This is a genomic window from Bradyrhizobium sp. SZCCHNR1098 (genome assembly GCF_032489375.1).
GTDB lineage: Bacteria > Pseudomonadota > Alphaproteobacteria > Rhizobiales > Xanthobacteraceae > Bradyrhizobium.
This window is the reverse complement of the sequence record NZ_JAUEXY010000002.1, coordinates 288358-344298: the sequence shown is the minus strand read 5'-3', so window position 1 is coordinate 344298 and position 55941 is coordinate 288358. Positions and strand designations below refer to the sequence as shown.

The window sequence follows — 55941 nt, the reverse complement described above, 5'->3', positions numbered from 1 at the left end:
GAGGCCGCCTACATCGCCGAGGCCAACCTCACCGACGCGCTGCTCGCCGACAAGGACGCCGACGCGCGCCTCAAGGCGGCGCGGGCCGCTCTTGCCGCGGAGCAGAGCGGCCGGAGACCGGCCGCCAAGCCGCAGGAAGCGATGCCGGTCAGCCTCGCCGACAAGTAGCCGGCATCGCGCTCACAGCGCGTCGGCTCGTTCCATCGTATCGATCGTGACCACGCCATGGGCGCGCGACACGCAGGCGCAGAGCTTGCGGTTGTCGTGCTTCTGCTCGGCGCTGAAGAACACGTCGCGATGATCGATCTCGCCCTCGACCTCGACCACATCGACCGCGCAGACGCCGCACTCGCCGCGCCGGCAATCCGCCATGACCTCATGGCCGGCGACATTCAGCACGTCGAGCATCGAGCGGTCGCGCGGCACCACGATTTCCTCGCCGCTGCCACGCAGCCGGACCTTGAACGGCTCAGTCGATAGCCTGCCGCTCGATCCGAACGTCTCATAGCTGAGATCGGCGGGAGCGCGGCCGCACGCCGCCCACGCGCTGCGCGCAGCATCCAGCATCCGCATCGGACCGCAGAACAGCACGGCTGCTCCGGACGGCAGACCCGAAAACAGACCGGGCAGGTCCAGCCGCTGCGACTGGTCTGCGGCATACACCGCGAGCCGGTCGCCGAGCAGCGCCGAGAGCTCATCGACATAGGCCGCCTCGCCCTGCGATCGCACTGCGTAGTGCAACGAGACGTTCGGCGTCTTGCGGAGCAGCGCGTGCGCGGTCCCAACCAGCGGCGTGATGCCGATGCCGCCGGCCACCAGACAATAATGCGGCCGCTGCCAGTCGACCTGCAGCAGCGAGGTCGGGCTCGCCACATCCAGCCGCGCACCGGGCTGCAGCGACCACAGATAGCGCGACCCGCCACGGGAATCCTCGGCGAAGCGCACGGCGATCCGGTAGCCACGCGGATCCGCCTCGCCGACCAGCGAATAGGAGCGGACATCGGGCTGGCCGGCGGCGAGAACGCCGACCTTGATGTGGCTGCCAACCGCATAGGGCGCGCAGACATAGCCGTCGGGCCGCAGAATGAACTCGCGGATGCCCGGCGCGAGGTCGCGTGTCGCGACCAGGGTCGCAGGCGACCAATTGTCCTGGAATCGCATGATCGCCTCCTCAGCCGTTGGTCTGCGTCTTGATCAGCACCGCCGCCGGCACGAGGTCCATCGGACCACGCGCCTTCACGGCCAGCCGCAGATTGCGGGCGGCAAGCCGGGCATGCTCGCGCATGATCCCCTCGGCGCGCGCGCCCTCGCGGTTCTCGATCGCGTCGATGACGATGCGGTGATGCTCCTGTGCGACCACCAGGATGTGACGCGCCTCGGGGAGCGCCGATTGCGCCATCACGAAGCCGCTCGGCGAGGCGAACGGCAGCGCGCTGGCGCGGTCGACCTGGCGGATCACGGGCGGACTGCGCGACAATTCGGCCAGCAAGGCATGAAAGCGCGCATTCAGCGCCACATAGGCCGAGAACCCATCGAACGAGAGCTCGGCGGGCGCGATGAGCTCGTCGATCTGGGCGAGGCATTCGCGCATCGGCTCGGTGTCGCGCACGGACACGCCGCGCTCGGCGGCGAGCCGCGCCGCCAGTCCTTCCATCGTGCCGCGCACCTCGATGGAGTCGAGCACGTCGCGCTCGGAGAACGACTTCACCATGAAGCCGCCGGACGGAATGGCCTCGAGCAGCCCCTCCTCCTCCAGCCGCACCAGCGCCATCCGCACCGGCGTGCGCGAGACGCCGGCGGCCTCGACCGCCTGCAGCTCGGAGATGCGCTCGCCAGGGCGCAAGCCGCCGGTGAGAATCAGGTCGCGCAAAGTGAGCTGCGCACGGACGGTCTGCGAGATCGAGCGCTCGCTGTCACGCTCAGCCATTCCATTTACTCCGCGGCTTCGCGCAGCGGCGTTTCGCGCGCGATCATCCGATCGATGATCCGTCGTGCCCACATTGCGCCTGCATCGATGTTGAGGTTGTAGAAAACGCGTCCTGGATTCTCGTCCATCGCACGCTGCTGCGCTTCCAGGATCAGCTCGTCCTCGCGGAAGATGCCCGACACGCCCTCGCGAATCTCCGTCGTCAGCCGCTGCTCGGAAAGCTGGTAGTTGCGGGCGAACGCCCAGAAATAATGGCAGGTCTTGTCGGTCTCCGGCGTGATGGTGTTGAGCACCATGCCGTTGACGCCCTGCGAGCGGTCGCCCTCCGGCGCGCCCGTCCCGGTCGGGGCGACGCCGACGTCGATCGTCACCGTGCACGGCGCCTCGAAGCGGATGATCTGCCAGCGGTCGACGAGACCGGGCTTGCCGAGCTGCCTGGCCCAGAACGGCGGCGGCTCAATGCCGCGCATCCAGCGCGTCACGGTCGCGGTGCGCTCGCCATGGGTGACGTCGAACGGCGCTTCCGCCACCGCGTCGTTGCCGATCGACGAGCCGTGCACGAAGGTCTCGTGCGTGAGATCCATCAGATTGTCGACCACCAGCCGGTAGTCGCATTTGACGTGGATGGTCTTGCCATCGCCGGCCCAGGCCGGATCGTGATTCCAGTGCATGTCGGGAATGGTCGCGGGATCGGCCAGCGCCGGATCGCCCATCCACAGCCAGATGAATCGATGCCGCTCGACCGCCGGATAGGCCCGCACGCAGGCAGAGGGGTTGATGGTCTCCTGCGAGGGCATGAACGTGCAGCGGCCCTGCGGGCTGAACTTCAAGCCGTGATAGCCGCAAACGACAGTGTCGCCTTCCAGCCGCCCCTTGGACAGCGGCACCAGCCGGTGCCAGCAGGCATCTTCGAGCGCGGCGATGGTGCCGTCGGCCTTACGGTACATCACGACGTGCTTGCCGCAGATCGTCCGCGGCAGCAGGGCCTGCTTGACCTCGGCGTCCCAGGCAGCGGCGTACCAGGCATTCATCGGAAAAGAAGCGGCCATGGCGTGTCCTCGTGTCGGTATACGTCCAACTGGCCGCTGTATACAATAAATGGGAGACAAGGCGCAAGTTCCGCCTGTTCCATGTCCACATCTGCCATTTCTGTATACAAAACACCTTCTCAGCCGCGCGACGGTTCCGCCAGAAGGAACGAAGCTGACAGACAATCCTTTCTGATTCAGTGACTTGCGTTGATTCCTCGCCGGTCCTCGACCAGATGTCACCCGTTCGGCTTCGGTCTTCGCCGCCCAGCGAGCGCTCGATCCCTTGGCATCTTTGCCTGGCAACGGGACCACAGGCACGAGGGATCAGCCGCCCCACGGCGAGAGCAGATCCCGCAGGCAGCGCGGTGCCAGCGAGGCAGGGTTCGACGATCACGAGTGCTCGCCCCGAAGCCACGCGGCGCCGCGTGCATAGAGCGCTTCGACTTCCGGCCCCTTCAGCCCGGGCATATCGCGCTTCACCGTGTAGCCGATGCGCGTCTGCAGATAGGCGAGATGCCGATACCCCACGGGAAACTGTTCGAGCAGCGCACGATCCAGCGCCGGCACCGCGCCGGGTGTCACCGGGTCCATGCGATCCTTCTCATAGATCGGCTGGCGCAGCACGATGCCCCATTTGCCCGCGCGCTTCTCGAGAAAGTCGTAGAAGCGGCCGGTGCAGAGCACGTCGCAAACGACGCCTTCGACCTCGGCGCGCTGCGAGATCGTCATCTTCGTCTGCGAAATCGCGCGGTGGCCGGCGAGATCGACCGAGATGCCGCCGAGAAAGTGCAGGATGTTCACACCCTTGGCCCAGGCCGCCTTGCTGATCTCGATGAACTCGTCGCCGGTGCCCTGCGTCCACGTCGCCATCATCCGCCCATCCGGATGCCACACCGTGCGGAAACGCTCCCAATCGCCGGCATCGCGCCAGATCGCCCAGTTCTGCAACAGCTCGCGGATCTGACGGTCGTCCTCGATTTCGGCGGCGGTCTTGGTCATGTGCATTTCCTCTGTGTTGTGCGGCTGCTGGATACATGGATCGGAGCAGCGCTGCAAAACTCACGTTGCTGGCGGTGATGAAGTCCAAAACGCGCCAAGCATTCAGTGTCGTCCCGGGCAAGTCCGACAACGCGGAGCGTTGCCGGACGCCGACCCGGGATCCATACGCCGCGGCGGATGCGGCTGGGCGAGAATGGTCGACCATCGTGCCTCGCACATCTCCTTGGGGTTATGGATCCCGGATCGGCGCGCGCGTTGCGCGCTTGTCCGGGACGACAGTTGAGTAAATGTCGACACCTTCGGCCTCATCACGGAGGCGAAGTGATAAGCATCTTTCATCCCGCGGCACGTCGTGCCCGGGTGATGCAGCATTCGTGTCCCTCTGAACAACGAGAGGGCGCGAGGAAGGCCGGACCTCGGCTGAGGCCCGTGGCCCGCCTGCTCAAAAGAATGCAGGCGGCAGGTACCACAGGTACAGCCGGACAGACCCGGCCTTCCCCGCGCGACGGTGTTAACGGTGTCCTTCGTGCTCTCCCTGGGGATCGGCTTTCTTGCCCCCATCGCCCGCGCGTGCCGTCAAGCAACGCTCACGGACTTGACCTCAGCGTCGAGAGGCCAGGACCACACGACTTCGCCGTACGTAACCACTGCGCTCGTCGGCACAGCCATCACGTCCATCGCAGCCCACCTCCACGTTCGTGACGACGCGTACGTCCCTCTGCTCGAGGCGGGTTGCGCCGACATAAGCACAGTTTCTGAAAAACCGCAACCGAAATCTTTCCAATCGGCAGGCCGCCTGCCCCCGAAACAGCGCGAGAAGCTCATCGTTCGGCCGTTCGGTCGCTCCTAAGGCCTTTCCCCTGAACGACCAAAGCGATCGCATTTGCGTCGTTGATGTCTGCAGCCGTTGCTGAGCTCTCATGGTCCGAGGGCCGCGGCAAGCGGCGGTCTCAGAGGACGGCCGCAGGCGCCGCCAGCACTGCGCTCTTGTCCATCTGCGATCCCCCTCCCCCACAGCCGTGCATAATGGCCTACGAATCGTCGGGTCACCTCGCCGGCCTTGCCATCATGCGCCAGCTCTCTGACCGCCTATTCCGGAATCCGTGCGATCAGCTGATGATGGGCATTGACGCCGATGTCGCCGCGCTGCGCGCCATGAGCCGCACCGTCGCTGTGATAGACGAGCAGTACGGCGTTGTCGTGGGTCAGAGGCTGCGGCGCCATGATCGTCAGCTTGGCCTTGCCATCTGCGCTGGCCACGAAGTCGTTGGTCGTGGCAGTGCCGTCGAGCGGCGTGAAGCCGACAGGCTTCTGGTCGAAATGGTTTTCGAACAGGCTGTAATGGCCGCCCGGCTTCAGATGATCGAAGCTCATGGCAATCTCGACCTTGCCGCCAGCCGCCGGCGTGAGCGTCACGCTGCCGCTCGCCGCCAGCCAGTCGCCGAGCGTGAAGCCGATCGCCTCTCCCTTGGCATTGGAGATTGCAACGGTCATCGCATCCTGATCGATGAACGCTGGCCGGAAGCCGGCGACATGCGAGATGTTCTGCGGCCCGACGGCGACCGGCGCTGCCGCGTCCGCGACGAAGGCATGGGGATCGACCGACTTCGGCTGCTTTGTCTCGGCCGAGAAGAATGCAGCATGCGTGACGAAGGTCAGATGGCTTGCATCGGCCGCCATGCTGGGGCCGGAGGCAGCGAATGACGCGAGCAGCAGCACCGGGCCGGCCCACGAGATCAGTTTCTTCGATCGTTGCATCGTCCTATTCTCCTGGCGCCGCGTGCATGTCGACGCGCGCGATGCGCGTCCTGGCGGGCCTGCCCGCGCCGAAGCCCTGCTGGCTGTTCGCTTCGAACGCGACAAAGGTTACGCCCGCTGCCGCCCATGTTCGTGGCGCGCAGCACTGCGAGCTCAGTCCTGGGCAAAGACGCGTGGCGCGATCGAAAGGAACATGCGGCGGCCAAACAGGGCGGCCACCCCCATGAGCAGGACCGCCGTTCCGACGTTCCACATCAGGATCATCACCGAGGCGTCGATGGTATGGAACAGCGCGAGCGCCGTCGACGTGATCGCAGAGACGGCGAGGCTTCCCATCAGAGCGACCATGGTGGGACGAAGCCGCGCGGCATAGCGCAGCATCACCAGCAAGGCCAGCGACAGCGGCAGACTCGTCACCGCGAGCGTCGTGAAGCAGCGCGCCGCTTCGCCCGGACTCATGCCGTCGGGACCGATCGAGACCCAGTCCGTCAGACACTGATAGCCGATGTTGGACAGCCAGAGCGCAAGCGCCGGCAGCGGCAGGAGCATCCAGAGTCGCGAGCGGTCGGGAAGACTGATCAGGAACGCCGCGATCACCGCCAGCACGCCGGTCAGGATCGATCCCAGCAGGCTGGTGACGAAGGGCGCATCGTGCAGGCGCTGCGCCAGATCCGGACGGATCCCCTGGTTGACGGCGAGCAACGCCACGATGGCGGCTGCTCCCAGCAGCCAGCCGCAGGCGCGCAGCAGCGGCGGCCGCAGCCGTCTCACCGGCCGCATGTCGGTCGCAAGAGAGTCGATCAGGTCATCGGTCTTGATCATGGCTCGTTCCGCGGAATGAGCAGTTTCTGAAGGCTCTTCAGAGCGCGGTGCATGTTGACTTTCAAGGAGGTCGTGGACATTCCGGTCGCCGCCGACGCCTCCCTGAGCGACAGCTCCTTGAGCTTAAGCAGCCGCACGGCCTGTTGCTGGGCCGGCGGAAGGTTGCCGATCGCCCGCTCCAGTTCGCGGCGGTCAGGGGCCGCCTCCGCACTGGTCTCGGGCTCGGCTGCAATCTCGTGCTCCGGCGCCAGCGCGATCTCTCGCCCACGCTGGCGGACCTGCCGCCGCACCCGATCGATCAGTCGGCGGTTGGCGATGGTCACCAGCCACGGCGCGAACGGGCGCGTCGGATCATAGGTGTGGCGGATCGAATGAATGGTCAACAGCACGTCCTGCACCGCGTCCTCGATGTCGCTGCGGTCGTTGCAGCGCCGGGCCGCGAGCGAGCGCAGATACGGCGTGATCTCCTGCAGCAGTCGCTGATAGGCGACGCGGTCACCCTCCTGGGCATGCGCCATCAGGATCGCCCAATCGAGCGCCCGCCGCCCCGGCTTGACCTCGGCACGCGCCTGATGGCCGGCCGCGACGAGCCTCAGCCGCGGTGCGGGACCGCCCGGATCACCGCTCATCGGCGCCCTCCGCCTTTCGACCGAACGACGCCGCGAGATGATCGAGACTGACAGGCCCCGGCCCCAGGGCGATGATCGCAACGGCCATCGCAGCCCATGGCAGATGAAAATTGGCCCAGCCGTCGGGGACCACGAGCTGAATGATTGCGGTCATCATCAGAAGCCCGAGCGCGCTCAGCCGGGTCGCGAGCCCGGCCACCAGAAGCACGGGCAGCACGATCTCGGCCACGCCATCGAAGAACGCGAAGGCCGTAGGCCAGGGAAAATCGTAGGCCTGCCCGAACACATGCAGCTTGAACTCATCCTCGAACAGATAGGAAGCGGCCGGCGACAGCGACAGCAACCCATCCCACTTGGTCAGGCCGGATCTGAAGAACGGGACCGCCAGCGCGATCCGCAGCACCGGGGGCGCCACGGTCCCCGCCAGCCGAGCGAGCCGATCCGCGACGTCACGCACGACGACGGCGAGGGCTGGAATGGTTGCGGCCGGTCTCATGCCGTCCCCGCCATCGGCGCGAGGTCGAAGCCGATCACGGCTCCGCTGTGGATCAGGTCGTGGAGTGTTCCGGCCAGCTCGAACCGGACGTCGGCGCGCAGCGCATTCTCCAGCGCCGTCAGGACCGATCGGCCAGCCAGGAGGGCCTCGACGAAAGCGAGGCTGCCCGCGGGGATCGAGCGGACCACGACATCAGCGTCCGGACGAACGATCAGCGCGGCCTCTCGGGCGTCGAGATCTACAGGGCCAGGAATTCCTCCCGCCGCATTCATCTGCCAAATCGTGAGCGCAGGAAACGATGAGCCGACGAGCCGCAACGACGGATGAAACCGCAGGCGAAGCCCGGGCAGATCGGCCGGCGCAACGGCTGCGAAGGCCGCCGGTGTGACCGGCCCGGCCTCGGCGGCGTGATAGGCCTCCGTCCAGGCGCGCTCGATCCGCGCGACATCCGCCAGATAGGGCAGCGCCGATGCCGGCGCGAAGCCGTGGATGAACGCGGCGAAGCCGGCGCCGTAATCGAGCAGGATGGGAGAGCGCGGAAGCTCGGAGACGACATAGCGGCGCGCCATGGCCTGGAAGAACTCCGCTCCGACGATGCGATGCACTGCGGGATAGGCGTCCTTCAGCGTGGCCGTCAAGCCGACCACGACGTTGTTGCGGTAGACGCCGAACCGTCGCCGGCTCGGCGTGCCGTCCGGCCCGACCAGACCGGCGGGCACCGGCTGCTCGGGGTCGAGCAGCGCCCGCGCAAAGCTGCCAAGACGTTCAGCAGGCGGCGGCATCACGCCACCTCCGTCACTTGCATCTGCATGATCGCCTCGGCGCGGCTGGCATCTTCCGCGAGCACCGGCCAGGGTGGCACCTCGGCGTCCCACTCGACCAGCGTCGGCACGGGGCCGATCGACCGGATGGCGCGCGCATACAGCGCCCAGACCACGTCGTCGACCGGACGGTCATGGGTATCGATAAGGAGCGGCTGTCCGTGCTCGTCGGCCTCGCGCGCGTGACCGGCGAGATGGATCTGCAGCACATGCCCAAGCGGAAACGCGTCGAGATAGGAATACGGATCCCACTGCTGATTAGTTGCGGCGACGTGCACGTTGTTGACGTCGAGCAGGAGTCCGCAGCCGGTGCGGCGCGCGATCTCGGCAATGAAGGCGGGCTCGGACCAGTTGCTCTCGGCGAACGCGACATAGGTGGACGGATTTTCGAGCAGCATGCGGCGGCCGAGCGCGCTCTGCACCTCGTCGATATTGGCGCAGATGCGGTTCAGGGTTTCCGTCGTGTAAGGGACCGGAAGCAGATCGTTGAAGAACCCGGACTCGTGCGACGACCACGCGAGGTGTTCCGAGAACAATCCGGGCTCGTAGCGCGCGATCAATTGGCGGAGGCGGCCGAGATGGGCTTGGTCGAGCGGGCGATCGGCGCCGATCGACAATCCGACGCCGTGAAGCGACAGCGGATAGCGCTCGCGAATAGCCATGAGGTAGCGGTGCGGCGGTCCGCCCGCGCCCATGTAGTTCTCGGCATGCACTTCGAAGAAGCCGACGTCGGGCGATGTTTCGACGATGCAGCGGTAGTGCTCGGCCTTCAGGCCGACGCCTGCCCGTGCAGGAATCCTTCCAGCCGTCGAGAATTGCGGGCGTGACACGTGCAGTCTCCGATCAAGAAGTGAGGCGGGCCGCGCGCAGCCCGCCCGCGGCATCAGGCCTTCGGCGTGAGGCTTCCCGATCCCTTCGGGGTCTGCATCGTCGTGCAGGTGCCCTTGGGTTCGAGCTTGAAGGCATTGCCCTGATAGTCCGCCGTGCTCGTGCCCGCGCAGGTCGTGCCGGCGCCTGCGAAGCAATCGTTCTGGCCCTTCAGCGCGACGCCGAAGCACTTCTCCATCTTGCCGTCCTTCATGGCCTTCATGGTCTCGGCCTGCTTGGCCTTCATCATCTTTTCCATGTCGCCCTTGGCCATCATCTCCGCCGAGGCGGACGTCACGGCAAGCGTGCCGGCGGCGACCGCGAATGCGCCGACAATCATTGCGGACAGCGTGCGATTGGACATGCGTGTTCCTCCATTCTCAGGGTTCAGCCTGCGGACATTGCAGGCGTCTGGCGGCCATCGGCACGCCTGCACATTGGTTCGCTCGGATGCGGCGGAAGGTTACGTCGCCGCGTTCGAGATGGCGTCCCTCAATTGCGCCTGAGATAGACGAATAGATCGGCGGCCGCCGACGACGACCAATCGGCGGCGCCCTGGAGGTATCCGATGACGAGGCCCGAAGCGGAGATCAGGTAGGTGATCGGCATTCCATGGAGGATGAACGGCGCGGTCCTGCCGCTGCCGTCGCCCTGCTGGGCCACATATCCGTTCGGATCGAGGCAGATCGGCAGCGTCTTCAGCCCAAGCGACCCGACGAAACGACCGACACGGTCGCGATCGCTCCGGTCTTCGGACACCGCGACGACCTGCAGGCGATCATGGGCGACGCTGCGCGCGAGTTGATCCAGCACCGGCAGTTCGGTGCGGCAGGCCGCGCACCATGAGGCGAAGAAGTTCAGCAGGATCGGCGCGCCGCGCAGCGCGGCCAGATCGAGCGTCCCGCCCTCGAGGCGAAACAGCCTCACCGGCGGCAGGCTCTGTTGCGGCCGCAGCAAGATGAGCTGATGGCGCCCGTCCGCGAAGGCCGGCACGTCATCGTGAGGCGGCGCAGCCAGGGCGGATCCCGCGCCCGCCATGAGGACCGACAGCAGGCCGCCGGTCACATCGCGCCGGCTCGCCACGCTCATTCCGTCACCTCCTCGACGACGAGAACGGGCGACGACTGCGGCACGGCGGGACGGAATGCGATGAAGAAGAACAGCGGATTGGGTAGCCAGTACAGCCAGCCGATCGACGGCTCACGCCGGCCATCCGGAAGCCGAAGGTCCAGCCAAACGTACAAGAACTTGTAGATGCACAGCCCGGGGATCCAGTTCAGCCGAAGATGGCCCGTCTTCAGGTAACGCCGCCGGATGTAGAGATTTCCTTCGAACGGCGTGATGCCCCAGAGTCCGACCGGCCCCTCGGCAATCACCTCGCCGCTCGGCCGGTGCGTGATGCGCACGATGCGCGGGCGTGTGATTTGCAATCGGATACCTCCGCTGACCGCTCCGGACCATGTCGTTCCGACGGTTCGATCGCGGACCTGGAAAGGTTACCTGGCAGCTTGTCACGGCGGAGCAGATATCCGCGGCGCAAATCCGGCTACGGCGGCCCGAGCCTCGACTGGCCTCACGGCTGACGAATCCGGATCGAGATCACACGCCCTGCCCGATCGACAGCGTCGCCGATCACGAGCGGAACGAGATGAAGGCAGGTTCGCGTGATCAGATTCTCCAGATTGGCCGGCGTGAGCTGCTGCGACATCTTCGCGACGCAGGCGAACCCGGCCGCCGCGGCGGCGCTCCCGGCTGCGAAAACGAATGCCAGCAGGACGAGCGCGTCCGATATCACGGACGGCGTGATGGCTTTCATGCAATTCCCCCTGCGGCTGGACCCGCGGCGGCAAGCCTCACAAGTCTATACGATATGACTGCGCCAAGACCACAACCGTTGGCGGAACCGACCCGCTGCAGACCACCTGAAAAAAATCTGCTGGAAACGCCGGCCGTCGTGTCGGCATGTGCGCATGCGGACCGTCCTTGGGTCAGCCGTATCGATACGAGCTGGCTTGAGCACTCCCAAATGGCCGCCTATCCAAGGTTGAAGCGTGGCCTGCACCCGGACCGGAGAGGACCCCTGCGATGCCGACGAACAAAAACACGATCTGCCTGTGGTTCGACAAGGACGCCGAGGCGGCCGCGCGGTTCTATGCCGAGGTGTTTCCCGACAGCCACGTGGCCTCCGTGCACCGCGCGCCGGGCGACTATCCGTCCGGCAAGGCCGGCGACGTGCTGACAGTGCAATTCACGGTGTGTGGCATCCCCTGTCTCGGCCTCAATGGCGGCCCCGCGTTCACCCACAACGAATCGTTCTCGTTCCAGATCGCCACCGACGATCAGGCGGAGACGGACCGCTATTGGAATGCCATCGTCGGCCATGGCGGCCAGGAAAGCCAATGCGGCTGGTGCAAGGACAAATGGGGCATCTCCTGGCAGATCACGCCGCGCGCACTCACCGACGCGATGGCGGCCGGCGGAGCCGAGGCCAAGCGCGTGTTCGCCGCGATGATGACGATGAAGAAGATCGACGTCGCCGCCATCGAGGCGGCGCGGCGGGGATGACCTTGCCAGCCGGAGCGCAGCATCGCCGCGCTCCGGCGTCACGGGCACAGGCTGCCGCCGCGATGGCGCGCAGGCTGCCGTTCGACGCCAGAGCCTCGGGACGAAACAAATGACGCCGCCTGGGGAACCATGGGATTGCCAGCAGATTGGTTCCATGACGCAATCCCCCCACCCGGAGACATCTCATCACCATGAAGATTCTTACGATCACTCTCGCAGTAGCCGCGAGCACATTGATGGCTGCAGCCGCCTCCGCTGCCCCGCTCACGGCCAGTATATCGGTCCTCCCGGAGAGCAGCATCCAGCAGGTTCGCCTGGTCTGCAACGAGAACGGCCGCTGCTGGCGCCAAAGCCGCGAACGCCGTGTCATCATCCGCGAAGACCGCGGCGCCTACGGCTATGGCCGGCACGAGCGGCGTGACTATGAAGGGCGTGGCTATGAAGATCGTGACGGCATCGGCATCCGCGCGCCCGGCGTGAGCGTCGGAATCGGCCGATAACACGTCCGACGTTCTGACTCCATGCCAAGGCATCGCGATCAGAACTGCACATGATCCACAAATGAGCCAGGCGTCCGACGTTCGCATGTCGATGCAACGATGCTACGAACGTCGGATGAGCCGTCAGGCCAGACTCGCTCTCGCTTCAGGCGATGGCGGCGACCAGATCCTCGCGACAAATAGTTTCGGCCGGACCTCGCTATTGCGCGCGCGCACACCATATGTTGATGATCACCGCGCGTCCCCCGGCTGCCATCGGTGACTGAGAGCCATGCGCTCCCGCTGCGACCAGAAGGCGGACAGCATGTCGAAAACTTCGAACACCTCTTCGAACACCACCACGTCCAGTGCGCGCGTGGTTGGTGCGACCGCTCCTGGCGCCGCCATTCTTTGGGCTGCTGATCGTCGCCGCGATTCTGATCCGGTGGCCGCCGTTCGCAGCGGGGCGCTTGCGCCAGTTCACCCCGACAAGCCCTCCGAGCCGGCCAAGCGAGAGCGGTCATCGCTGCACGCCACACTCGCCACCAGGGCGGAGAATGCGTTGGAGACGGCGGGCCTGATGCAGCAGGGCGGCGAGCGCGCTGCCGCGATCAGGAAGGCGACCATCCTCGCAAACGCCGCCGAGATACTCGGGCATTTCAACGGAAGTGTCCGCTCGCGAACGAAGTGACGCTGGGGCGGCCTGCTCCTGCGTACCATCGTGCCCTCCGAGGGCGGCATCCGGTACAAGGACAGTCAGCCAATGCTCGAGATCAACCTCACCACAGAGCCTCCTCACGGCACGGTCGTGGATCCCGACTTTCTGCTGACGGAAATCATCGGGCTGAAGCGCCTGCTCGTCGAGGCCGAGAGCAATGCCAAGACCCGGTCCGAGCAGGCCGAAATCGAGGCGAGAGAACGCGAGACGGCGAGCAGGCTGCAAAAGCTCATTCTTGAGGAGCTGCACCATCGCATCAAGAATACGCTCGCGACCGTCACCGCCATCGTCTCCCAGAGCCTCCGCAACGTGCCGGCGACCAAGGATGCACAGCATGCCATCTCCGGGCGGCTCCTGGCCCTCGGACGGGCACACGATCTCCTCCTGCAAGCGAAATTGTCCAGCGGCGATCTCCGCACGGTGATCCGTACGTCCGTCCAGGCCTTCGACACGCCCGACGACTCACGCTTTGCGATCACCGGGCCCGACGTGCTGGTGACGCCGGATGCCGTCATCGCCATCGCGATGACGCTCAACGAGCTGTGCACGAACGCCCTGAAGTTCGGTGCGCTGTCCGTGCCGGAAGGACGCGTCGATCTGCTGTGGACCGTCGACCAACGCCGGGTCCGCTTCGCCTGGACCGAAAGAAACGGCCCGGTCGTTCAACAGCCCGCCAGCCGAAGCTTCGGAACCCGGCTGATCGAAACGCTCGGCGTGCAGCTCGGCGGCGAGGTTCAGTTGACCTATGCGCCGTCAGGGCTCTCCTACACGTTCGACGCGCCGATCGCCGTTCTCGACTCTCCCGTGAGACCGCCGATGCACGCAACAGAAAGGGATCTCCGATGTCGCTGAGCCAATTTAGCGTCGATGAGCAGCCGCACACGATGGACGGATTGCGCCTGCTCGCCCAGGATGGCGCCGTCGGCGTCGAGGCCTTCGTCAGCCGCAAGGTGATGGACATCTGGGCCGAGTCGATCGAGCACACGGGCGGCCGGCAGAGCCTGTTTCGTGTCCAATACAATGCGCTGGGACAATTGAACCTTGCTGCGATCGAGCGGATCGTGAGCAGGAAATATCGGCGCGGCGCCGCATCCAACCGTCAGCATCCCTTCATCGAGGTGTTGTTCTCGGATATCGCCGACAGCGGTGAAACGCTCGATCTGAGCGAGCTGGTGCGAGAGCCATTGCCGCCGTCGTTCCATCGGCTTGCGTGAGACAGGCGGACGGCGCACCTCAGGTCTGACCGATCAGGGTGTGCGCGGACGCGGTGCAGATCTCCTCGAGGAAGTCGAGGAAGGCACGGGCGCGCGAGGAGATCAGCTTGCGGCTCGGAAAGATCGCGGTCAGCTGGGCGGCGCGGGTGTCGAACACGACCCCCCTGCCGATCTCGACCAGCCGGCCCTCGCCGATCAGCTCGACGCAATAGTGCTCCGGCAGAAAGGAAATGCCGGCGCCATGGGCGACGGCGCGGCGTACCGCCAGCGGATTGTTGATGCGGGCGACATGCGCACCGACGTCGAAGCGGACGAGATGGCCGTGCTGCTTGATCATCAGGGTGCGATCGCCATAGCGCCGCTCGCAGATCATGAGATGGCGCTCCAGCGCGCGGACGTCCTCGCCGATGTCGTGCGCGGCGAGATAAGCGGGGCTGGTCACCCAGATCAGGCGGCCGCCGATCAGCACCTTCTGCGCCAGTTCGGAATTCTCCTGCACGCCGACCACGACCGCGATGTCGAAGCGGTCGGCCAGCATGTCGATCGCCCGCGTGGTCGCCTCGACATCGAGCTCGATGCGCGGATAGCGGCGGTGGAATTCGGCGAGCTGCGGCGCCAGGATCTCCTCGCAGAATGCCGGCGGCAGCGCCACGGACAGTCGGCCGCTGGGCACGCCGACCAGCCCGGTCATGACCGCGTCGGCCTCAGAGACCTGATCCAGGATCTTCTGACATTGCTGGAAGAACAGCTCGCCCTCACGGGTCACCCGGACGCGCCGCGAGTTGCGGTCGAACAGCCGGATGCCGAGATCCTGCTCGAGCCGGGCGACCGATTTGCTGACCGAGGATTTCGGCATGCCCAGCGACCGCGAGGCGCCGGTCATGCCGCCGGTCGCGACCACCGCATGGAACACCGGAATGTCCTCGATCCGCCATTTCATCCTAGAGCCGCTCGTTCATCGAGAGAAACGATCCGTGCACGTTAGCATGATTGTCTAGCATGGGAAACTTCGTAAGGTCCGTCCCAGCACGGCCGCGGGTCACAGTCCACGGCGGCCCATTTCGCGGAGGGACACTTGGCCCGGATCATCGGCGGCATCGGCGCCTCGCACTCGCCCACCATCGGCTTCGCACTCGACACCAACAAGCAGAACGACCCGGCCTGGAAGCCGATCTTCGACGGCTTCGCAGTCGTGCGCGACTGGGTGAAGCAGAAGGACATCGACGTCCTGTTCATGATCTACAACGATCACATCACCTCGTTCTTCTTCGATCACTACTCCGCCTTCGCGCTCGGCATTGACGACCGGTATATCGCCGCCGACGAAGGCGGCGGACCGCGCGACGTGCCGCCGGCGAAGGGCCACCTCGGCCTGTCGCAGCACATCGCGATGGCGATGATGGCGGACGAGTTCGACATGTCGTTCTTCCAGGGCAAGCCGGTCGATCACGGCCTGTTGTCGCCGCTGTCGATGATGGGCGATGCCAGCGGCCCGTGGCCGGGCATGGTGGTGCCGCTGCAAGTCGGCGTGCTGCAATTGCCGATTCCCAATGCGAAGCGGATGTGGAAGCTCGGCAAGACGCTGCGCAAGGCGATCGAGAGCTATCCGGAGGATCTGAAGGTCGCCATCTTCGCCACCGGCGGGCTGTCGCATCAGGTGCATGGCGAGCGCGCGGGCTTTCTCAACGAAGACTGGGACAACGAATTCCTCGATCTGCTGGAGAACGACCCGGAGCAGCTGACGGCGATGCGCATCGCCGACTACGCGGTCAAGGGCGGCATGGAAGGCGCCGAGGTCATCATGTGGCTGATCATGCGCGGTGCGCTCTCGGACAGTGTGAGGCTCGTGCACAAACAGACCTACGCGCCGTCGGTGACCAACATCGCCACGCTGGTGTTCGAGGATCTCGGCGGCGCGCCCGACCCGCAGGAGGTCGCGGCCTATCGCGCACACATCGGCCATGAACTCGCGGGCGCGGAGATGCTGACCGGCACCTACCCGTTCACCCATGGCCGCAGCCAGGCCAATTTCCGCATCAACGACTTCCTGCACCGGCTCGTCATCCCCGCGCATCGCAAGAGATTCGTTGAGGAATTCGACGCACTGGCGGACGAGCACCGTCTCACGGACGAGGAGCGCGAGCTCATCAAGAACCGCCGCTGGATCGAGATGATCCGACGCGGCGTCAGCTTCTTCGTGCTGGAGAAGATGGCCGCCGTGATCGGCGTCTCCAACCCGGAGGTCTATGCGGCGTTTCGCGGCGAGACGCTGGAAGCCTTTCTGAAGACCCGCAAGGTGCCGATGCGCTACTCCGTCGCCGGCGGCGCCAAGGCGGACGCGATCGACGCCCATTGACATCGGCACGGACGACCGGCGCCGCCGCCCCGCAGCGGCGACGCAGGTCATGTCTCCGGCGTTGATGCCGCGCGCCTTGGCCCAGCGCTCCAGGACCTTGCGCTCGTCGCAGCGTGCACAAGCGGAAAAGCCGCCGCGCCCCGCGGCGAACGCCGCTTGGCCCTCCCCTTGCATCGGCCTCTCATGAGCCGGTTCGCAAGATGGAGTTGTCAGATGTCCGACAGCCTGCACACCGTCGTCGTGGCCAGGAAGGCCATCGAGGCGCACAACATGGCCTCATTCGAACTTGTCCCGGCGGACGATCAGCCGCTGCCGGGCTTCACCCCCGGCAGCCATATCGACGTCACCCTGCCGAACGGACTCACACGGCAATATTCGCTGCTGAACAGCGCCGCCGAACGCAATCGCTACTGCATCGGCGTGTGGAAGGATGCCAACAGCCGCGGCGGCTCCAAGGCGCTGCATCTCGATATCAACGAAGGCGACAAGCTGCAGGTCAGCCGCCCACGCAACCGCTTCAAGATCCCGAAGGACACCAAGCGCGCGCTGCTCGTGGCGCGCGGCATCGGCGTCACGCCGATCCTGTCGATCGCGGACACGCTCAAGGCGAAGAACATCCCGTTCGAGCTGCACTACGTGTTCGCGCTGATGTCGCCGGATTCGTTCCGTAGCACCATCGAGGCCTCGGCCTTCGCCGAAGATACGACATACTACAAGGAAGCCACCGAGGACAATCAGCTGCTGAAGGCCGCCGAGCTGCTGGCCGACCGGCCCGACGACACCCAGCTGTTCATCTGCGGCGTCGACTGGTGGATGGATCCGATCGTCGCGCTGGCCAAGCAGAAGGGATTTGCCGAGGAGCGCATCCATGTCGAGCGCTTCACCGCGAAGGCGGCCGCGGCACTGCTCGACAAGGTGTTCGACGTCACCATCAAGAGCACCGGCGCGACCTTCAAGATCCCCGGCGACAAGACCGTGACCGCGTTCCTCGAGGAGAACGGCGTCAAGATCGCGACCTCCTGCGAGCAGGGCCTATGCGGCACCTGCAAGACCAGGGTCGTCGAGGGCGAGGTCGACCATCGCGACAAGCGCCTGTCGGCGGCGCAACGTGCCGAAGGTTACTTCCTGCCTTGTGTATCGCGCGGCAAGGGCGACCGGCTGGTGCTGGATCTCTAGCACCGTGACGACCGAGACCGATCTGTGGCAGACCGCGTGGATCATCGCGCAACAGCATGGGACCGACGGGCCTGCGTTCGCGGCCCGCATGGCCGACGGCTTCAGGCTCGGCCACAAGATCGCCGCGCATCGGGCGTGGCTGTCGATCGCGGCCAAGGTCGCCGTGCTGATCGACGACAGCGCATCGGGCACCACGCACCGGCATTGATATGTCGAGAAGCGGACAGTTCTGATCGCGCTGTTCAGAATCGGACACGCTGTGTCGGCGCGTCATTCCGGGGCGACGCGCAGCGGCAAGCCCGAAATCCATATCCACCAGCCGTGGTTATGGATTCCGGGCCTGCGCCCAACGGGCTCATAACGACGGGGAGGCAGTCGCGGCTGTTCGGAACGTTTTTTGCTCCGCCTGACGCAGTCACCAAGCGACCGTCCAACATGCGCGAACGCGCAGGTCGCGCCTTGTGAGGAAGCATGTCCGTGTCACAGTCCGGCACGGCGGACGTTCCAGCCGCCGCCGACATCGCGTTGGCCTATCACGCCCGCACCAAGCACAGCCTCAAGCGCTATGCGGCGGGGCCGGAGACGCTGGACTGGGACGCGCAGCCCAATCCGTTCCGCGAGTTCGCCGGCAGCCCGCGCACCGATCTGCCGCTGACCTCGGACCGTCTCGCCGTGAGCTTCGCCGATGCCTGCGACGCCACGGCGCCGGTCCAGCCGTTGACGATCGACGGCGTCGCGCTGCTGCTGGAATTGTCGTTCGGGCTGGCGGCCTGGAAGGAGTACGGCCCTGACCGCTGGGCGCTGCGCTGCAATCCCTCCAGCGGCAATCTGCATCCGACCGAGGCCTATGTCATCGCGGAGAATGTGACAGGGCTCAGCGACGGTCTTCATCACTATGTCAGCCGCGATCACGTGCTGGAGCAACGTTGCCGCCGCGGCAGGCCATCGCATGGCGAGCCGCGGCTATGGCTCGCGCTGTCCTCGATCCATTGGCGCGAGGCGTGGAAATATGGCGAGCGCGCGTTCCGCTACTGCCAGCTCGACCTCGGACATGCGATCGGCGCCGTCAGCTACGCCGCCGCTGCGCTCGGCTGGTACGCGCGCGTGATCGACGGCATCGACAGCGCGAGGCTCGCGGCGCTGATGGGACTCGATCGCGCGGATGATTTCGCCGGCGTCGAGACCGAGAATGCCGATGTGCTGCTCGCGATCGCGCCGCGCGATGCGAGCTCGCGGTCGCCTGCCGGTTTGCCATCACTCGCCACGATCGACGACACGTGGAAAGGTCAGGCGAACCGGCTCGATCGCCATCCGCTCTACCGCTGGCCCATCATCCCCGAGGTGAGCGCGGCCACGGCCGGCGCGGCGCAGGATGCGATCTCCATTCCGTGGCGGTGCCCGCCGCTGACGCGGCAATCACAGGCGCGCGCGGCCGAGCTCATTCTCGGTCGTCGCAGCGCGCAACGCTTCGACGCCAGGTTCACGATGGATCTCGCAACGTTGCTTCACCTTCTCGACGCGCTGCTGCCGCGCGCTACGCCGCCATGGACCATCTGGCCGTTCGCGTCGCGGCTGCATCCGCTGCTATTCGTCCATCGCGTCGAGGGGCTCACGCCCGGGCTCTATGCGCTGCCGCGCGGCAGCGAGGCGGAGACCAGCCTGCGGCGCGCGCTGCGTCCCGACTTCGACTGGCAGCCGGTCGAGCGCGTGCCTGATCATCTGCCGTTGTTCCGGCTGCTGCCGACCGACAGCCGCGGCGTGATCCGCACCGCTAGCTGTCACCAGGCGATCGCGGGCGACGGCTGCTTTGCGATGGCGATGCTCGCCGAGTTCACGCCGGCCGTCAGCGACCATCCGTGGCGCTATCGGCAACTGCATTGGGAGGCTGGCCTGATCGGCCACGTGCTCTACCTCGAAGCCGAGGCGGCGGGCCTGCGCGGCACCGGCATCGGCTGCTTCTTCGACGACTCCGTGCACGAGATGCTCGGCGTGGTCGGAGAGCAGTTCCAGGTGCTCTATCACTTCACGGTCGGCCGTCCCCTGACCGATGATCGCATCACGACGCTGGCGGCCTATCCCGGCCGAACGCGCAATGAAGCGGGAGTCCTGCCATGAGACCGCGTATTCCGTTTCAGCGCATCGATGTCGACCACGCAGCCGAGCTGCTGCAGCGCGACGATGTGCTGCGCTTCGACGTCCGCGACACCGCCTCGTTCGACACCGCGCATATGGCCGGCGCGCGGCATCTCACCCAGCGCAATCTCGCCGAGATGATCGCCGGCACAAGCAGGCGCGCGCCGATCCTGATCTACTGCTATCACGGCAACGCCAGCCAGGACTACGCGCAGACCTTCTCCGATTTCGGCTTCACTGAGGTCTATAGCCTCGACGGCGGCTATGAGGCGTGGCGCCAGCGTTGTCCCGCGCGGAGCGGCGCGGCGAACGTCAGTCCGGCCCTGGCGGCGTGGCTCGCCGCCCAGGGCTTTCCCGCTGACGACATCGACGCCATCATCGCCAATCGGACCACGCCGCTGATGAAGGCGGCGCATCTCGGCAATGTCGGCGTCATCCGCGAGCTGCTCTCTGCCGGCGCCGACATCGCCGCCAGGAACGCGGACGGCAATAACGCGCTGTGGCTCGCCTGCGTCGGCCGGCATCTCGACGCCATCGACGCGCTGGTCGAGGCCGGCATCGATCTCGACAACAGCAACGACAATGGTGCGACAGCGCTGATGTATGCGTCCTCCTCCGGCAAGGCCGATGTGGTCGCGCATCTCCTGGCCAAGGGCGCGGACATCCGCACCGAGACGCTCGACGGCTTTTCCGCGCTCGACATGGCCGCTTCGCTCGAATGCCTGAACCTGCTGCGGAATGCGGCCAAGGCGGCGGCTTCAAAGGCGCCCGCGCCCGAGGTCCGACCGTGACCGTCATCGAGCACGATTTCGGCATGCAGCAGCGCCAGGTCGAGCGCCGCTTCCGGACGCTGCTCAGCCTCGATGCGCTGCACGAGGCCAATGTCCGCGCCAATCCCATTCCTTATCTGGAACGCGCCAGCGAGCGCATCTACCAGCTCGAGAAGGCGCTGTTCGATGCGCTGCAGGCGGCGACGGCTGCAGCCGACGATCATGGCGAGACGGTGAGCATCGGCAAGGCCGAGCATCAGCGCCTGCTGCATTGCCGGGCCATCGTCGAGAGCGCCTATGCGCAGCTCGTCGCCGATCAGCCCGAGACCTGACTGAACGAGGTTGGAGAAAGAGATGAGTGAAGGATTCTTCGTGGACTGGGATGGCAACCTGCGCAGTGCCGCCGATCCCGGCGGCGGATATCTGTGCGACATCGACACTGTCGCGCGCTATGTCGCGGTGACGACCAAGAACGGCACGCTGGTGCACGAGGCGACCTTTTTCAGAACCCGGGCCGATGTCGACAAGGCCGGCATCAAGGCACAGCTTGTATCCGGCACCCATCCCTGGGGCAAGAAGGCGGATGGGTTCTGAGGGTCCGCCGAACGAGATCACGTAGTGAGTGTCATTGCGAGCGAAGCGGAAGCAATCCAGGGCTCAGGTAGGATTCTGGATTGCTTCGTCGCTTCGCTCCTCGCAATGACGTTGGAAACCCCATCCGTCAATCCGGGTGGATCATGATCTCCATGGTCTCGTCGAGGTCGTCGAACGGGTCGGGAATATCTTCCACCAGCGCGACACCGCACAGGCAGACCTCGCCGTCGATGACAGCGAGCGCAATCGGCTCCAGGCTCTGCCCTGCGCAGGCACCGGCGTTGCACAGCCCGGTGTCGATCTCGAACGTTGCGCCATGCCGTCCGCAGCGCAGCAGCGTCCGATCCGGATTGAAGAACTGGCCGCTACCGATGTTCAGCCATTTGCCCTCATGTGGGCAGCAGTTGACGTAGCCGACAAAGCCACCGGACACAGTGTGGATGATCACGATAGGAAACGGCCGCGCCTCGCCATTGTCGCCGATCCGCGACAGGCTGAACGCCTTGGCTTCACCCGGCGCGATGCCGGCGGTCGGACAGATCACGAAGATTTCCGGCTCACGTTCCGTCATGCGCGGCGCTCCCTGACCGGCGCGACGGAGCTACGGGACCGCGATGACGTCTCCTGTCGCAAACCTGACGGCAGCAGCCCGACGTGTCGAGCCACGGCGCATCATTCTCGATCTGTCCCGATCCTTGCATGAAGCATGCCGTAGGCATCGAAGACACGCGCGATGTCGGCTTGGAGACAATGATGGCCGCGATCAAATTCTACATGACGCCGGGATCGTGCTCGACCGGCATCCACATCATTCTGGAAGAGCTCGAGGAGGTGTTCGAGGCCTATATCGTCAACCTGCCGGCCGGCGACAATTTCAAACCGGACTATGTGGCCATCAACCCGAAATCGACGATTCCGGCGCTGGTGCGCAGCGACGGCAGCGTGCTGACGGAGGTGCCGGCGATTGCCTATTGGCTCGGCCGCTCCAGGCCGCGCGCCAGATTGTGGCCTTCGGATATCGAGACCGAAACGCGGCTGCTCGAAGCCATGAGCTACATTGCCGGAACGGTGCATGGCCACGGCTTCGCGCGCATCTTCGCCACGCCGACCTTCAGCCGCAGCGAGGCCGACCAGGAGTCGGTGCGCGCGCTCGGCCGCAACATCGTCGTGAAGGGCTTTGCCATCCTGAACAAGATGCTCGACGGGCAGTCCCATCTCGGCGGCGAATTCTCGGTCGCCGATCCGATCCTGTTCTATGTCGAGTTCTGGGCCGACAAGACCGGCATTGCGCTGCCGGCCAACCTGCTCGCGCACTACCGCCGCATGCTCGCGCGCCCGGTCGTGCAGCGGGTGCTGCGCGAGGAAGGGTACAATCCGGCGACCTTGGGGCAAGCCAGCCAGTTGTAGCCGATCTACTCCGCGGCCTCCGGCAGCAGCTCGTGGTCGCCAAGATCGATGCCGCGGAAGATGGCGCAGCGGCGGAAGACCTCGATGGTCGGGCGGACGCTCTTGTGGTGGCAATATTTGGCGACCAGCTTGGCCAGCCCCTTGATGTCGCGGCCTGACGCGCCTGGGAACGTGTCCACCAGCAGCTCCACCAAGCCGGCATCGACGTTCAAGCCGAACTGCGCGCACATCACCCGCCAGATCCGGCCGCGCGCTTGCGCGTCCGGCGCCTGGAACTTGATCAGCGCGATGCAGCGCGACACGATCGCTTCATCGATGTCGTCGATGCGATTGGTGGTCAGGAACAAGAGCCCGTTGAAATATTCCAGCACACGCAGGAATACGCCGACGACGGCATTCATCGTCATGTCGTCCTCGCGCCGCTTGATGTAGACGTCGGCCTCGTCGATCAGCATGACCGCGCCCCAACGCTGCGCGCGCGTCAGCGCATCCTTCAGCGCACTCTCCATCGCCGCGACGTTCAGCCCGAGCTGACCGGAATGCACGCGGTACAGCGGCCGGCCGATGATCTCAGCGTAGACTTCCGCCGTCAGCGTCTTGCCGACGCCGGGCGGCCCCGCGCAAAGCACGGTGGTGCCGCCGGACTTGCCGGCGACGATGTCGTCCATCAAGAGGTCCATCTCGGCAGTGAGGATGTCGATCAGGTCGGTCTGCTCCTCCGGCAGCACCAGCTTCTGCTTGAGCTCGGGCTGATAGGCGTAGGGCACCATGTCGTCGGCATGCACCCAGAGATAATGGTGCAGGTCGAGATGGAACATCAGCATATAGGGATGGACGGGAATGCGGCAGAAGATGCCCTTCGGGATCGCCGCCCTGGATTCTTCGACCTCCTGCTCGGCGTCATAGAGATTGCTCTTGGCAGCCTTGCGCAGGTACTGCCCGAGTATGTCGCCCGTGACCTCGAGCGTCAGCGCCCGCTCGGTGAGAATGCCTTCGTCGTTGACGAGCCGCGCGCTGCCGCCGCCGGACGACAGCACGATCACGTCCTTGCGCGACCAGTCCATATCGCGATGCGAGGAGTTCGGATCATCGGCAAAGAAGCCGATGCCTCGGCCGGAGAACTGCGCTCCGTAGCGGCCGCGCCAGGCGAAATAGCGCTCGGCCGTCTCGTCATAGGCGGATATCAGCTCGGGTGTTTCCTTGAGGAAGCCCTTGGCGGCGAAGATTTCGGCGACCGTCCTGCCGACGATGTCGCCGGCGGAGATGCGCAGGGTGGACGTGGTGATCGCGCCCTTGGCGTTGGCCTTGAGCTCGATGAAGACGCGGCCGGCCTCGTCATTCGACGGTGCGGTGTAGTCGAGTCGCGTCACGACATAGGGCAGCGGCCGGCTGGCGACGTTGGCCGTGAACATCCAACCGCGGATGGCGTCCGAGATCAGGTAGCGCGCAATCGCCGGCAGCACCGATTCCAGTTCGTGCTCGGAGAACCGGGCGCCGGAATCGGCAAAGGCGCGCTGCAGGGTGGCGATCTGCGCCGCACGGGCGTGCCATTCGGGACCGGCCTTCTGGTAGCTGTCGCGCAGGAAGTCGAGCTCGGCGGTCGCGAGTTGCGCCATATTGACCTCGACCTTGTCGCCGAAACGCAGCTGCTCCGTCAACGAGGCCAGACGCGGGAAGGCCGCCGCCATCGCCAGGATGGTCGGACGTTCGATCTGCGCCTTCATCGGTCGCACCTCGACGCTGTCGGACTCACGACGACATTCTCGTCGGCGTGCGCGTCACGTCTTCCGCCTTTGCCAGCAGCAGGCGGTTGGCGGCGAGCGAGAACTCCTGCCAGGCGGCGGCGATGTCGCGCAGGATCGTCTGCACGTAGTCCTTCGACGGCTTGTGCTCGAACGGAAAGTTCGACAGCGCACAGGAAGTGCGATTGAAGGCTATGGCATCGTCGAGCAGCGACTGCATGACATCGCGGAACGGTTTCTGGATCTCCGGCATCAGGGCGGAGCGCCCGCGTTCGACGGCGACGTCGCGCATGTCGAAGGTCAGTGCGTCCAGCACCTGCAGCGCCGCCGCGAACACCCCCTCGGTGGCTCCGAGAACAGCGAGCTGGGTCAGTTGCTCGCGCTGCTGCGTAGCGAGGCTGCGGTTGAGCCGCTGCCGATAATCGTCGAACGCGGCATCACGCTGCGCGGCGACCCAGGCGCCGAACCAGGCGAGGCTCGCTGCGTTGCCCGACAGCCCGTCGCCGATCGCCACGGCCGGCCGCGGCCCGGCGATCTCGCCCATGCTCCGGGCCATCGCACGCTCGATGCGCTTGGCGGCGTTCAGGGCACCTTCGAGATAGCCGGCCGCGTGGCTTGCGGTCTCGGCGCCACCGAGGTGCAGCCGCCCGTCCCATAGCGCCCGCCGCAGCATCGGATTGGCGATCTCGCTGTGCTCGCCGCGCGGCGTGGTGCGATCCAATGCGCTGCAGGTGAAGCGCTCGGCCGCCCAGTCCTGATAGTGCTGCTCGCCGCCTTCCAGCGCGGAGCCGAACAGCTGCACCATCTGGCTGTCCATCAGCAGCGGCAGCCCGACACTGAAGGTCGCGCGCAGATCGGGCGAGAAGGCGAGGAAGCCGCCGAGCGCAGCACGGTCGCCGCCGGCATCGCAGGCGTCGAAGATCTCGCCGATCACGGCCTGCTCGTGGCTGACGAACGCATTGCCGGACCGGCCCTGGTCGCGCCAATGCGCCTGGTCGTAGGCGATCACGACCTTGGCCTGCGCCGCCATCCAGGTCTCGGCACCGCGCATCGCATCGAAGGTCGCGTCGTCCAGCTCGGGAAAGAAGCCGACGTGATCGATCAGCAGCCGCGGCGGCAGCGCGAGCACGGCGCGCTTGGCCTCGATCGCGACCGATTCCGTTGATGTGGCAAAGATCAGCCGCACATGCGTGCCGCAATCGACGATGCGCACCAGCTCATGGCCGAGATGGATGCAGGGCTGCGGCAGATCACGCGCCAGCGCCTCGACCAGCTTCGTCATGCCGCCGGAGAGCCGGCGCGCGCCCTGGTGGACCGGCGGCCCGCCGATCTGCTCGGCCGACTTGTCCGCCTCCTTCAGATGAAGAACCGTGCCGTCATCGTGCTGGGCAAAGTCGGACAGGCCGAGCTCCGCGATCAGGCCGGTCAGCAGCGGCTGGGTGTCCGGCCAGAACCAGGTCGGGCCGAGGTCCAGCGCAAGCCCCGCCTTGCTCCTGACCGACAGCACACGTCCGCCCAGGCGATGTCGGGCTTCGAACAAAGCGAACGTGCTGCCGCGCTGCTGCAGGCTGCGCGCGAGTGCCATTCCGCACAATCCACCTCCGACAATGGCCGTTTCGAGCATGGCAGGACCTCGGCTGATGCGTTGCGATCGCGTCTCGACCGGGTCCTGCAAGAAGCTTGCAAGTTTTTGCGCACCAGGGGATGTGCGTTTCCAAACATTGCTTGATTTTCGCACCAGCTTGGCTCACGCCATCACAATGAGCGACGAGCGCGAGATCCTGGCCGCCAATGCGGCCTTCTATGCTGCCTTCACGGCCGGCGATTTCGCGGCACTCGTTGCCCTCTGGGCCGATCGCGACGGCATCTCCTGCATTCATCCGGGCTGGCCGGCGATCGTCGGCCGCGCCGCCGTGATCGGCAGCTGGCGCGACATCCTCGCCAACCCAGGCCGGCCGAACATCGTCTGCGCGGACCCGCACGCGATCGCCAACGGCGATCATGGCCACGTGCTCTGCATCGAGCTGGTCGACGGCGCGGCGCTCGCGGCGGCCAATCACTTCGCGCGCATCGACGGCGCCTGGCGGATGATCCACCACCAATCCAGCCCGATCGCGCAGCTCGCGACGCCGGAACACGACGCCGACGGCCATCGTCTCCACTGATCGCCGCATCTGGCACGAAATTTGATCTACCCTCCCTGACCGGCAGCAATGTCGGGGATTGTTGATTTTCGTCGCGTCGGATTCGGGTCGAATGTCCGTCTCCACGCAAGGCGATCTGCGCAGGCTGCGACCAGCAACGTGCAGATGCCGACGGGAGACAGGGATGGCACGCGTTCTGACCGCCTATCTGAAACGCAGCGATGTGCCGACGCGCACAGCGTTGCAGCACGCCATCGACCTCGCGCTCGGACAGGCGCAGGGAGCACTGGTATGAACATCGCGGCTCCACTTCAGCCGACGGCGATCCATGCCGTGCCTGCCGAGCTCTGCGACTGCGGCTTCCGCCTGCTGATGATCCGCCAGTTCAATGTCGGCGCGGTGCCGCCGGCCTTCGCCATCATCGATCAGCGCGTCATGCGCATGCCGCAGCGGCTCGGCCGCCATGGCGTGTCGTTTGCCGCCACGTTCCTGCCCGAGGTGATGTCATGGCTGATCGATCATCTCGGCCGGCCATCGCTGCATGATGAGACCGGCCGCTCCTACCGCAATCCGCGCTGGCCTGTCGTGTGCTGGCATGACCAGGAACGCTACTGGCCGAGCGGCGCCGTCACGGTCGAGTGGTTCGCCGAGGTTGCCTTCCAGGATCACGCATCATGGATGGCATTCCGCACCCATTGGCACGAAAGCCTGACGGGCCGGAATGCCGGCGCAGACGCGACCGATGGAGAAGCAGAGCAGCGCGACGCGTACGATGCGGAAAAGGAATTTGCCGGCGAGGTGCTTCAGCAGGCATGATCTGCCAAAGTGATGCGGAGCCGTGCCGGGCTCTGTTCGATGCCGGTCGAGGCGTGATATCAAGGACGTGATCAAACCGCGCGGAGGCTCTCATGCGCTACGTCTCATGGTTCGGAGGCTGGCTCGGTCATTTGCTGCCGCAAGGGCGCGCTGACAGCCGTCTCAAAGCGCACGACATCCTCACCCGGCGCCCGGCCGCCGAGTTGTCCAATGAGGACCTGTTCTACATCGCGATGCTCGGCCCTCACGTCTGAGTGGGACCAGATCCCTCGCACATCGCGCCGCCCATCGGCGGCCTCCCGCCTCGATACGACACGAGCCCGACATGACTGACATTGCGCGCTTCCGCGACTTCGTCGCCGATACGGCACGCCTCGTCGCAAGCACGACAAACGAGCCGGAGCTGCTCGCCGCGCTCGCACCGAAACTGAAGGAGCTGATCGCGCATGACGACTGGCTGCCTCAGGCCTTTGCGGTCGCCGACGGCGGCCGCTACCGACAATATCTGCTGTATGCCGATCCGCTCGATCGGTTCTCCATCGTGAGCTTCGTGTGGGGCCCCGGCCAGGGCACGCCGGTGCACGACCATCGCGTCTGGGGCCTCGTCGGCGTGCTGCGCGGCGAGGAACTCTCCGTCAGCTATGCGCGGCAGCCGGACGGCACGTTGCGCGCGGCTGCGCCGGAGCGGCTGCGGGCTGGACAAACGGCCGCGGTATCGCCACACATTGGCGACATCCACGCGATCTCCAACGGTCTGGCGGACCGCTCCTCGATCAGCATCCACGTCTATGGCGGCAATATCGGCCGCATCCGCCGCGCGGTGTACGATGCGGAGACCGGCGCCGCCCGAGACTTCATTTCCGGATATTCGAATGACACCGTCCCCAACCTCTGGCCCGACCGCACCGCCGCCTGACGGTTTCCGCATCATCACACCGACCGAGTTGCGGCGGCGCTGGCGCGCCGGCGAGGAGGTTGCGCTGCTCGATGTCCGCGAGGAAGGCCCCTACTCGCTGTCGCACCCGTTCTTCGCGGTGTCGCTGCCACTGTCGCAGATCGAGCTGCGCATCCTCGATCTCGTGCCGCGTCTGAATGTAGCCGTCGTCGTTTATGATGATGGCGAAGGCTATGCCGCCCGCGCGGTGCCGCGCATTCATGCACTGGGCTACACCGACGTCGCGATGCTCGCTGGCGGGCTGTCGGGCTATGCGCGCCATGGCGAGGTGTTCCGGGACGTCAACGTGCCGAGCAAGGCGTTCGGCGAATTGGTCGAGGCCATCCGGCACACGCCGTCGCTGTCGGCCGACGAAGCCAAGGCGCTGATCGAGCGCGAGTCGAACCTGGTCGTGCTCGACGCCCGCCGCTTCGAGGAATATCGCACCATGAGCATCCCGCGCGGGGTCAGCGTCCCCGGCGGCGAGCTGGCGTTTCGGGCGCGCGAGGTCGCGCCGTCGCCCGACACCACGATCATCGTCAACTGCGCCGGACGCACGCGCTCGATCATCGGCACGCAGTCGCTGATCAATGCCGGGCTGCCGAACAAGATCTATGCGTTGCGCAACGGCACGATCGGCTGGACACTTGCCGGCCATCAGGTCGAGCGCGGCAAGACCGCGCGCGTCCTGGAGCGGCCACGGACGAGCTACGCGACCGCGCTGGCTGATGCCAAGGCCTGGGCCGAGCGCGTCGGCGTCGGCGTGCTCGATGCCGCGACATTCGCGCGCCATCAGGCCGAAGCCGGGGTGCGCACGCTGTATTGCCTCGACGTCCGCACGCCCGAGGAACATGCCGCCGGCCATCCGACCGGCTTCGCGTCGGCACCTGGCGGCCAGCTGGTGCAGGCGACCGACGAGTGGGTGGGCGTGCGCGGCGCCCGTCTGGTGCTGTTCGACGATGACGGCGTGCGCGCGCGCATGACGGCGTCATGGCTGAAGCAGATGGGCTGGGACGTGGCGGTCGTGGGACCGGATGTCGTTGGAGCGACCGAGACGGAAATCCGCGCCGCACGCCGACCGCCGCTGCCGCAGCTTGGCGACGCGGCAATCAGCGCCGAGCAACTCGCGGCCGATCCCGCTGCGTGGACGATCGTCGATCTCACGCGCAGTCCGAGCTACAAGGCCGGACACATTCCGGGCGCACATTTCGTGCTGGCGTCGCGCTTTGCGGATGATCTCGCCAAGCTGCCCGGCGACGGTCCGATCGTGCTGACCAGCAACGACGGCAGCGAAGCCGCGTTTGCGCTTGCGGATGCACGTGCCGCGACGACGCGTGAGCTGCGCGTGCTCACCGGCGGCACGCGCGCCTGGACGGCTGCCGGGCATGTGCTGGAGAGCGATCGGTCCTCATGGATCTCGCTTGCCGACGACGTCTACAAGCGTCCCTATGAGGGCACCGACAACGCCGCCGAAGCGATGCAGGCCTATATCGACTGGGAGCTGCAGCTCGTCGCTCAGCTCGCCAATGACAGCGTGTCGAATTTCCACGTGGTGTAGTTCTGTGAATGCGCAGGGTGGGCAAAGCCGCATTCGCGACGCGAATGCCGCGTGCCCACCGCTTTCACGCGGGTCGCGAGACGTGGTGGGCAGGCGCCGCTTTGCCTACCCTAGGTCGTTACAGCGTCACCGGGAGCTGCGCGCCGAACTCAGCGGCGCTGGTTGTAGACGTCGATGCAGACGGCGCCGAGCAGCACCAGGCCCTTGATGACCTGCTGATAGTCGATGCCGACGCCGAGAATGGACATGCCGTTGTTCATCACGCCCATGATCATGGCGCCGATGACAGCGCCGCCGACCCGTCCGACGCCGCCATAGGCCGAGGCACCGCCGATGAAGCAGGCCGCGATGACGTCGAGCTCGAAGCCGAGGCCGGCCTTCGGCGTCGCGGTGTTGAGCCGGGCGGCGAAGATCAGGCCGGCCAGCGCGGCCAGCACGCCCATGTTGACGAAGGTCATGAACACGAGCCGCTCGGTCTTGATGCCCGACAGCTTGGCGGCCTTGGCGTTGCCGCCGACCGCATAGATCTGCCGGCCGACCACGGTGCGGCGCGTCATGAAGCCGTAGAGCGCGATCAGCGCCGTCATGATGACCAGCACGTTGGGCAGGCCGCGATGCGAGGCGATCAGATAGGTGAAATACATCAGTGCGCCGGCCAGCACGACGTTCTTGGCAGCGAAGAAGCCGAACGGCTCGACCTCGATGCCGTGCTCCACCTCGCGCGCACGGCCCTTGACGCTGGCATAGACCAGAATGAGCGTCAGCACCGCGCCGATCGCGAGCGACGTGGGATAAAGATGCGCCGCGCTCGGCATGAACTCAGGGATGAAGCCGGACGACAGCTTCTGGAACGTACCCGGGAACGGCCCGACCGATTGCCCCTGCAGCAGCGCCAGCGCCAGGCCCTTGAACACCAGCATGCCCGCCAAGGTGACGATGAATGACGGAATGCCGAAATAGGCCACCCAATAACCCTGCGCGGCGCCGATCGCGGCGCCGACGATCAGGCAGGCGATGATCGCAAGCGGGAAGTCGACGTGATAGCGCACCATCAGCACGGCGGCGACGGCGCCGACGAAGCCCGCAACCGAGCCGACCGACAAATCGATGTGCCCGGTCACGATCACCAGCAGCATGCCCAGCGCCATGATGACGATATAGCTGTTCTGCAGCACCAGGTTGGTGAGGTTGAGCGGCTGCAGCAGGGTGCCGTCGGTCATGAACTGGAAGAACAGCATGATCACGAACAGCGACAGCAGCATGCCGTAGCTGCGCAGATTGTTCTTCAGGAAGCCGCTGTGCGACTTCTCCTCCGGGAGCGAAACCGTCTTGTCGGTCATTGCTGGCGTCCTCCCGACCGCTTACGCGGCCGTCTCCTGGTTCTTGATGGTTTCATTACGCATGATGGCGCGCATGATCTTTTCCTGCGTCGCCTCCGGCCCGGCGAACTCGCCGACGAAGGCGCCGTCATTCATCACGCAGATGCGGTCGCAGATTCCGAGCAGCTCCGGCATCTCCGATGAGATCACGACAACACCCCGGCCGGCATCCGCGAGCTCCTGGATGATACAGTAAATCTCATACTTTGCGCCAACGTCGATGCCCCGCGTCGGCTCGTCGAGGATCAAGACCTTGGGATCGGTCATCAGCCATTTCGACAGCACGACCTTCTGCTGGTTGCCGCCGGAGAGCTGGCCGGCCTCCTGATAGACGTCGGAGCAGCGGATCCGCATCCGGCCGCGGTAGCCGGACGCCGCCTTGAGCTCGGCGATGTCGTCGATCACGCCCTTCGGCGCGACCTGCGCGAGGCTCGCCAGCGTGATGTTCTTGCGCACGTCGTCGGCCAGAATCAGGCCGAGCTGCTTGCGGTCCTCGGTGACATAGGCGAGGCCAGCGTCGATCGCGGCCGGTACGCTGTTGAGAGTGACGTCGTGGCCTTCGAGACGGGCGCGACCGGTGATGTTGACGCCCCAGGAGCGGCCGAACAGGCTCATGGCGAATTCGGTGCGCCCCGCGCCCATCAGGCCGGCGATGCCGACGATCTCGCCGCGGCGCACCTGGAAATCGACGTTCTTGATTACCTGGCGGTCGGTATGCTGCGGATGGTAGACCGACCAGTTCTCGACCGTGAACACGGGCTCGCCGATCTTCGGCTGCCGCTCAGGGAAGCGGTGCGCCATGTCGCGATTGACCATGCTCTTGATGATCCGGTCCTCCAGGACCGGCTCGGCGCGGCAATCGATGCTGTCGACGCTGCGTCCGTCGCGCAGCACCGTGATGCGATCAGCGACGCGGGCCACCTCGTTCAGCTTGTGCGTGATCAGGATCGACGAGATGCCCTGGTCGCGGAAGGTGACGAGGCGGTCGAGCAGCGCCTGGCTGTCGGCCTCGTTGAGGCTTGCCGTCGGCTCGTCCAGGATCAAGAGCTTGACGCGCTTGGACAGCGCCTTGGCGATCTCGACCAATTGCTGCTTGCCGACGCCGAGATCGGTGATCAGCGTATCCGGCGATTCCTTCAATCCCACCTGAGCCAGCAATTGCTGGGTGCGCCGGTAGACCTCGTCGCGATCGATGACGCCAAAGCGTGACGGCGCATGCGACAGGAAGATGTTCTCGGCGATCGACATCAGCGGAATCAGCGCGAGCTCCTGGTGGATAATGATGATGCCGAGCGCCTCGGAATCGTTGATGTCACGGAAGCGCCGCTCCTCGCCTTCGAAGATGATCTGGCCCTCATAGCGGCCGTACGGATAGACGCCGCTCAGCACCTTCATCAGGGTCGACTTGCCGGCGCCATTCTCGCCGACGAGGGCGTGGATCTCGCCCGCCGCGACCGTAAAGCTGACGTCGCGGAGCGCCTGCACGCCCACGAAGCTCTTGCTGACGCTGCGCATCTCGAGGATTGCCGTCATCGCGCTGTATCCCGCAACACTTGAAGTCGTTGAGATAAGAGGAGCCGGCGAGCGCATGGCCGCGCTCGCCGGCCATGAGATCACTCGACCTGCGACTTTTTGTAGTAGCCGCCTTCGATCAGGACCTTCTCCCAGTTGCTCTTGTCGACCACGACCGGCTTGAGCAGATAGGCCGGGACGACCTTGACGCCGTTGTTGTAGGTCTTGGTGTCGTTGACCTTCACTTCCTTGCCGCTCAGCGAAGCATCGACCATGTCGGCGGTCACCTTGGCGAGGTCGCGGGTGTCCTTGAAGATGGTCGAGTACTGGTCGCCGCGCAGGATCGCCTTGACCGACGGCACCTCGGCGTCCTGGCCGGAGATGACCGGCATCGGCTGGTTGCCGCTGCCATAGCCGACGCCCTTCAAGGACGAGATGATGCCGATCGAGAGGCCGTCATAGGGTGACAGCACCGCATCGACACGCTTGTTGCCGTAATAGGCGCTGAGCAGGTTGTCCATGCGGGCCTGGGCGGTGGCACCGTCCCAGCGCAGGGTCGCAACCTTGTCCATGCCCTTCTGGCCGGAGGCGACCACGAGCTTGCCGGAGTCGAGATAGGGCTGCAGCACCGACATCGCGCCATTGTAGAAGAAGTAGGCGTTGTTGTCGTCCGGCGAGCCGCCGAACAGCTCGATGTTGAACGGTCCCTTGCCGTCCTTCAGCCCGAGCTTGTCCACGATCGACTGCGCCTGCAGCACGCCGACCTGGAAGTTGTCGAAGGTCGCGTAGTAGTCGAGGTTCGGCGTGTCGCGGATCAGGCGGTCATAGGCGATCACGGTGATGCCCTTGGCCTTGGCCTGCTTCAGCACGTCCGACAGCGTGGTGCCGTCGATCGCGGCGATCACCAGCACCTTGGCGCCCTTGGTCACCATGTTCTCGATCTGCGAGAGCTGGTTCGGAATATCGTCCTCGGCATATTGCAGGTCGGTGGTGTAGCCGCGCTCCTTCAGCACCTTCACGATGTTGTTGCCGTCGTCGATCCAGCGCGCCGAGGATTTGGTCGGCATCGCGATGCCGACGGTCCCCTTGCTCTGGGCCAGTGCGGCGCTGGACAGCGCCATCGCGCCGAGGCCGGCCAGCGCGGCGGCCATGATGGTCTTCATTCTCGACATGTCTTCACTCCCTTTGGATTTTCGAATTTTGACAAGAGATACCCGATTGCGTATCTTGATACCAGTTAGCTGTTAGGCTGAACGACGCTTGACTGATTGTTCCTCCTCTCAGATCGACAGCTTGACGTCGGGCTCGGCGCGACCGTGAGCGCCGACGTCAAGAAGGAAAGTCTGGCCATGGCCGGGGTCGGCCGCCTTGGCCGCCTCGTCCATGTCCTGCCAGGCCGACGTCACCAGCAGGCGCGACAGATCGGGACCGACGAACGCCGGGCAGCTCGCCTGGCTGGCCGGAACCGCGATGCTGCGCAGATGCTCGCCCTGCGGGCTGTAGACGTCGACACAACCGCCGCCCCAGCGTGCGTTCCAGATCCGTCCCTCGGCATCGACGACGGCGCCATCGAGCCCACCGACACCGGCATGGCGCAGCAGCACCTCCGGCTCGCCGCGCGGCAGGCCCGTCTCCGGGTCGAGCGCGACACGGTAGAGGACGTTCTCATCCGTATCGGCGAAATAGCCGATCGCGCCATCCGGCGAGAAGCAGATCGCGTTGGGAATGGTGACGTTGGGGAACAACCGGATGATCTCGCCGCGATGCAGCGCATAGATCGAGCCCAGGCCGCACTCGGCGTTGCGGCCCATGGTGCCGATCCAGAACGTGCCGGAGGGATGGACCCGCGAATCGTTCGACCGCGTCGCCGGATTGTCGGCTTCGAGCGGCAGATGCAGCGACAGCGCGCCGTCGGCGACGCTGCGGATGTAGAGTCCGTCCTCGGCCACGATCAGCTGCCTGTTGGCATCGACGCGGCCGAGCGCGCTCGCCATCTTGCCGAGCCCGTGGCGGCGGACTTCGCCGCTGCCGATCTTGGCCTCGAACAGCAGACCCTCCCGAATGTCGAACCACCAGGCGGTGTCGGTGTGGGGATCGTAGGTCGGCCCCTCGCCGAGATGGCAGCGCTCGTCGCAGAGGATCGTGGTCGGCACCTGCTCGATCATCTGGGCGCTCCCGCGGTTGAGAAGCGATACACGGTCTCGTGCTCATAGACGTCGTCGGGCCCAAGGCGCGCGCTTGGAAAATCCGGACGGTTCGGACTGTCAGGCCAGACCTGCGGCTCCAGGCAGAGCGCGTCGGATTGACGATAGACACGCCCCTTGCCGCTCACGGTCGCGTCAAGATAGTTGCCTGAATAGACCTGCAGGCCCGGCTGGTCGGTGAGCAACTCCATGATCCGCCCGGAGCGCGGCGACTCGAGCCGGGCCGCGAAACGCACGCCAGAGCCGTCGCGCAGACAGAAATTATGATCATAGCCGCGGCCACATTTGATCTGCGCATCGTCGGCACGGATGCGCGCACCAATGGGATGCGCGTCGCGGAAATCGAAAGGCGTCCCCACGACGGAATGCGGCGGCCCCGCCAGCGGGATCGCAGTCTCGTCGATCGCGAGATAGTGGTCGGCTTCGACTGTCAAACGATGATCGAGAATGCCGGTGCCGGCGGCCAGGCCATCGAGATTGAAGAAGCTGTGGTTGGTCAGGTTGACCACCGTCGTCCGGGTGGTCCGGGCGCTGAAGCTGACAGCCAACTCCATAGGCCCGGTCAACTGATAGGTGACACGAACGTCGAGCCGCCCCGGATAGTTGGCCTCGCCGTCGGGACTGACATAGAGCATCGTGACCGAGGGCTGGGCGCCGTCTTCGGTGGCGACGATCTGCCAGAGCTTGCGGTCGAAGCCGTCGGGGCCGCCATGCAATGCATGCGCACCATTATTGGCGTCGAGGCGCAGGTCCTGACCGTCGAGCGAAAAGCGCGCCTTGGCAATGCGGTTGGCGTAGCGTCCGACCGTTGCACCGAAAAATTTCCGGAGCTTGAGGTAGCTCAGCAGGTCGTCGTGGCCGAGCACGACGTCGTCGACGCGGCCCTGCGCATCCGGCACCAGCAGCGCCTGCAGCGCCGCGCCGTAAGTGATGATCCGCGCCTCGAAGCCGTGAGCGCCACGCAAGGTGACGCGCTCGACCTCGCGGCCGTCCGGCAGCGTGCCGAAGACATCCCGGGTGATCCGTGCCTGCTCCGCCATGGCGTCAGTCCTCGAACGGCTCGACGAATTGGCGGCGACCGAGCAGGAAAGCGTCAGCCACCAGCCGCAGCGGCGCCAGATCGACGTCGCTCGCGCCGGTCCTTGTGAGTTCGACGAAGCGACGGTAGAGGCCGGGATACTCGCGCTCCTTCTCGTCGACCATCGGCTGATCGTCCGCGGTCATCCGCGCGCCGCCCAGCGACAGCGTCAACTGGCCTGCGTCGGTCTCGATCCGGATGTCCCAGCTCTGCGGCCCGGTCTGGCGGAAGTCGAACTCGGCCGCGATCGGCAGGTCGCTCGCCGTCGACAGCGACAGGCTGGCCGCGATCGGCGCCTGGCGGTTGGACGGGAACGACAGCTCCGCCTCGGTCACGAACACCGGCTCTGGCAGAATGCGGGTCAGGATCGACAGCGCGTTGATTCCGGGATCGAACACCCCTAACCCGCCCGGCTCCCAGATCCAGCCCTGCCCCGGATGCCAGACGCGCACGTCCTCCTTCCAGTCGATCCGCACGCTGCGAATCTGGCGGGAAGACAGCCACTCGCGCGCCGGCTCGACGGCGGGCGCGTAACGTGAATGCCAGGTCGCGAACAGCGTGCGCCGCTTCGCGGCGGCAAGCGCGACCAGCGGATCGAGCTCGCTGACGGCGGCGCCCGGCGGCTTCTCCAGCATCACATGCTTGCCGGCTTCCAGCGCGACGAGCGCCTGCGCGCGGCGCACCTGCGGCGGGGTGCACAGCGCGACCACGTCGATCTCGGGTCCGTCGCGCAGCAGCTCTTCGATCGTGCCGAAATGCGGCAGGCCGGGCAGCGAGGCATTGCGACTCGCCACTGCCGTCAACGTCACGCCCTCGGTGGCGGCGATCGCCGGCACGTGCTGATCCCTGGCGATCTTGCCGAAGCCAACGATGGCGACACGAAGCTCGCTCATCTCTAGCGGCCCCAGCGCAGCACGACCGGGTCGAGCCGGCGCGCGATCTCGATCAGGCCCTTTTGCGTCGCCGGATGAATCGCCGGCTGCGGGCTACGCAAGGTGTCGTGGCGGATCACGCCGCCCTCCTTCATCAGGATCTTGCAGGTGGCAAGCCCGCACTGCCGGTTCTCGTAGTTGATCAGCGGCAGCCAGCGCTCATAGGCCGCCGCCGCGGCCTCGCGGTCGCCCGCGAAATACGGATCGATGATCTTGCGAATGCCGTCGGGATAGCCGCCGCCGGTCATCGCGCCGGTGGCGCCCGCGTCGAGATCGGCCATCAGGGTGATTGCCTCCTCGCCGTCCCACGGACCTTCGATCGCCGTGCCGCCTGCCTCGATCAGCGCGCGCAACTTGTCGGCCGCGCGCGGCACCTCGATCTTGAAATAAGCGAGGTTCTCGATCTCCTTGGCCATGCGCGCCAAGAACGGCACCGATAGCGGCGTGCCGGCGACCGGCGCGTCCTGCACCATGATCGGGATCGAGATCGCGTCCGACACGCCGCGATAGAACTCGTAGATCGAGCTATCAGGCACGCGGAAGGTGGCGCCGTGATAGGGCGGCATCACCATGACCATGGCCGCGCCCTTCTCCTGCGCGCGGCGCGAGCGCTCGGCGCAGACGAAGGTCGAGAAATGCGTCGTGGTGACGATGATCGGCACGCGGCCGGCGACATGATCCAGCACCGTGGTCATCACCAGATCGCGCTCGTCATCGGTCAGCACGAACTGCTCGGAGAAATTGGCGAGGATGCAGATGCCGTGCGAGCCGGCATCGATCATGAAGTCGATCGCGCGCTTCTGGCCCTCGAGATCGAGGCGGCCGTCAGCGTCGAAGATGGTCGGCGCGACCGGGAAGACGCCCTTGTAGAGCTTTTTGGCGGAAGCGGTCATGCGGCACCTCTAGTGATTGTCGCGCGGCACCGGCGAGCCGCTGCGGCCAACGAGAAAATCGAAATCAACGCCGCGATCCGCCTGCAGCACGTGATCGATGTAGAGCTTCTGATAGCCGCGAGCCGCATGCGGCTTCGGCGGCGTCCATGCGGCGCGGCGCGTCGCCAGCTCCTCGTCGCTGACATGCAGATGCAGCGCGCGGGCGGCGACGTCGAGCGTGATCATGTCGCCATTCTTCACCAGCGCCAGCGGTCCACCGACGGTGGCCTCCGGCGCGACGTGCAGGACGACGGTGCCGTAGGCGGTGCCCGACATGCGCGCATCCGAGATGCGGATCATGTCGCGCACGCCCTGGCGCAGGAGCTTCGCCGGGAGCGGCATGTTGCCGACCTCGGCCATGCCCGGATAGCCCTTCGGTCCGCAGTTCTTCAGCACCATGATGCAGGACGCGTCGATGTCGAGATTGTCGTCGTCGACGGCGTCATGCATCTCCTCGACGCTCTCGAACACGACCGCGCGTCCCGTATGGTTCATCAGTTCCGGCGAGGCCGCCGACGGCTTGATGACGGCGCCGTTGGGGGCGAGATTGCCGGTGAGAATGGCAATGCCGGCTTCCGTCTTGAACGGGGTCTCGAACGGGGTGATGACCTCGGCGTTCCAGTTCGGCGCGGCGGCGACGTTGTCCCATAGCGTCTTGCCGTTGACGGTTCGGGCGTCCTTGTGCAGCAGGCCGCGCTCGCCGAGCGCACGCAGCACCGCCGGCAGGCCGCCGGCGTAATAGAAGTCCTCCATCAGGAAGCGGCCCGACGGCATCAGGTCGACCAGGCAATGCACGTCGCGGCAGAGCCGATCGAAATCATCGAGCGTCAGCTCGACGCCGACACGGCCAGCGATGGCGAGAAGATGCACGACGGCGTTGGTCGAGCCGCCGATCGCGGCCAGCGTGCGGATCGCATTCTCGAACGCCTGCCGCGTCAGGATGTCGGACGGCTTGAGATCCTCAGCCACCATCTCGACGATGCGGCGGCCGGCCATGCGCGCCAGCAGGTTGCGGCGCGCGTCCGCAGCAGGGATCGCTGCGTTTTCCGGCAAGCCGATGCCGAGCGCTTCCACCATCGACGCCATCGTCGAGGCCGTGCCCATGGTCATGCAGCTGCCGGCGGAGCGGTTCATGCCGGCCTCGGCCTCGTGGAATTCCTTCAGCGTGATCTCGCCGGCACGCAGTTGCTCGCTCATCGAGATGATGTTGGTGCCGGAGCCGATGATCTGGCCACGATAGACGCCGCGCAGCTGTGACCCGCCTGAAACACCGATCGCAGGCAGGTTGGCCGAGGCGGCGCCCATCAAGAGCGCCGGCGTGGTCTTGTCGCAGCCCATCAGCAGCACGACGCCGTCGAGCGGGTGCGCGCGGATCGCCTCCTCGACATCCATCGAGGCGAGGTTGCGGAACAGCATCGCGGTGGGACGCATCGTCACCTCGCCGAGCGAGGAGACGGGGAATTCGAGCGGATAGCCGCCGGCGTCGAGCACGCCCTGCCGGACATGCTCGGCGATGACGCGGAAATGCGCGTTGCAGGGCGTCAGCTCCGACCAGGTGTTGCAGATGCCGATGACCGGACGGCCCTCGAACCGGTCCTGCGGCGTGCCGCTGTTCTTCAGGAATGAGCGATAATAGAAGCCCATCTTGTCCTGGCGGCCGAACCACGCCTGGCTCCGCAGCGTCTTCTTCTCGTTGTCGTTGCTCATTCCCGGTCCGTTCGTGCAGCCGACTGGGCATGGCGCCGCCGGCCGTTGTAGATGACTTCGATCATCGCCTCGGAGGCGCCCTCGGCGTCTCGAGCGGCGATCGCGTCGATGATGCGCTGGTGCCAGACCAGCACGGTGTCGCGATCGGCAGTCTCGATCGGGGCGCTCAGGACGAACGAGGCGCGCAAGGCGGCTTCGATGACGGCGCCGATCGAGCGCATGAAGGGATTGCCGGAGGCATTGGCGATCGCGATGTGCAAAGCGAGGTCGGCTTCGGCGAAGGCGACCGAGGTCGACGGCTCGCGCTCCATCTGCGCCATCGCCTTGCTCATCGCGGCAAGATCGTCCTCGCTGCGGCGTTCGGCAGCGAGCGCCGCAGCGCGCGGCTCGATCGCCAGCCGGATCTCGGCAAGGTCGGCGAGGAAGCGCTTGTCTATGCCGGCATCCAGATGCCAGGCGAGCACGTCGGGATCGAACATGTTCCAGTCCGAGCGTCCGCGCACCACGGTGCCGACGCGCGCCTTGGTCGACAGCAGCCCTTTTGCAACGAGCGTCTTCACGCTTTCGCGCAGCACCGGACGCGACACGCCGAACGTCGCCGTCAGTTCGGCATCGCCGGGAAGGCGCGCTCCCTCGGCCAAACGGCCGGAGATGATGTCGATGCCGATGCTGCGGGCGACCTCGGCATGGTTGGAATGCGCGCGCCGTGTCGGAATCGAGACGAGTTGCGAGGTCATGTCCTCGCCCCCGCCGGTTTGACGGACGAGCGGCGCGCCAGCGCCATCAGACCTTGCTGCAGCGCAATGAAAACGAACAACAGAACCCCCGTGGCGATCTTGGTCCACCAGCTCGACAGCGTGCCGTCGAAGTTGATGTAGGTCTGGATCATGCCCTGGATCAGGACGCCAAGGAAGGTGCCGATGACGGAGCCCTGCCCGCCCGTCAACAATGTTCCGCCGATCACCACCGCGGCGATGGTGTCGAGCTCGACACCGACCGCAGAAAGCGAATAGCCGGCCGCGGTGTAGAACGAGAAGACGATGCCGGCGAGGCCGGCAAGCACGCTCGACAGCATATAGATGCGGATCGTCATCGGTCCGACCGGAATGCCCATCAGGGCCGTCGCGGCGCGGCTGCCGCCGAGCGCATAGACGTTCGCGCCGAAACGGGTGAGGTGCAGCAGCAGCGCGCTCAAGACCAGGATGACCAGCATGGCGATCGCAATCGCGGTGAGTCGTCCGCCGCCTGGCAGCCGGATCGCGAAATCGGACACGGCGCTGTAAATCGGCGCGGTGATCGGAATCGACTCGGTCGACAGCAGGAAGCTGACGCCGCGTGCCAGGAACATGCCCGCGAGGGTCACGATGAAAGGCGGCAGGTCGAAGACGTGGATGACGGCGCCCATCGCGGCGCCGAACAGCGCGCACAGCACGAGCACCATTGCGAACGCGGCAAAGGGCGGGATGCCCCAGCGCTCGATCGCGAGCGCCACGAACACCGTGGTGAAGCCGATCACCGAGCCGACCGACAGATCGATGCCGCCGGAGATGATGACGAAGGTCATCCCCGCCGCAACGATGCCGAGGAAGGCGTTGTCGGTGAGCAGATTGGCGACGACGCGGGTGGAGGCGATGTTCGGGAATTGCAACGCGCACAACGCGAAGCCGGCGACCAGCACAAAGGCCGTGATCGCAACCGAGGTCGATGCTCTCATGGCTTCATCCTCCGCCAGCGCGCGGTGAAGCGCGAGAGATCGCCGAGCCGCGGCGACTGCGCCAGCAGCACGGCGAGCACGACGACGGCCTTGACCAGCAGGTTGAGCTCCGGCGGATAGCCCGACAGCAGGATGCCGGTGTTCATGGCCTGGATGATCAGCGCGCCGGCGACCGCCAGCACCAGGCTGAATCGCCCGCCGAACAGCGAGGTGCCGCCGATGACCACGGCGAGGATCGCATCGAGCTCGAGCCACAGCCCGGCATTGTTGGCGTCGGCGCCCATGATATCGGCGGCCGCAATGACGCCCGCGAGCGCGGCGCACAGTCCGCACCAGACATAGACCGACAGGATCATGGCGCGGGTGCCGACGCCGGAGAGCTCGCTCGCGCGTGCATTGCCCCCGGTCGCCTCGATCAGGAGCCCGAGCGCGGTGCCGCGCACGACCGCCCCCGTCACCAGCAGCATGCCGACCGCGATCACGATCGGCGTCGGCAGGCCGAGCACGGCGCCGTTGCCCATCCACACCAGGTCAGGCGACGTGAACGTGACGATGCGCCCCTCGGTGATGAGCTGCGCGATGCCGCGCCCGGCAACCATGAGGATGAGCGTGGCGACGATCGGCTGGATGCGCAGGACGGCGACGAGGATGCCGTTCCACAGCCCGCAGGCGAGGCCGACGGCGAGCGCCGAGCCGATCACGACCGGCAGCGGCTGCGTATCGGCGAGGCTCGCCGCAGTGGCGCCTGCGATCGCCATCACGGCGCCGACCGAGAGGTCGATGCCGCCGGTCGCAATCACCAGCACCATGCCGAGGGACAGCAGCGCCACCGGCGTGCCGCGGTTGAGCACGTCGATCACGCTGCCGAACAGCCGGCCATCCTGCAGATGCAGGTTGAAGAACTGCGGCGACACCGTGCGATCGATGATCAGGATCACGATCAGTGCCAGGGCTTGCGCGAGACCACGGCGCGGAATCCGGAGCGTCATGATGCAGCCTCGTGCGCCGGCTCGCCATCGGCGGCGATCGCCGCGAGGATGCTGGAGACTTCGACGGCCTCCCCTTTCAGCTCCTCGACATGGGCGCGATCGCGCAGCACCACGACACGGTTGGAATAGGTGACGATCTCGTCGAGCTCCGAGGAGATCACGAGCAGCGCCAGGCCCTGCTCGCAGAGCTCGCGCACCAGGCGGATGATCTCGGCATGGGCACCGACGTCGATGCCGCGGGTCGGCTCGTCCAGCACGAGAAGCTTCGGCGAGGTCGCGAGCCAGCGCGCCAGAAGCGCTTTCTGCTGGTTGCCGCCGGACAGCAGCCCGATCGGCCGTTCCGGATCGGGCGGCCTGATGTCGAGCATGCGAATGTAGCGCATCGCGATCTCATCCTGCTCGCGCCGCGACAGCGGCCGGTGCAGGCCGCGCCGGGCCTGCAGCGCCAGGATGATGTTCTCGCGCACGGTCAGATCGGCGACGATGCCCTCGGTCTTGCGCTCCTCCGGGCAATAGCCGAAGCCGAGTCCGGCGGCGTCGCGCGGCGAATTCAGCCGCACGGTCTCGCCGTTGACGGTGGCCGCGCCGCTGTCGGCGCGCTCGGCGCCGAACACCAGCCGCGCCGTCTCGGTGCGGCCGGAGCCGAGCAGGCCGGCAAGCCCAACCACCTCACCGCGGCGCAGCTCGAGATCGAACGGAGCGAGATAACCCTGCTTGCCATAGCCCTTGAAGCTGACACAGACCTCGCGGGCAGTCTCGGGCTGGCTGGCGGCGCGCTCGCCGGTGGTCTCGGCGAGCTCGCGGCCCAGCATCATGCGGATGAGGTCGAGCCGCGGCAGACCGGCCATCTCGCGCGAGCCGATCAGCCGGCCGTTGCGCAGCACCGTGACGCGGTCGCAGATCTCATAGACCTGATCGAGGAAGTGGCTGACGAAGATGATGCCGATGCCATCAGCCGCGAGCTTTCGCATCACCTTGAACAGGATTTCGACCTCGTGGCGGTCGAGGCTCGCCGTGGGCTCGTCGAGAATGAGGACGCGCGCCGACAGATCGACGGCGCGCGCGATCGCCGTGATATGCTGGACCGCGACCGAGTAGCTCGAAAGCGGTGCGCCGACGTCGATGTCCAGCCCATATTCCAGCAGCAGCGCATGCGCGCGCCGCCGCATCTCGGCCTCGCGCATGACGCCGAAGCGCGTCGGCTGCCGACCGAGATAGAGATTCTGCGCCACCGAGAGGTTCGGCAGCAGATTGACTTCCTGATAGACGGTGGCGATGCCGGCATCGACCGCGTCCTTGGCGGAGCGCGGCGCGATCTCGCGGTCCGCCAGCCGCACGTTGCCGGCGTCCCGCGCGAACACCCCGGTGACCACCTTGATCAGGGTCGACTTGCCGGCGCCGTTCTCGCCCAGCAGCGCGTGAATCTCGCCCTCACCCAGCGTGAAGTCGACGTCATCAAGCGCCTTCAGCGCACCGAAGCTCTTGGCCAAGCCGCGGATTTCCAGCAGGGCTGGACGCATCGCCGGCGGAGCTGAACTATCAGACATGACGAACTACTTGGCGATCACCAGGAAGGTTGACGTCCGCACGATGTGCGGACGCCAGCGACTTGTCGTCCGTCGTCCCGGCGAGCGCCGGGACGACGGCTCAACAGCCAGGCTCAGTAGCCGAGGCCCTTCTTGCTGTCGTAGACCTTCTGCGGCTCGTCAGCCGCCGTGTAGAGCTTCGATTCCGTCTGGATCCACTTCGGCGGAACGGTGCCCTTCTCCTTGAAGGCGACGATGGCGTCGAAGGCCGGGCCCGCCATGTTCGGCGTCAGCTCGACGGTCGCATTGGCTTCGCCGGCGGCGATCGCCTTGAAGATATCCGGCACGGCGTCGATCGAGACGGTCAGGACGTCCTTTCCCGGCTTGAGCCCGGCTTCCTTCATCGCCTGGATCGCGCCGACCATCATGTCGTCGTTGTGGGCATAGACCGCGCAGATCGACTTGCCGCCGTTCTCGGCCTTGATGAAGCTCTCCATCACCTCCTTGCCCTTGGCACGGGTGAAGTCGCCGGTCTGGCTGCGCACGACCTTCAGGTTGGCATTCTTGGCGACGACCGCGTCAAAACCCTTCTTGCGGTTGGTGGCGACGCTGGCGCCGACCGTGCCCTGCAGCTCGACGACGTTGCAGGCCTTGCCGCCGACGGTCTTGGCGAGCCACTCGCCGGCGACCTCGCCTTCATGCACGCTGTCGGAGGTAACGGCGGTCAGATAGAGGTCCTTGCCCGACGGATCGATGTCACGGTCGAGCAGCACCACCGGAATCTTGGCTTCCTTAGCTTCCTTCAGCACGGCATCCCAGCCCGAGGCCACGACCGGCGCCAGGAAGATCGCATCCACCCCCTGCGCGATGAAGGAGCGGATCGCCTTGATCTGGTTTTCCTGCTTCTGCTGCGCGTCGGCGATCTTCAGGTTGATCTTGCGCTTGGCGGCTTCCGACTTGGAGACGGAGGTCTCGGCGGCGCGCCAGCCGGACTCGGAGCCGATCTGCGAGAAGCCGACGGTCAGTTCGGCAGCGCTGGCGGACGTGGCAAGCAACAAGGCGGCCGTCGCGGAGGCCGCAAAGAGGGCTTTCAGGGTCATCAGGCGTTCTCTCCCAAATGTCTGTTTTGGATGCGCCGCCGCTCCAGAGCGGTGTCGTCGCACCTTTTCAGCCGGCCTCAACGGCCGACGTGCCCGGTTATTCCACGGAACCTCAGGGCTGACTAGTCATATTATTTGACTGTAATACTTTTTGAAAAGGATGTGCGAGCCCGCGCGTGCACACTGCCCAAGAGCGACAGCATACACCAATGAAATCTTAAGTTGTCAGCAGCGTTCAGCTACCGCAGCTTGGTCGCCTCGCGGGCGCGCAGCTCGATCGCGGCCCAGGCGCCGGCCCTGATGTCCGCCGCTGGCGCGACCCAGGAGCCGCCGATTGCGACGACCTTCTTGTGCGCGAGCCATTGCGCAGCATTGCCGGCATTGATGCCGCCGGTCGGGCAGAAGCGCACGCTCGGGAATGGCCCCGCCAGCGCATCGAGCGCGGCAAGTCCGCCGGCCGGCACCGCCGGAAAGAACTTCACCAGCTCATAGCCGCGCGTCACGCAGGCGATGAGATCCGACGCGGTCTGGACGCCCGGCGCGAACGGCAGCTCGCCGGCATTCGCCGCATCCAGCAGCTCGATCGACAGCCCCGGACTGATCGCAAACGCCGCGCCAAGCCTGGCCGCGCGCTCGTAGTCCGCCGGTGTCAGCACGGTGCCAATTCCGACCACGGCATCCGGCACCTCGCCAATGATGGCCCGCGCAGCATCGAGACCGGCTTGCGTGCGCAAGGTGATCTCGATCACGCGCAGACCACCGCTCACAAGGGCGCGCGCCAGCGGCACGGCGTGCGCCGCATCGTCAATGGTGATCACGGGGATCACCGGCGCCAGCGCGAGCACCGCATCGAGCTTCGCGCGCTTGTCCAGAGTGCTCATCACGCCTCGCTCATCGCCAGAATGTCCCGCGGCATCGCGGTTGCCGGAATCACGGCCCCCGGCGCCATGATCACGGCCCCCGCCAGCCGGTGGCCCGCCAACGCCGCCTTCCGTGGCGGCGCGCCCTTGATGCGCGCGGCGAGATAACCCGCATTGAAGGAATCGCCGGCCGCCGTGGTGTCGATCGGCTTGAGCACCGCGGGCGGCGCAATGTCGACCAGCACGCCATCGGCATGGATCAGACAGCCGCGCGCGCCGCGCTTGACGACGACTTCGCCCACGCCGGCGTCCTTGAAGCGGCGCAGGCTGACCGACGCATCGGAATCGCCGAACAGCATCTGCTCGTCCTCCAGCGTCGGCAGCGCGACGTCGACCAGCGGCAGGATCGCGCGGAATGCGCGTTGCGCCGCCTCGCGGCTGGCCCAGCCGCGCGGCCGATAGTTGCCGTCGAAGGCGACCCGCGCGCCGCGTTTGCGCGCCACCGTCAAGAGCTCGCGCAGCTTGGCCTTGCCGGTCTCGCCGTACAGCGAGAGACTGATGCCGGAGAGATAGATCCAGTCGAAGCGCGAAAGCCTGTCGAGCATGTCGCTGTCGGCGCGATCGAACAGCTCGCGCGCCGGCGCGCGGTCGCGCCAATAGAGGAAGCTGCGCTCGCCCTTGGCATCGCGCTCGATCATGTACAGGCCGGGCACGCGGCCCTCGACCTGCAGCACCTCCGAGGTGTCGATGCCCTCGGCCTGCCAGGCCGCGAGCATCATGGCACTCAAGGGATCGTCACCGAGCGCGGTGACGTAGGAGGTGGGCACGCCGAGCCGGGCCAGATAGAGCGCCGTGTTCAGCGTGTCACCGCCGAAGCCGCGCCGGAACAGACTGCCGTCCTCCTGCGCGAACTCCACCATGCACTCTCCGATGCAGGCGACTTTCATCGGCGTCGATCCATCCATCAAAACGTCAAATGAACCTTCATCGACCGGCTTCGATCGCTGGCGAGCTCGAACGCGGCAACCGCCTGCTCGAATGGCAGCGCGGCCGAGATCAATGGCTTGACGTCGAGCAGCCCCTCGCCCATCAGCCGCACCGCCAGCTCGAATTCGCGGTCGAACCGGAACGTGCCGCGCAATTGCAGCTCCTTCGTGACCAGCGTGTTGACCGGCAGGGTCATCTCGCCGCCGAGCCCGAGCTGGACGATGATGCCGCCGGGCCTGATGACATCCAGTGCGGCACGCAGCGCGGCCTGGTTGCCGGAGGCCTCAAACAACACGTCGAACGTGCCCTTGCCGGCCCGCCACGGATCGAGCGCGGACGGCCCCGCGCCGACATTGAAGGCGTGGCTGGCCCCGAGGGCGCGCGCGACCACCAGCGGCGCATCGGCGACGTCAGTGGCCACGATCTCGGCGGCGCCGCCGTAACGCGCAACCAGGATCGACAGTGCACCGATCGGGCCGCAGCCGGTCACCAGCACCCGCTTGCCGAGCAGCGAGCCAGCCTGATGCGCCGCATGCAGACACACCGACAGCGGCTCGGCCATCGCCGCTTCACCGAGCGACAGCGACGGCGCGATCGGAACAGCCTGCGCGGCATCGACGGTGACGAACTCGCGGAAGCCGCCCTGCACGTGGGGATCGCGCATCGCGCTGCCCATGAAGCGCATGTCCAGGCACTGGTTGCGCAGCCCCTCGCGGCAATAGACACATCTGCCGCACGGCAGGCTCGGATTGACCGCGACGCGCGCGCCTTCGGCAAGGCCGCTGACGCCGCTGCCCACCGCGGCAACGATGCCGGCGATCTCATGGCCCAGGGCCATCGGCTGCTTGATCCTGACGGTGCCGAAGCCGCCATGATGATAGTAGTGCAGGTCCGAGCCGCAGATGCCGCCGGCTTCGATCTTGACCCGGACCTCACCTGCTCCGGGCGCCGGATCGGGATAGCTGTCGATGCGCAGATCCTTGGGCGCATGAATCACGACGGCTCGCATCGGCTGTTCTCCCTGGCTCGTTGTCCCGGCCGATCCTACATCGACGCCAGCATGCCGCCATCGACATAGATGGTCTGGCCGTTGACGTAGGTGGAGGCCTCGGAGGCCAGGAAGATTGCGGTGCCGACCAGCTCGTCCGGACGGCCCCAGCGCTTCGCCGGGACGCGCGACATCAGCCAATTGTTGAAGTCGGGATTGCTCATCAACGCCTGGTTCATGTCGGTCAGCATGTAGCCGGGGCCGATCGCGTTGGCCTGGATGCCGTGCGCCGCCCATTCGACCGCCATCGCACGGGTCAGGTTGCGGATGCCGCCCTTGGCCGTGGTGTAGGGTCCGATTGTCGGCCGCGCCAACTCGCTGCCGAGCGAGCCGATGTTGATGATCTTGCCGCTCTTGCGCGGGATCATCCGCTTGGCGGCCTCGCGCCCGATCACGAAGGCGCTGGTGAGATTGGTCTCGATGATCCGGCGCCACTCGTCGGTGGTGAACTCGACCAGCGGCTTGCGGTGCTGGATGCCGGCATTGTTGACGAGGATGTCGATCGCAATCCCCTCGTCATCGAAGCGCGCGAAGGCGCGGACGACGGCCTCTTCGTCGGTCACGTCGAACGGACAGGCCTCGGCCTGATGGCCCACGGCGCGGAATTCCTCCACGGCTGCCAGCGTGCGCGCCGGGTCGGTGCCGTTGATGACGAGCCGCGCGCCAGCCTTGGCGAAGCCTTCGGCGATGGCGCGGCCGAGGCCACGCGAGGACCCGGTCACCAGCGCGGTCTTGCCGGAGAGATCGAAGAGCGAGGTCGACATCGGTTCAACTCGAATGGACTAATTCGGGCCGGCATCCTCGGCCACGGCACGCGCGCTGACAAGCGCGTTGTCCGGCGCGGCCTGGATCAGACGGGCAAGCGGTTAATGGCCGCTACCGCGGTCATGACGCCGCGGATCTCGGCAAGACCTTTGAGCCGGCCGACCAGCGGATAGCCTGGATGGGTGCCGCGACCGATGTCGTCCGCCAGCTCGTGGCCGTGGTCGGGCCGGAACGGAATCCGCCAGTCCGGCTCACCCTCGGCCTTGCGGCGAGCCTGCTCCTTCAGCAAGGTCGTCACGACCGCAACCATGTCCACGTCGCCGCGCAGATGCTCCGCCTCCATGAACGAGCCGTCGAGCATCTTGGTGACGTTGCGCAGATGCACGAAGCGGATGTGCGGAGCGAAGCGCTCGGCGAGCGCCGGCACGTTGTTCTGTCCGCCGGCGCCGAGCGCGCCGGTGCAGAACGTGATGCCATTGGCCTTGGACGGGGCGGCATCGACGATGAACTGCAGATCGTCGGCTGACGACACCACGCGCGGCAGGCCGAACAGGTCCCGCGGCGGATCGTCCGGATGGACGCACAGGCTGACGCCGCACTCCTCCGCCGTGGGTACCACCTCGCGCAGGAAGCGCGCGTAGTTGGCGCGCAGCTCGGCATGGCCGATGCCGCGATATTTCTCCAGCATGCGGCGCAGGCCGGGCACGTCATAGCGATCATAGGCTCCGGGCAACCCGGCCATGATGGTCGCGAGCAGACGGTCCTTGTCGGATTCCGATGCCTGCGCCACCCACGCGCGGGCACGGTCGAGCACGTCGGAGGAGAACTCCGCCTCGGCGCCGGGGCGCTGCAGGATGTAGCAGTCGAACGCGGCGAAGCGATCCTGATCGAAGCGCAGCGCGGTGGCGCCGCCAGGCAGGCGGAAGGCGAGCTCGGTGCGGGTCCAGTCCAGCACGGCCATGAAATTGTAGCAGACGGTGGTGACGCCGCAGGCCGCGAGGTTGCGCAGCGACTGCCGGTAATTGTCGAACAGGTCAGTGAGGTCGCCCTCGCCGAGCTTGATCGCCTCCGACACGGGCAGGCTCTCGACCACGCTCCAGCGCAGCCGCAGCGATGAATCACCCTCGATCATGCCGATGCGCTTGACGATCTCATCCGTGCTCCACACCACGCCATAGGGAATGTGGTGCAGCGCGGTCACGATGCCGGTCGCGCCGGTCTGGCGGACCTGCGGCAAAGTGATGGGATCATCCGGTCCGAACCAGCGCCACGTCTGTTCCATGTCGTCCACCTTCCAAAACGCGTGCGGTCAGCGCCGCCGCCGTGTCCTTGTGCGCGGCTCGGCCTGCGCCAACTCTTCCTGCCGTGCAAAAATGCCGTCAGCGCGGCGGAACACCTCGCGCAAATGACGGCGCATCGCTGCCACCGCCTGGGCCTCGTTGCAGGCCGCGAGCCCGTCCAGGATCTCCTGATGCTGCGCGATCAGGAGCGGAATGTGGCCGGCATCCTCGATCAAGGTCAGATGCCGGACGCGGTCGAAATGGATCTTGGTCTGGCGGATCACCTGCCAGACATGCGGATGCCGGCTGGTGCGGGCGATGGTCTGGTGGAACGCCTCGTCATGGGCGTAGAACTCCGCGGGAGTCGCGGCCGCCTTCTGCTTGTCGATCAGTTCGTTCAATTCACGCAGCGAGGTCGCATCGATGTAGCGCACGGCCTCGGCGACCAGCGCGCATTCGAGATGCTCGCGGATGAACTGCGCTTCTCCGAACGCCTCGCGCGACACCGGCGCGACGACGCTGCCGCTCTGCGGATAGATTCGAACCAGATCGACATCGGCGAGCTTGATCAGCGCCTCGCGCACCGGCGTGCGGCTGACGCCGAGTCGCTCGCACAGATCGAGCTCGGCCATCGGCGTCCCCGGCGGCAGCGCGCCGGAGACGATGTCCTCGAGCAGCCGCTCATAGACCTGGTCGGCGAGCCGCCGCCCGGCCTTGCCGTCCATTCGCGTCAGCGGTGTCAGATCGTCATCCATGACGGCAGTCTATCCGATTCACAGGAAGCCGATCGAGATCCATGGCAGGAACACGATCAGCAGCAGCGCCACCACGAGCGCGGCGAGATGCGGCCAGACATGACGGATGACCTCGTCGGGCGAGGCACGGCCGATCGCGCAGGCGAGATAGAAGCCGACGCCGAACGGCGGCGTGAACAGGCCGAGCCCCATCGCGAACACCGCGATGATGGCGTAGTGCACCTCGTGCACGCCCATCATCCGCGCGATCGGGAACAGCAGCGGCCCGAACAGAACCACGGCCGGCACGCCTTCCAGCACGCTGCCGAGCACGACGAAGGCGAGGGCCGAGATCAAGAGGAAGCCCCAGCGGCCGCCGGGCACCGCGACCATGAGATCGACGAGCTGTTGCGAGAAGCCCGACTGGGTCAGCGCCCAGGCCATGCCGGTCGCGGCACCCACCACCAGCAGGATCGCGCCGGACAGCGAGGCGGTATCGACCAAGATCGGATAGACCCGCTTCCAGTCGAACTGGCGATAGACGAAGATGCCGACCAGCACCGTGTAGATGACGCCGATCGCCGCGACCTCGGTCGCGGTGGCGACGCCCTCGACCACCGCCGAGCGGATGACGATCGGCAGGCCGAGGCCCGGAATGGAGATCGCGAACAGCTTCAGCCGCGTCTTGGCATCGAAGCGCTGCGCGCCGCTCATGTCCTCCTTGCGGGTCTGCATGAAGACCACGACGGAGAGCGCGATCAGGCCGACCACCGCCGGCAGCAGCCCGCCGGTGAACAGCGCGGCGATCGATACGCCCGTGACGGATCCTACCGTGATCAGCACGATCGAGGGCGGAATGGTCTCCGACATCACGGCCGAGGCCGACAGCAGCGACACCAGATCGCCCTCCCGGCTGCCGCGCTGCTTCATCTCCGGAAACAGCGCCGGCGCGACCGCCGCCATGTCGGCCGCCTTGGCGCCGGAGATGCCCGAGACCAGGTACATCGCGCCGAGCAGCACATATTGCAGGCCACCGCGGAGATGGCCGATCAGCGACACGAGAAACAGGATCATCGCCCGCGCCAGCCCGGCGATCTCGATCAGCGCTCCCAGCAGCACGAACATCGGCACCGCCAACAGCACCATGTGCGACATGCCCTCGCTGACCCGGCCGGGTACGATCGAGACGGGCACCGTGGTGCTGAAATGCAAGTAAGCCACGGTGGCGAGCAGGAAGGTGAACGCGATCGGCGTGCCGATCACCATGGCGCCCGCGACAAGGACGAAGAAGAAGATGAACAGATTGTAGTTGCCGAGATCCTCCAGCACCGGTGCGGCCGCATAGAGCGCCCCTGCGCCGGCGAATACCAGCGCCAGCGCGCCGATGATCTGCGGAAGGCTCGCCTGCTGGACCAACCGGTCGACGGCCGTGAGCAGCATGAGGAGCACGCCGACCAGCATCGCCGCCTCGCGATAGCCTTCGCTGATCTCGAGCACCGGCATGTTGCTGATCAGATGGCTTTCGAGGTGATGCCAAGACGGCATCACCAACGCGACCAGAACGGTGCAGACCAGCATCAGGCCCAGCGCGTCGGTGCGCGCCCGCCACACCGGCGAGAGGTTGCGCACGAAAGCGGTGAGACGCATGTGCTCGGACCGGCGCAGCGCCACCACCGCGCCGAGCATGGCGAGCCAGACGAACAGCACGGTGGCAAGCTCGTCCGACCAGATCAGCGGTGCATTGAAGACGTAGCGCGCAGCCGTTGCTGCGCCGAGCAACACCAACTCGGCGACGACGATGGCGGCGGCCAGCGCTTCCACGGTGCGTCCGAGCCACTGATCGAACCGCGCGAACACACCGTGCGACGGCACGGAGGTCGTCGCTGTGATGTCAACGGCCATTGCGTCCTCCCCGGCTCGTTCCTTGTTCATCGAGACCGCCGTCATTCCGGGACAAGGCCGCAGGCCTTGAACCCGGAATCTCGACATTGTCTTGCGGCCGTCTTCGATAACTTCGAGATTCCGGGTTCAATCGCCAATGCGCTGCTGCGCATTGTCGATTGCCCCGGAATGACGATGAGCATGCAACGGCTTGGCGGTTTATGACGGGCTTCCACGAATTCGTCTCGTTCCACAGCGCTTGACTGGGCGTGGCCTCAGAGCTGGCCGACCGACTTCTCGAGCAGGCCCCAGGCCTCGGCGCCGAATTTGGTCTTCCACTCGGTGTAGAAGCCCGCGGAGCGCAGCGCATCGCGGAACGGCTTGGTATCGACCTTATTGAAGGTGATTCCGGCGCCTTGCATCTCCGCTTGCGCCTTTTCGTTGAAGCTCTGGATGTCCTGCCGCTCCTTCACGGCGGCCTCCGACAGCGCCGCGGTGATGGCGTCGCGCACGTCGGCGGGCAGACCGTTCCAGCGCGTCGCATTGGCGAAGATGTGGTGACCGTCCCAGATATGACCGGATAGCGCGATGTATTTCTGCACCTCGTAGAGCTTGGCGCTCTGGATCAGCGCCAGCGGATTCTCCTGGCCGTCGACGATGTGCGTCTGCAGCGCCGCATAAAGCTCGCCGAAATTGATCGGCGTCGGCGCAGCACCGAGCGTCTTGAACAGCGTCACCCACAGCGGATTGCCGGGCACGCGGATCTTGAAGCCCTTGAGATCGTCGGGCGAGGCGATCGGCTTGGCGCCGGAGGTGATGTTGCGATAGCCATTGTCGAGGCATTTCGGGAGCACGTGCAGGCCGACCTTGGCGAACTCGCCGCGCACATGGTTGCCGAGATCGCCGTCCATCGCCGACCACACCTGGTCGTAACTCTCGAACGCGAACGCCACCGCATTGATGCCGCCGATCGGCACCACCGTCTGGTTCACACCTGACGTCGACATGAAGTCGAGCGCGCCGCTGCGCACCTGCGAGAACATGTCGGGCTCGCTGCCGAGCTGGCTGTTCGGATAGACCTGCAGGTCGACCAGACCACTGGTCTGCTTCTTGATGACCTCCGACGCCTCGATGATTCTGATGACGCCGGGATGGGTGGCGGGAAACGCCGTGCCGTAACGCAGGCGATACTTCGCGGATTGGGCGTGGGCCGGTCCAAACGCCAGGGCTGAGGCCCCCGCGAGCGCGGTGCCGACGAAGCTTCGACGGGACATGGATGTGGCTGAAGACATTGGCAAACCTCCCCTGCCGGCCCGCTGTGGGGCCTTTTGTATGTCATTCCTGCAACCCAAGCCTATAAGGGATACCAAAATAGGTTTCAATAGATAACTTGTATCCAAGTTGTGAGGTTGCTATACGACGCCGGCTCGCGATCGAGATGAGCACTGAAGGGGATGGAGGGACGCGTGAAGAGCCTCGTGGTGGAGCGGCCCGGCCGCCTGTCGATCGAAACGCGCCCTATTCCTGAGCCCGCCGCGGGCGAGGTCCGCATCAAGGTCGAGCGCGCCGGCATCTGCGGCTCCGACATCCACATCCTGCACGGCAGCAACCCGTTCGCGCGCTATCCGCGCGTGATCGGCCACGAATTCTTCGGCCGCATCGACAAGCTCGGCGACGGTGTCGACGCCAAGCTCGGCGCCCGCGCGGTGGTCGACCCCGTCGTCGCCTGCGGCCGCTGCTATCCCTGCTCGGTCGGCCGCCCCAATGTCTGCGCTGAACTCGCCGTGCTCGGCGTCCACCGCGACGGCGGCTTTTCGGAATATGCCTGCGTACCGGCCGCAAACGCGCATCTGCTGCCGGACAGCGTCGACGACGACAAGGCGCCGCTGGTCGAGCCGTTCTCGATCGCCGCCAACATCACCGACCACACAAGCGTCTTCGCCTCCGACATCGCGCTGGTCTATGGCGCCGGGCCCATTGGCTTGACGGTGATCCAGGTGCTCAAGCACGTCTATGGCGTCAAGGAGCTGATCGTCACCGACCGCATCGACCAACGCCTCGACGCGGCGCGGCACAATGGCGCCGATCGCGTCATCAACACCGCACAGACCGCCCTGCCCGCGGCGCTCGCGGACGCCGGCATCAAGCCGACACTGATCATCGATGCCGCCTGCCACCCCGCCATTCTCACTGAAGCGATTGAGATCGCCTCGCCCGCCGCGCGGATCGGCCTGCTCGGCTTCTCGGCCGAGCCGTCCACGATCGTGCAGCAGAAGGTCACGGCGAAGGAGCTTTCGATCCACGCCTCGCGGCTGAACAGCGGCAAGTTCGCCAAGGTGATCGACTGGTTCGCCAGCGGCACCTTGCAGCCGGAGCGCCTCATCACCCACCGCTTCAGGCTCGACGCCTACGCCACCGCGTTCGAGACGTTCGAGTACAACCAGACCGAATGCTGCAAAGTGCAGCTGATCTTCTGATGCAAACCATCTGATCCAAAACATGGACCGTCTCGGCACCGCCACGCTCCACCGCCTGCCCGCCGGCATCGTCAGGCCGGACTACGACCGTACGACGGTCGCGACCGGGATCGCCCATCTCGGACTGGGCGCGTTCCATCGCGGCCACCAGGCCGTCTACACCGACGCGCTACTCAAGGACGATCCGCGCTGGGGCATCCTCGGCGTCTCCTTACGCTCACCCGACACCCGCGATGCGCTCGAACCGCAAGGCGGCCTCTACAGCGTGACGGCCAGCGATGGCGCCGGCCATGCGCGGCGCGTCATCGGCGCGCTCACCGGCGTTGCGGTCGCGCCGGAAGATCCTGCGGGCCTGATCGCACGGCTGGCCGATCCCGCGGTGCGTATCGTCTCGACGACGGTGACCGAGAAGGGCTACAGCCACGATCCGGCCACCGGCGCGTTGCGCGCCGATGATCCCGACATCCGTCACGACGCTCTCAATCTCACGCATCCGCGAAGCACGCTCGGCTTCATCGTCGGCGGCCTGCGGCTGCGGCGGCAGCGGGGCCTGCCGCCCTACACCGTGCTCGCCTGCGACAACCTTCCCGCCAATGGCCACACCTTGCGCGGCCTTGCCATCGCCTTCGCCGAGCTGACCGACCGCGACCTCGCCGAATGGATCGCGGACAATGTCCGCTTTCCCTCGACCATGGTCGACCGCATCGTGCCGGACACCACCGACGCCGACCGCAGTGATGTCAGCGCCGCGCTCGGCCTCGACGATGCCTGGCCCGTCGTGACCGAGCCGTTCAGCCAATGGGTCATCGAGGATGAATTCGGCGGCGACCGTCCCGCATGGGACGCCAGCGGCGCGCAATTCGTCCGCGACGTCGCGCCG

The 55941-nt window shown here is 66.2% G+C and carries 60 protein-coding genes (2 of these 60 cut by a window edge); 21 read left to right on the top strand and 39 right to left on the bottom strand.

The window, feature by feature from the left end; genetic code table 11:
• On the top strand, window positions 1–168 hold the end of the coding sequence (locus QX135_RS05830) for a hypothetical protein (RefSeq protein ID WP_316176919.1). The gene continues 480 nt to the left of window position 1, outside the view; only the last 168 of its 648 coding nucleotides appear in the window; the start codon falls outside the window, past its left edge; the stop codon is at window positions 166–168.
• A 12-nt stretch (window positions 169–180) separates the two neighbouring features.
• Here QX135_RS05830 and QX135_RS05825 read toward each other — a convergent pair whose 3' ends face one another.
• The 14 genes from QX135_RS05825 to QX135_RS05760 form a co-directional block, all read right to left on the bottom strand.
• Window positions 181–1161 (bottom strand): PDR/VanB family oxidoreductase, encoded by a 981-nt coding sequence (locus tag QX135_RS05825; RefSeq protein ID WP_316176921.1) that lies wholly within the window; start codon window positions 1159–1161, stop codon window positions 181–183.
• Window positions 1162–1171: 10 nt separating this feature from the next.
• The gene (locus QX135_RS05820; protein WP_315738426.1) at window positions 1172–1927 is read right to left on the bottom strand and encodes a GntR family transcriptional regulator; all 756 of its coding nucleotides are present in this window, start codon (window positions 1925–1927) and stop codon (window positions 1172–1174) included.
• A 5-nt stretch (window positions 1928–1932) separates the two neighbouring features.
• Window positions 1933–2976, bottom strand: coding sequence for an aromatic ring-hydroxylating dioxygenase subunit alpha (locus QX135_RS05815; protein WP_315774300.1), 1044 nt, complete (start codon window positions 2974–2976; stop codon window positions 1933–1935).
• A 372-nt stretch (window positions 2977–3348) separates the two neighbouring features.
• Window positions 3349–3957, bottom strand: a complete 609-nt coding sequence (locus QX135_RS05810; RefSeq protein WP_315756953.1) for a nuclear transport factor 2 family protein — start codon at window positions 3955–3957, stop codon at window positions 3349–3351.
• Between the two features lie 1089 nt (window positions 3958–5046).
• Window positions 5047–5715, bottom strand: coding sequence for a hypothetical protein (locus QX135_RS05805; protein ID WP_316176923.1), 669 nt, complete (start codon window positions 5713–5715; stop codon window positions 5047–5049).
• A 153-nt stretch (window positions 5716–5868) separates the two neighbouring features.
• Window positions 5869–6537, bottom strand: a complete 669-nt coding sequence (locus QX135_RS05800; protein ID WP_315738430.1) for a DUF1109 domain-containing protein — start codon at window positions 6535–6537, stop codon at window positions 5869–5871.
• Window positions 6534–7166: a sigma-70 family RNA polymerase sigma factor gene (locus QX135_RS05795; protein ID WP_316176925.1), complete on the bottom strand. Its 633-nt coding sequence runs from the start codon at window positions 7164–7166 to the stop codon at window positions 6534–6536. Before QX135_RS05795 ends, QX135_RS05800 begins: the two co-directional genes overlap by 4 nt.
• Complete coding sequence (locus QX135_RS05790) at window positions 7156–7662, bottom strand: DoxX family protein (protein WP_316176926.1); 507 nt, start codon at window positions 7660–7662, stop codon at window positions 7156–7158. Before QX135_RS05790 ends, QX135_RS05795 begins: the two co-directional genes overlap by 11 nt.
• Window positions 7659–8444, bottom strand: a complete 786-nt coding sequence (locus tag QX135_RS05785; RefSeq protein WP_315811776.1) for a DNA-binding domain-containing protein — start codon at window positions 8442–8444, stop codon at window positions 7659–7661. The genes QX135_RS05790 and QX135_RS05785 overlap by 4 nt, the downstream gene beginning before the upstream one ends.
• Window positions 8444–9313 (bottom strand): DUF692 domain-containing protein, encoded by an 870-nt coding sequence (locus tag QX135_RS05780; protein ID WP_316176929.1) that lies wholly within the window; start codon window positions 9311–9313, stop codon window positions 8444–8446. The genes QX135_RS05785 and QX135_RS05780 overlap by 1 nt, the downstream gene beginning before the upstream one ends.
• Before the next feature lie 53 nt (window positions 9314–9366).
• The gene (locus QX135_RS05775) at window positions 9367–9714 is read right to left on the bottom strand and encodes a DUF2282 domain-containing protein (protein WP_315738435.1); all 348 of its coding nucleotides are present in this window, start codon (window positions 9712–9714) and stop codon (window positions 9367–9369) included.
• A gap of 128 nt (window positions 9715–9842) precedes the next feature.
• Entirely contained in the window at window positions 9843–10415 is a 573-nt protein-coding gene (locus QX135_RS05770) for a TlpA disulfide reductase family protein (protein ID WP_315772083.1), read from the bottom strand.
• 20 nt (window positions 10416–10435) lie between these two features.
• Complete coding sequence (locus tag QX135_RS05765; RefSeq protein ID WP_315772081.1) at window positions 10436–10780, bottom strand: hypothetical protein; 345 nt, start codon at window positions 10778–10780, stop codon at window positions 10436–10438.
• Window positions 10781–10923: 143 nt separating this feature from the next.
• Window positions 10924–11166, bottom strand: coding sequence for a hypothetical protein (locus QX135_RS05760; protein WP_315772079.1), 243 nt, complete (start codon window positions 11164–11166; stop codon window positions 10924–10926).
• 269 nt (window positions 11167–11435) lie between these two features.
• Here QX135_RS05760 and QX135_RS05755 point away from each other — a divergent pair, with 269 nt between their 5' ends.
• From QX135_RS05755 to QX135_RS05735, 5 genes are all read left to right on the top strand, one after another.
• A complete protein-coding gene (locus QX135_RS05755; protein WP_315796785.1) occupies window positions 11436–11915 on the top strand; it encodes a VOC family protein in 480 nt (159 codons plus the stop codon).
• Window positions 11916–12106: 191 nt separating this feature from the next.
• Window positions 12107–12415 carry a hypothetical protein gene (locus QX135_RS05750; RefSeq protein ID WP_315738440.1) on the top strand — a complete coding sequence of 103 codons (309 nt, stop codon included), beginning with the start codon at window positions 12107–12109 and terminating at the stop codon, window positions 12413–12415.
• Between the two features lie 304 nt (window positions 12416–12719).
• Window positions 12720–13085: a hypothetical protein gene (locus QX135_RS05745; RefSeq protein WP_315738441.1), complete on the top strand. Its 366-nt coding sequence runs from the start codon at window positions 12720–12722 to the stop codon at window positions 13083–13085.
• Between the two features lie 72 nt (window positions 13086–13157).
• Entirely contained in the window at window positions 13158–13964 is an 807-nt protein-coding gene (locus tag QX135_RS05740) for a sensor histidine kinase (RefSeq protein ID WP_316176932.1), read from the top strand.
• The gene (locus QX135_RS05735) at window positions 13955–14326 is read left to right on the top strand and encodes a signal transduction histidine kinase (protein ID WP_315796782.1); all 372 of its coding nucleotides are present in this window, start codon (window positions 13955–13957) and stop codon (window positions 14324–14326) included. Before QX135_RS05740 ends, QX135_RS05735 begins: the two co-directional genes overlap by 10 nt.
• A gap of 19 nt (window positions 14327–14345) precedes the next feature.
• On the opposite strand, the gene QX135_RS05730 is transcribed toward QX135_RS05735, so the two are convergent.
• Window positions 14346–15266, bottom strand: a complete 921-nt coding sequence (locus QX135_RS05730) for a LysR family transcriptional regulator (protein ID WP_316176934.1) — start codon at window positions 15264–15266, stop codon at window positions 14346–14348.
• Between the two features lie 135 nt (window positions 15267–15401).
• Here QX135_RS05730 and QX135_RS05725 point away from each other — a divergent pair, with 135 nt between their 5' ends.
• From QX135_RS05725 to QX135_RS05695, 7 genes are all read left to right on the top strand, one after another.
• Window positions 15402–16682 carry a gallate dioxygenase gene (locus QX135_RS05725; protein ID WP_315772068.1) on the top strand — a complete coding sequence of 427 codons (1281 nt, stop codon included), beginning with the start codon at window positions 15402–15404 and terminating at the stop codon, window positions 16680–16682.
• Between the two features lie 213 nt (window positions 16683–16895).
• The gene (locus QX135_RS05720) at window positions 16896–17858 is read left to right on the top strand and encodes a PDR/VanB family oxidoreductase (protein WP_316233993.1); all 963 of its coding nucleotides are present in this window, start codon (window positions 16896–16898) and stop codon (window positions 17856–17858) included.
• 4 nt (window positions 17859–17862) lie between these two features.
• Window positions 17863–18066: a hypothetical protein gene (locus tag QX135_RS05715; RefSeq protein WP_315738447.1), complete on the top strand. Its 204-nt coding sequence runs from the start codon at window positions 17863–17865 to the stop codon at window positions 18064–18066.
• 263 nt (window positions 18067–18329) lie between these two features.
• Complete coding sequence (locus QX135_RS05710; protein WP_315811766.1) at window positions 18330–19973, top strand: nitroreductase family protein; 1644 nt, start codon at window positions 18330–18332, stop codon at window positions 19971–19973.
• A 65-nt stretch (window positions 19974–20038) separates the two neighbouring features.
• Window positions 20039–20782: an ankyrin repeat domain-containing protein gene (locus tag QX135_RS05705; protein ID WP_316234020.1), complete on the top strand. Its 744-nt coding sequence runs from the start codon at window positions 20039–20041 to the stop codon at window positions 20780–20782.
• Window positions 20779–21093, top strand: a complete 315-nt coding sequence (locus QX135_RS05700) for a hypothetical protein (protein WP_316233992.1) — start codon at window positions 20779–20781, stop codon at window positions 21091–21093. Before QX135_RS05705 ends, QX135_RS05700 begins: the two co-directional genes overlap by 4 nt.
• A 22-nt stretch (window positions 21094–21115) precedes the next feature.
• Window positions 21116–21355 (top strand): hypothetical protein, encoded by a 240-nt coding sequence (locus QX135_RS05695; RefSeq protein WP_315738450.1) that lies wholly within the window; start codon window positions 21116–21118, stop codon window positions 21353–21355.
• Between the two features lie 127 nt (window positions 21356–21482).
• Here QX135_RS05695 and QX135_RS05690 read toward each other — a convergent pair whose 3' ends face one another.
• Window positions 21483–21926, bottom strand: coding sequence for a Rieske (2Fe-2S) protein (locus QX135_RS05690; protein ID WP_315738451.1), 444 nt, complete (start codon window positions 21924–21926; stop codon window positions 21483–21485).
• 182 nt (window positions 21927–22108) lie between these two features.
• Between QX135_RS05690 and QX135_RS05685 the strand changes: the two genes are divergently transcribed.
• Entirely contained in the window at window positions 22109–22762 is a 654-nt protein-coding gene (locus QX135_RS05685; RefSeq protein WP_316233991.1) for a glutathione S-transferase family protein, read from the top strand.
• A gap of 5 nt (window positions 22763–22767) precedes the next feature.
• Here QX135_RS05685 and QX135_RS05680 read toward each other — a convergent pair whose 3' ends face one another.
• Both QX135_RS05680 and QX135_RS05675 read right to left on the bottom strand, forming a co-directional pair.
• On the bottom strand, window positions 22768–24486 hold the full coding sequence (locus QX135_RS05680) for an ATP-binding protein (RefSeq protein ID WP_316233990.1): 1719 nt from the start codon (window positions 24484–24486) through the stop codon (window positions 22768–22770).
• A 25-nt stretch (window positions 24487–24511) separates the two neighbouring features.
• Complete coding sequence (locus QX135_RS05675) at window positions 24512–26128, bottom strand: flavin monoamine oxidase family protein (protein ID WP_316233989.1); 1617 nt, start codon at window positions 26126–26128, stop codon at window positions 24512–24514.
• A gap of 136 nt (window positions 26129–26264) precedes the next feature.
• On the opposite strand from QX135_RS05675, the gene QX135_RS05670 reads away from it, so the two are divergent.
• The 5 genes from QX135_RS05670 to QX135_RS05650 all read left to right on the top strand — a co-directional run bounded on the left by QX135_RS05670 (window position 26265) and on the right by QX135_RS05650 (window position 29956).
• Window positions 26265–26669, top strand: coding sequence for a nuclear transport factor 2 family protein (locus QX135_RS05670; RefSeq protein ID WP_316233988.1), 405 nt, complete (start codon window positions 26265–26267; stop codon window positions 26667–26669).
• A 276-nt stretch (window positions 26670–26945) separates the two neighbouring features.
• The gene (locus tag QX135_RS05665) at window positions 26946–27464 is read left to right on the top strand and encodes a hypothetical protein (RefSeq protein WP_315776255.1); all 519 of its coding nucleotides are present in this window, start codon (window positions 26946–26948) and stop codon (window positions 27462–27464) included.
• Between the two features lie 92 nt (window positions 27465–27556).
• On the top strand, window positions 27557–27718 hold the full coding sequence (locus tag QX135_RS05660) for a hypothetical protein (RefSeq protein WP_315738455.1): 162 nt from the start codon (window positions 27557–27559) through the stop codon (window positions 27716–27718).
• A gap of 71 nt (window positions 27719–27789) precedes the next feature.
• A complete protein-coding gene (locus tag QX135_RS05655) occupies window positions 27790–28380 on the top strand; it encodes a cysteine dioxygenase (RefSeq protein WP_316233987.1) in 591 nt (196 codons plus the stop codon).
• The gene (locus QX135_RS05650) at window positions 28337–29956 is read left to right on the top strand and encodes a rhodanese-like domain-containing protein (protein WP_316233986.1); all 1620 of its coding nucleotides are present in this window, start codon (window positions 28337–28339) and stop codon (window positions 29954–29956) included. Before QX135_RS05655 ends, QX135_RS05650 begins: the two co-directional genes overlap by 44 nt.
• Window positions 29957–30105: 149 nt before the next feature.
• On the opposite strand, the gene mmsB is transcribed toward QX135_RS05650, so the two are convergent.
• From mmsB to QX135_RS05545, 21 genes are all read right to left on the bottom strand, one after another.
• Window positions 30106–31296 (bottom strand): multiple monosaccharide ABC transporter permease, encoded by a 1191-nt coding sequence (gene mmsB / locus QX135_RS05645; RefSeq protein ID WP_315738458.1) that lies wholly within the window; start codon window positions 31294–31296, stop codon window positions 30106–30108.
• A gap of 21 nt (window positions 31297–31317) precedes the next feature.
• Window positions 31318–32868: a multiple monosaccharide ABC transporter ATP-binding protein gene (gene mmsA, locus QX135_RS05640; protein ID WP_316160409.1), complete on the bottom strand. Its 1551-nt coding sequence runs from the start codon at window positions 32866–32868 to the stop codon at window positions 31318–31320.
• 80 nt (window positions 32869–32948) lie between these two features.
• A complete protein-coding gene (gene chvE, locus QX135_RS05635) occupies window positions 32949–34019 on the bottom strand; it encodes a multiple monosaccharide ABC transporter substrate-binding protein (protein ID WP_315796773.1) in 1071 nt (356 codons plus the stop codon).
• 108 nt (window positions 34020–34127) lie between these two features.
• Window positions 34128–35012 (bottom strand): SMP-30/gluconolactonase/LRE family protein, encoded by an 885-nt coding sequence (locus tag QX135_RS05630; RefSeq protein WP_316176954.1) that lies wholly within the window; start codon window positions 35010–35012, stop codon window positions 34128–34130.
• Complete coding sequence (locus tag QX135_RS05625; protein WP_316176956.1) at window positions 35009–36091, bottom strand: aldose epimerase family protein; 1083 nt, start codon at window positions 36089–36091, stop codon at window positions 35009–35011. The genes QX135_RS05630 and QX135_RS05625 overlap by 4 nt, the downstream gene beginning before the upstream one ends.
• A 4-nt stretch (window positions 36092–36095) precedes the next feature.
• Window positions 36096–37022 carry a Gfo/Idh/MocA family oxidoreductase gene (locus QX135_RS05620; protein ID WP_316176958.1) on the bottom strand — a complete coding sequence of 309 codons (927 nt, stop codon included), beginning with the start codon at window positions 37020–37022 and terminating at the stop codon, window positions 36096–36098.
• 2 nt (window positions 37023–37024) lie between these two features.
• The gene (locus QX135_RS05615; RefSeq protein WP_316176959.1) at window positions 37025–37954 is read right to left on the bottom strand and encodes a dihydrodipicolinate synthase family protein; all 930 of its coding nucleotides are present in this window, start codon (window positions 37952–37954) and stop codon (window positions 37025–37027) included.
• 9 nt (window positions 37955–37963) lie between these two features.
• Complete coding sequence (locus QX135_RS05610; protein ID WP_316176961.1) at window positions 37964–39700, bottom strand: IlvD/Edd family dehydratase; 1737 nt, start codon at window positions 39698–39700, stop codon at window positions 37964–37966.
• Window positions 39697–40437, bottom strand: a complete 741-nt coding sequence (locus QX135_RS05605) for a FadR/GntR family transcriptional regulator (protein ID WP_315772067.1) — start codon at window positions 40435–40437, stop codon at window positions 39697–39699. The genes QX135_RS05610 and QX135_RS05605 overlap by 4 nt, the downstream gene beginning before the upstream one ends.
• Window positions 40434–41414, bottom strand: coding sequence for a galactofuranose ABC transporter, permease protein YjfF (yjfF, locus tag QX135_RS05600; RefSeq protein WP_315738467.1), 981 nt, complete (start codon window positions 41412–41414; stop codon window positions 40434–40436). Before yjfF ends, QX135_RS05605 begins: the two co-directional genes overlap by 4 nt.
• Window positions 41411–42403 (bottom strand): ABC transporter permease, encoded by a 993-nt coding sequence (locus QX135_RS05595; RefSeq protein WP_315811755.1) that lies wholly within the window; start codon window positions 42401–42403, stop codon window positions 41411–41413. The genes yjfF and QX135_RS05595 overlap by 4 nt, the downstream gene beginning before the upstream one ends.
• Window positions 42400–43950 carry a sugar ABC transporter ATP-binding protein gene (locus QX135_RS05590; RefSeq protein ID WP_316176964.1) on the bottom strand — a complete coding sequence of 517 codons (1551 nt, stop codon included), beginning with the start codon at window positions 43948–43950 and terminating at the stop codon, window positions 42400–42402. Before QX135_RS05590 ends, QX135_RS05595 begins: the two co-directional genes overlap by 4 nt.
• A gap of 113 nt (window positions 43951–44063) precedes the next feature.
• Window positions 44064–45029 (bottom strand): galactofuranose ABC transporter, galactofuranose-binding protein YtfQ, encoded by a 966-nt coding sequence (ytfQ, locus tag QX135_RS05585; RefSeq protein ID WP_315781805.1) that lies wholly within the window; start codon window positions 45027–45029, stop codon window positions 44064–44066.
• Window positions 45030–45268: 239 nt separating this feature from the next.
• Window positions 45269–45913, bottom strand: a complete 645-nt coding sequence (gene eda / locus QX135_RS05580; protein ID WP_315796766.1) for a bifunctional 4-hydroxy-2-oxoglutarate aldolase/2-dehydro-3-deoxy-phosphogluconate aldolase — start codon at window positions 45911–45913, stop codon at window positions 45269–45271.
• Window positions 45910–46836 carry a sugar kinase gene (locus QX135_RS05575; protein ID WP_315811751.1) on the bottom strand — a complete coding sequence of 309 codons (927 nt, stop codon included), beginning with the start codon at window positions 46834–46836 and terminating at the stop codon, window positions 45910–45912. The genes eda and QX135_RS05575 overlap by 4 nt, the downstream gene beginning before the upstream one ends.
• Before the next feature lie 17 nt (window positions 46837–46853).
• A complete protein-coding gene (locus QX135_RS05570; protein WP_315738473.1) occupies window positions 46854–47885 on the bottom strand; it encodes an L-idonate 5-dehydrogenase in 1032 nt (343 codons plus the stop codon).
• Window positions 47886–47920: 35 nt separating this feature from the next.
• Window positions 47921–48688 carry an SDR family oxidoreductase gene (locus QX135_RS05565; protein ID WP_315776061.1) on the bottom strand — a complete coding sequence of 256 codons (768 nt, stop codon included), beginning with the start codon at window positions 48686–48688 and terminating at the stop codon, window positions 47921–47923.
• Between the two features lie 86 nt (window positions 48689–48774).
• Window positions 48775–49971 carry a mannonate dehydratase gene (gene uxuA / locus QX135_RS05560; protein WP_315755434.1) on the bottom strand — a complete coding sequence of 399 codons (1197 nt, stop codon included), beginning with the start codon at window positions 49969–49971 and terminating at the stop codon, window positions 48775–48777.
• Between the two features lie 27 nt (window positions 49972–49998).
• Complete coding sequence (locus QX135_RS05555) at window positions 49999–50724, bottom strand: GntR family transcriptional regulator (RefSeq protein WP_315738476.1); 726 nt, start codon at window positions 50722–50724, stop codon at window positions 49999–50001.
• Window positions 50725–50742: 18 nt separating this feature from the next.
• Window positions 50743–52605: a TRAP transporter large permease subunit gene (locus QX135_RS05550; RefSeq protein ID WP_316176967.1), complete on the bottom strand. Its 1863-nt coding sequence runs from the start codon at window positions 52603–52605 to the stop codon at window positions 50743–50745.
• Window positions 52606–52859: 254 nt separating this feature from the next.
• The gene (locus QX135_RS05545; protein ID WP_316176969.1) at window positions 52860–53876 is read right to left on the bottom strand and encodes a TRAP transporter substrate-binding protein; all 1017 of its coding nucleotides are present in this window, start codon (window positions 53874–53876) and stop codon (window positions 52860–52862) included.
• A gap of 174 nt (window positions 53877–54050) precedes the next feature.
• On the opposite strand from QX135_RS05545, the gene QX135_RS05540 reads away from it, so the two are divergent.
• Both QX135_RS05540 and QX135_RS05535 read left to right on the top strand, forming a co-directional pair.
• Window positions 54051–55061 (top strand): Zn-dependent oxidoreductase, encoded by a 1011-nt coding sequence (locus tag QX135_RS05540; protein ID WP_315796759.1) that lies wholly within the window; start codon window positions 54051–54053, stop codon window positions 55059–55061.
• Window positions 55062–55083: 22 nt separating this feature from the next.
• On the top strand, window positions 55084–55941 hold the 5' portion of the coding sequence (locus QX135_RS05535) for a mannitol dehydrogenase family protein (RefSeq protein WP_316176971.1). 624 nt of this gene lie beyond the right edge of the window; only the first 858 of its 1482 coding nucleotides appear in the window; it begins with the start codon at window positions 55084–55086; its stop codon lies off the right edge, out of view.

Bases quoted from the DNA above. Each gene is read 5' to 3' on its own strand.
- QX135_RS05655 (WP_316233987.1), top strand. From the start codon at position 27,790: ATGACTGACATTGCGCGCTTCCGCGACTTCGTCGCCGATACGGCACGC.
- QX135_RS05775 (WP_315738435.1), bottom strand. From the start codon at position 9,714: ATGTCCAATCGCACGCTGTCCGCAATGATTGTCGGCGCATTCGCGGTC.
- QX135_RS05680 (WP_316233990.1), bottom strand. From the start codon at position 24,486: ATGAAGGCGCAGATCGAACGTCCGACCATCCTGGCGATGGCGGCGGCC.
- QX135_RS05695 (WP_315738450.1), top strand. From the start codon at position 21,116: ATGAGTGAAGGATTCTTCGTGGACTGGGATGGCAACCTGCGCAGTGCC.
- QX135_RS05710 (WP_315811766.1), top strand. From the start codon at position 18,330: ATGTCCGTGTCACAGTCCGGCACGGCGGACGTTCCAGCCGCCGCCGAC.
- QX135_RS05670 (WP_316233988.1), top strand. From the start codon at position 26,265: ATGAGCGACGAGCGCGAGATCCTGGCCGCCAATGCGGCCTTCTATGCT.
- QX135_RS05730 (WP_316176934.1), bottom strand. From the start codon at position 15,266: ATGAAATGGCGGATCGAGGACATTCCGGTGTTCCATGCGGTGGTCGCG.
- QX135_RS05570 (WP_315738473.1), bottom strand. From the start codon at position 47,885: ATGCGAGCCGTCGTGATTCATGCGCCCAAGGATCTGCGCATCGACAGC.
- QX135_RS05590 (WP_316176964.1), bottom strand. From the start codon at position 43,950: ATGTCTGATAGTTCAGCTCCGCCGGCGATGCGTCCAGCCCTGCTGGAA.
- QX135_RS05650 (WP_316233986.1), top strand. From the start codon at position 28,337: ATGACACCGTCCCCAACCTCTGGCCCGACCGCACCGCCGCCTGACGGT.
- QX135_RS05575 (WP_315811751.1), bottom strand. From the start codon at position 46,836: ATGAAAGTCGCCTGCATCGGAGAGTGCATGGTGGAGTTCGCGCAGGAG.
- mmsB (WP_315738458.1), bottom strand. From the start codon at position 31,296: ATGACCGACAAGACGGTTTCGCTCCCGGAGGAGAAGTCGCACAGCGGC.
- QX135_RS05750 (WP_315738440.1), top strand. From the start codon at position 12,107: ATGAAGATTCTTACGATCACTCTCGCAGTAGCCGCGAGCACATTGATG.
- QX135_RS05690 (WP_315738451.1), bottom strand. From the start codon at position 21,926: ATGACGGAACGTGAGCCGGAAATCTTCGTGATCTGTCCGACCGCCGGC.
- QX135_RS05615 (WP_316176959.1), bottom strand. From the start codon at position 37,954: ATGACCGCTTCCGCCAAAAAGCTCTACAAGGGCGTCTTCCCGGTCGCG.
- QX135_RS05800 (WP_315738430.1), bottom strand. From the start codon at position 6,537: ATGATCAAGACCGATGACCTGATCGACTCTCTTGCGACCGACATGCGG.
- QX135_RS05550 (WP_316176967.1), bottom strand. From the start codon at position 52,605: ATGGCCGTTGACATCACAGCGACGACCTCCGTGCCGTCGCACGGTGTG.
- yjfF (WP_315738467.1), bottom strand. From the start codon at position 41,414: ATGAGAGCATCGACCTCGGTTGCGATCACGGCCTTTGTGCTGGTCGCC.
- chvE (WP_315796773.1), bottom strand. From the start codon at position 34,019: ATGTCGAGAATGAAGACCATCATGGCCGCCGCGCTGGCCGGCCTCGGC.
- QX135_RS05555 (WP_315738476.1), bottom strand. From the start codon at position 50,724: ATGGATGACGATCTGACACCGCTGACGCGAATGGACGGCAAGGCCGGG.
- QX135_RS05785 (WP_315811776.1), bottom strand. From the start codon at position 8,444: ATGCCGCCGCCTGCTGAACGTCTTGGCAGCTTTGCGCGGGCGCTGCTC.
- QX135_RS05565 (WP_315776061.1), bottom strand. From the start codon at position 48,688: ATGTCGACCTCGCTCTTCGATCTCTCCGGCAAGACCGCGCTGGTGACC.
- QX135_RS05620 (WP_316176958.1), bottom strand. From the start codon at position 37,022: ATGAGCGAGCTTCGTGTCGCCATCGTTGGCTTCGGCAAGATCGCCAGG.
- uxuA (WP_315755434.1), bottom strand. From the start codon at position 49,971: ATGGAACAGACGTGGCGCTGGTTCGGACCGGATGATCCCATCACTTTG.
- QX135_RS05820 (WP_315738426.1), bottom strand. From the start codon at position 1,927: ATGGCTGAGCGTGACAGCGAGCGCTCGATCTCGCAGACCGTCCGTGCG.
- QX135_RS05755 (WP_315796785.1), top strand. From the start codon at position 11,436: ATGCCGACGAACAAAAACACGATCTGCCTGTGGTTCGACAAGGACGCC.
- QX135_RS05740 (WP_316176932.1), top strand. From the start codon at position 13,158: ATGCTCGAGATCAACCTCACCACAGAGCCTCCTCACGGCACGGTCGTG.
- QX135_RS05805 (WP_316176923.1), bottom strand. From the start codon at position 5,715: ATGCAACGATCGAAGAAACTGATCTCGTGGGCCGGCCCGGTGCTGCTG.
- mmsA (WP_316160409.1), bottom strand. From the start codon at position 32,868: ATGACGGCAATCCTCGAGATGCGCAGCGTCAGCAAGAGCTTCGTGGGC.
- QX135_RS05810 (WP_315756953.1), bottom strand. From the start codon at position 3,957: ATGACCAAGACCGCCGCCGAAATCGAGGACGACCGTCAGATCCGCGAG.
- QX135_RS05790 (WP_316176926.1), bottom strand. From the start codon at position 7,662: ATGAGACCGGCCGCAACCATTCCAGCCCTCGCCGTCGTCGTGCGTGAC.
- QX135_RS05760 (WP_315772079.1), bottom strand. From the start codon at position 11,166: ATGAAAGCCATCACGCCGTCCGTGATATCGGACGCGCTCGTCCTGCTG.
- QX135_RS05825 (WP_316176921.1), bottom strand. From the start codon at position 1,161: ATGCGATTCCAGGACAATTGGTCGCCTGCGACCCTGGTCGCGACACGC.
- ytfQ (WP_315781805.1), bottom strand. From the start codon at position 45,029: ATGACCCTGAAAGCCCTCTTTGCGGCCTCCGCGACGGCCGCCTTGTTG.
- QX135_RS05660 (WP_315738455.1), top strand. From the start codon at position 27,557: ATGCGCTACGTCTCATGGTTCGGAGGCTGGCTCGGTCATTTGCTGCCG.
- QX135_RS05595 (WP_315811755.1), bottom strand. From the start codon at position 42,403: ATGACGCTCCGGATTCCGCGCCGTGGTCTCGCGCAAGCCCTGGCACTG.
- QX135_RS05610 (WP_316176961.1), bottom strand. From the start codon at position 39,700: ATGAGCAACGACAACGAGAAGAAGACGCTGCGGAGCCAGGCGTGGTTC.
- QX135_RS05720 (WP_316233993.1), top strand. From the start codon at position 16,896: ATGTCCGACAGCCTGCACACCGTCGTCGTGGCCAGGAAGGCCATCGAG.
- QX135_RS05625 (WP_316176956.1), bottom strand. From the start codon at position 36,091: ATGGCGGAGCAGGCACGGATCACCCGGGATGTCTTCGGCACGCTGCCG.
- QX135_RS05745 (WP_315738441.1), top strand. From the start codon at position 12,720: ATGTCGAAAACTTCGAACACCTCTTCGAACACCACCACGTCCAGTGCG.
- QX135_RS05675 (WP_316233989.1), bottom strand. From the start codon at position 26,128: ATGCTCGAAACGGCCATTGTCGGAGGTGGATTGTGCGGAATGGCACTC.
- QX135_RS05545 (WP_316176969.1), bottom strand. From the start codon at position 53,876: ATGTCTTCAGCCACATCCATGTCCCGTCGAAGCTTCGTCGGCACCGCG.
- QX135_RS05685 (WP_316233991.1), top strand. From the start codon at position 22,109: ATGGCCGCGATCAAATTCTACATGACGCCGGGATCGTGCTCGACCGGC.
- QX135_RS05795 (WP_316176925.1), bottom strand. From the start codon at position 7,166: ATGAGCGGTGATCCGGGCGGTCCCGCACCGCGGCTGAGGCTCGTCGCG.
- QX135_RS05815 (WP_315774300.1), bottom strand. From the start codon at position 2,976: ATGGCCGCTTCTTTTCCGATGAATGCCTGGTACGCCGCTGCCTGGGAC.
- QX135_RS05630 (WP_316176954.1), bottom strand. From the start codon at position 35,012: ATGATCGAGCAGGTGCCGACCACGATCCTCTGCGACGAGCGCTGCCAT.
- QX135_RS05735 (WP_315796782.1), top strand. From the start codon at position 13,955: ATGTCGCTGAGCCAATTTAGCGTCGATGAGCAGCCGCACACGATGGAC.
- QX135_RS05605 (WP_315772067.1), bottom strand. From the start codon at position 40,437: ATGACCTCGCAACTCGTCTCGATTCCGACACGGCGCGCGCATTCCAAC.